This window comes from Aeromonas sp. 84A (genome assembly GCF_051919345.1).
Lineage (GTDB): Bacteria > Pseudomonadota > Gammaproteobacteria > Enterobacterales > Aeromonadaceae > Aeromonas > Aeromonas veronii.
On sequence record NZ_JBQBEW010000001.1, the window covers coordinates 3,039,395 to 3,097,065 of the forward strand.

The 57,671-nt window shown below is 59.1% G+C and carries 43 protein-coding genes and 2 pseudogenes (2 of these 45 running past the window's edge); 15 read left to right on the plus strand and 30 right to left on the minus strand.

Annotation, left to right across the window (positions count from 1 at the left end; genetic code table 11):
* The 6 genes from ppiD to tig form a co-directional block, all read right to left on the minus strand.
* Window positions 1-376, minus strand: partial view of a peptidylprolyl isomerase gene (ppiD, locus tag ACTG20_RS13835; RefSeq protein ID WP_194496307.1) — the 5' end (the start) only. 1,538 nt of this gene lie to the left of the window's left edge; 376 of the gene's 1,914 nt are visible here — the first part of the coding sequence; it begins with the start codon at window positions 374-376; its stop codon lies beyond the left edge, outside the window.
* A gap of 150 nt (window positions 377-526) precedes the next feature.
* The gene (hupB, locus tag ACTG20_RS13840) at window positions 527-799 is read right to left on the minus strand and encodes a nucleoid-associated protein HU-beta (protein ID WP_005315375.1); all 273 of its coding nucleotides are present in this window, start codon (window positions 797-799) and stop codon (window positions 527-529) included.
* A 240-nt stretch (window positions 800-1,039) separates the two neighbouring features.
* A complete protein-coding gene (lon, locus tag ACTG20_RS13845) occupies window positions 1,040-3,394 on the minus strand; it encodes an endopeptidase La (RefSeq protein WP_005336976.1) in 2,355 nt (784 codons plus the stop codon).
* Window positions 3,395-3,535: 141 nt separating this feature from the next.
* Window positions 3,536-4,810 (minus strand): ATP-dependent protease ATP-binding subunit ClpX, encoded by a 1,275-nt coding sequence (gene clpX / locus ACTG20_RS13850; protein ID WP_005336977.1) that lies wholly within the window; start codon window positions 4,808-4,810, stop codon window positions 3,536-3,538.
* A 70-nt stretch (window positions 4,811-4,880) separates the two neighbouring features.
* The gene (gene clpP, locus ACTG20_RS13855) at window positions 4,881-5,504 is read right to left on the minus strand and encodes an ATP-dependent Clp endopeptidase proteolytic subunit ClpP (RefSeq protein ID WP_005336979.1); all 624 of its coding nucleotides are present in this window, start codon (window positions 5,502-5,504) and stop codon (window positions 4,881-4,883) included.
* 86 nt (window positions 5,505-5,590) lie between these two features.
* Entirely contained in the window at window positions 5,591-6,901 is a 1,311-nt protein-coding gene (gene tig / locus ACTG20_RS13860; protein WP_005345092.1) for a trigger factor, read from the minus strand.
* A 441-nt stretch (window positions 6,902-7,342) separates the two neighbouring features.
* Between tig and ACTG20_RS13865 the strand changes: the two genes are divergently transcribed.
* Both ACTG20_RS13865 and yfbR read left to right on the plus strand, forming a co-directional pair.
* A complete protein-coding gene (locus tag ACTG20_RS13865; protein ID WP_005336982.1) occupies window positions 7,343-7,777 on the plus strand; it encodes a YccF domain-containing protein in 435 nt (144 codons plus the stop codon).
* A gap of 92 nt (window positions 7,778-7,869) precedes the next feature.
* Window positions 7,870-8,460, plus strand: coding sequence for a 5'-deoxynucleotidase (yfbR, locus tag ACTG20_RS13870; RefSeq protein ID WP_194496306.1), 591 nt, complete (start codon window positions 7,870-7,872; stop codon window positions 8,458-8,460).
* 87 nt (window positions 8,461-8,547) lie between these two features.
* Here the strand turns inward: yfbR and lolE are convergent, their stop codons facing one another.
* The 3 genes from lolE to ACTG20_RS13885 form a co-directional block, all read right to left on the minus strand.
* Window positions 8,548-9,789: a lipoprotein-releasing ABC transporter permease subunit LolE gene (gene lolE / locus ACTG20_RS13875; protein ID WP_194496305.1), complete on the minus strand. Its 1,242-nt coding sequence runs from the start codon at window positions 9,787-9,789 to the stop codon at window positions 8,548-8,550.
* The gene (gene lolD / locus ACTG20_RS13880; protein WP_005336988.1) at window positions 9,789-10,487 is read right to left on the minus strand and encodes a lipoprotein-releasing ABC transporter ATP-binding protein LolD; all 699 of its coding nucleotides are present in this window, start codon (window positions 10,485-10,487) and stop codon (window positions 9,789-9,791) included. The genes lolE and lolD overlap by 1 nt, the downstream gene beginning before the upstream one ends.
* Before the next feature lie 88 nt (window positions 10,488-10,575).
* A complete protein-coding gene (locus tag ACTG20_RS13885; RefSeq protein ID WP_040068101.1) occupies window positions 10,576-11,811 on the minus strand; it encodes a lipoprotein-releasing ABC transporter permease subunit in 1,236 nt (411 codons plus the stop codon).
* A 76-nt stretch (window positions 11,812-11,887) separates the two neighbouring features.
* On the opposite strand from ACTG20_RS13885, the gene ACTG20_RS13890 reads away from it, so the two are divergent.
* Both ACTG20_RS13890 and mfd read left to right on the plus strand, forming a co-directional pair.
* On the plus strand, window positions 11,888-12,463 hold the full coding sequence (locus tag ACTG20_RS13890) for a hypothetical protein (protein ID WP_005351323.1): 576 nt from the start codon (window positions 11,888-11,890) through the stop codon (window positions 12,461-12,463).
* A 55-nt stretch (window positions 12,464-12,518) separates the two neighbouring features.
* Window positions 12,519-15,986, plus strand: a complete 3,468-nt coding sequence (gene mfd / locus ACTG20_RS13895; RefSeq protein ID WP_439987893.1) for a transcription-repair coupling factor — start codon at window positions 12,519-12,521, stop codon at window positions 15,984-15,986.
* 246 nt (window positions 15,987-16,232) lie between these two features.
* Here mfd and fbp read toward each other — a convergent pair whose 3' ends face one another.
* Window positions 16,233-17,267: a class 1 fructose-bisphosphatase gene (gene fbp / locus ACTG20_RS13900; RefSeq protein ID WP_005336993.1), complete on the minus strand. Its 1,035-nt coding sequence runs from the start codon at window positions 17,265-17,267 to the stop codon at window positions 16,233-16,235.
* A 382-nt stretch (window positions 17,268-17,649) separates the two neighbouring features.
* On the opposite strand from fbp, the gene ACTG20_RS13905 reads away from it, so the two are divergent.
* Entirely contained in the window at window positions 17,650-19,266 is a 1,617-nt protein-coding gene (locus tag ACTG20_RS13905) for a peptide ABC transporter substrate-binding protein (RefSeq protein ID WP_040069381.1), read from the plus strand.
* Window positions 19,267-19,369: 103 nt separating this feature from the next.
* Here the strand turns inward: ACTG20_RS13905 and ACTG20_RS13910 are convergent, their stop codons facing one another.
* From ACTG20_RS13910 to sixA, 3 genes are all read right to left on the minus strand, one after another.
* Window positions 19,370-20,287, minus strand: coding sequence for a DMT family transporter (locus ACTG20_RS13910; RefSeq protein WP_194496304.1), 918 nt, complete (start codon window positions 20,285-20,287; stop codon window positions 19,370-19,372).
* A 163-nt stretch (window positions 20,288-20,450) separates the two neighbouring features.
* Entirely contained in the window at window positions 20,451-20,657 is a 207-nt protein-coding gene (locus ACTG20_RS13915; RefSeq protein WP_005336998.1) for a DUF1107 domain-containing protein, read from the minus strand.
* Window positions 20,658-20,790: 133 nt separating this feature from the next.
* Window positions 20,791-21,258, minus strand: a complete 468-nt coding sequence (sixA, locus tag ACTG20_RS13920; protein ID WP_194496303.1) for a phosphohistidine phosphatase SixA — start codon at window positions 21,256-21,258, stop codon at window positions 20,791-20,793.
* Window positions 21,259-21,420: 162 nt separating this feature from the next.
* Between sixA and ACTG20_RS13925 the strand changes: the two genes are divergently transcribed.
* Window positions 21,421-24,207, plus strand: a complete 2,787-nt coding sequence (locus tag ACTG20_RS13925) for an insulinase family protein (protein ID WP_194496302.1) — start codon at window positions 21,421-21,423, stop codon at window positions 24,205-24,207.
* Between the two features lie 320 nt (window positions 24,208-24,527).
* On the opposite strand, the gene ACTG20_RS13930 is transcribed toward ACTG20_RS13925, so the two are convergent.
* Window positions 24,528-25,175 (minus strand): thiopurine S-methyltransferase, encoded by a 648-nt coding sequence (locus ACTG20_RS13930; RefSeq protein WP_194496301.1) that lies wholly within the window; start codon window positions 25,173-25,175, stop codon window positions 24,528-24,530.
* Between the two features lie 283 nt (window positions 25,176-25,458).
* Window positions 25,459-26,828, minus strand: a pseudogene (locus tag ACTG20_RS13935) (leucine-rich repeat-containing protein kinase family protein).
* A 321-nt stretch (window positions 26,829-27,149) separates the two neighbouring features.
* On the opposite strand from ACTG20_RS13935, the gene ACTG20_RS13940 reads away from it, so the two are divergent.
* Together ACTG20_RS13940 and ACTG20_RS13945 are read left to right on the plus strand one after the other, a co-directional pair.
* Window positions 27,150-27,914: an SDR family oxidoreductase gene (locus tag ACTG20_RS13940; protein WP_194496299.1), complete on the plus strand. Its 765-nt coding sequence runs from the start codon at window positions 27,150-27,152 to the stop codon at window positions 27,912-27,914.
* 51 nt (window positions 27,915-27,965) lie between these two features.
* Entirely contained in the window at window positions 27,966-28,793 is an 828-nt protein-coding gene (locus ACTG20_RS13945) for a bifunctional transcriptional activator/DNA repair enzyme AdaA (RefSeq protein WP_194496298.1), read from the plus strand.
* Between the two features lie 398 nt (window positions 28,794-29,191).
* Here ACTG20_RS13945 and ACTG20_RS13950 read toward each other — a convergent pair whose 3' ends face one another.
* From ACTG20_RS13950 to ACTG20_RS13975, 6 genes are all read right to left on the minus strand, one after another.
* Window positions 29,192-29,605: a hypothetical protein gene (locus ACTG20_RS13950; protein WP_194496297.1), complete on the minus strand. Its 414-nt coding sequence runs from the start codon at window positions 29,603-29,605 to the stop codon at window positions 29,192-29,194.
* A 119-nt stretch (window positions 29,606-29,724) separates the two neighbouring features.
* Window positions 29,725-30,171: a hypothetical protein gene (locus ACTG20_RS13955; protein ID WP_194496296.1), complete on the minus strand. Its 447-nt coding sequence runs from the start codon at window positions 30,169-30,171 to the stop codon at window positions 29,725-29,727.
* A 359-nt stretch (window positions 30,172-30,530) separates the two neighbouring features.
* Window positions 30,531-30,803 (minus strand): hypothetical protein, encoded by a 273-nt coding sequence (locus tag ACTG20_RS13960; protein WP_101531265.1) that lies wholly within the window; start codon window positions 30,801-30,803, stop codon window positions 30,531-30,533.
* Between the two features lie 380 nt (window positions 30,804-31,183).
* Window positions 31,184-32,773 carry a glutamine-hydrolyzing GMP synthase gene (gene guaA / locus ACTG20_RS13965; RefSeq protein WP_033115210.1) on the minus strand — a complete coding sequence of 530 codons (1,590 nt, stop codon included), beginning with the start codon at window positions 32,771-32,773 and terminating at the stop codon, window positions 31,184-31,186.
* Window positions 32,774-32,857: 84 nt separating this feature from the next.
* Window positions 32,858-34,321 (minus strand): IMP dehydrogenase, encoded by a 1,464-nt coding sequence (gene guaB, locus ACTG20_RS13970; RefSeq protein ID WP_005360033.1) that lies wholly within the window; start codon window positions 34,319-34,321, stop codon window positions 32,858-32,860.
* A gap of 439 nt (window positions 34,322-34,760) precedes the next feature.
* Complete coding sequence (locus ACTG20_RS13975) at window positions 34,761-35,315, minus strand: cytochrome b (RefSeq protein ID WP_194496295.1); 555 nt, start codon at window positions 35,313-35,315, stop codon at window positions 34,761-34,763.
* A gap of 289 nt (window positions 35,316-35,604) precedes the next feature.
* On the opposite strand from ACTG20_RS13975, the gene xseA reads away from it, so the two are divergent.
* The gene (xseA, locus tag ACTG20_RS13980) at window positions 35,605-36,984 is read left to right on the plus strand and encodes an exodeoxyribonuclease VII large subunit (RefSeq protein ID WP_194496294.1); all 1,380 of its coding nucleotides are present in this window, start codon (window positions 35,605-35,607) and stop codon (window positions 36,982-36,984) included.
* A 116-nt stretch (window positions 36,985-37,100) separates the two neighbouring features.
* On the opposite strand, the gene ACTG20_RS13985 is transcribed toward xseA, so the two are convergent.
* Window positions 37,101-37,820: a GntR family transcriptional regulator gene (locus ACTG20_RS13985; RefSeq protein ID WP_139742430.1), complete on the minus strand. Its 720-nt coding sequence runs from the start codon at window positions 37,818-37,820 to the stop codon at window positions 37,101-37,103.
* Between the two features lie 246 nt (window positions 37,821-38,066).
* On the opposite strand from ACTG20_RS13985, the gene mngA reads away from it, so the two are divergent.
* Window positions 38,067-40,013, plus strand: coding sequence for a PTS 2-O-a-mannosyl-D-glycerate transporter subunit IIABC (gene mngA / locus ACTG20_RS13990; RefSeq protein ID WP_194496293.1), 1,947 nt, complete (start codon window positions 38,067-38,069; stop codon window positions 40,011-40,013).
* 86 nt (window positions 40,014-40,099) lie between these two features.
* Window positions 40,100-42,754 carry a mannosylglycerate hydrolase gene (mngB, locus tag ACTG20_RS13995; RefSeq protein ID WP_194496292.1) on the plus strand — a complete coding sequence of 885 codons (2,655 nt, stop codon included), beginning with the start codon at window positions 40,100-40,102 and terminating at the stop codon, window positions 42,752-42,754.
* Window positions 42,755-42,922: 168 nt separating this feature from the next.
* Here mngB and ACTG20_RS14000 read toward each other — a convergent pair whose 3' ends face one another.
* The gene (locus ACTG20_RS14000; RefSeq protein ID WP_058057457.1) at window positions 42,923-43,912 is read right to left on the minus strand and encodes a D-alanine--D-alanine ligase; all 990 of its coding nucleotides are present in this window, start codon (window positions 43,910-43,912) and stop codon (window positions 42,923-42,925) included.
* A gap of 204 nt (window positions 43,913-44,116) precedes the next feature.
* Window positions 44,117-44,725: a 2OG-Fe(II) oxygenase gene (locus ACTG20_RS14005; protein ID WP_019445550.1), complete on the minus strand. Its 609-nt coding sequence runs from the start codon at window positions 44,723-44,725 to the stop codon at window positions 44,117-44,119.
* Window positions 44,726-45,074: 349 nt separating this feature from the next.
* Between ACTG20_RS14005 and ACTG20_RS14010 the strand changes: the two genes are divergently transcribed.
* Both ACTG20_RS14010 and ACTG20_RS14015 read left to right on the plus strand, forming a co-directional pair.
* Window positions 45,075-45,551, plus strand: a complete 477-nt coding sequence (locus ACTG20_RS14010) for a glutathione peroxidase (RefSeq protein ID WP_194496291.1) — start codon at window positions 45,075-45,077, stop codon at window positions 45,549-45,551.
* A 182-nt stretch (window positions 45,552-45,733) separates the two neighbouring features.
* Complete coding sequence (locus tag ACTG20_RS14015) at window positions 45,734-47,137, plus strand: DEAD/DEAH box helicase (RefSeq protein ID WP_021230569.1); 1,404 nt, start codon at window positions 45,734-45,736, stop codon at window positions 47,135-47,137.
* A gap of 111 nt (window positions 47,138-47,248) precedes the next feature.
* On the opposite strand, the gene hutW is transcribed toward ACTG20_RS14015, so the two are convergent.
* On the minus strand, window positions 47,249-48,610 hold the full coding sequence (gene hutW / locus ACTG20_RS14020) for a heme anaerobic degradation radical SAM methyltransferase ChuW/HutW (RefSeq protein WP_194496290.1): 1,362 nt from the start codon (window positions 48,608-48,610) through the stop codon (window positions 47,249-47,251).
* Between the two features lie 256 nt (window positions 48,611-48,866).
* Here hutW and ACTG20_RS14025 point away from each other — a divergent pair.
* A pseudogene (locus ACTG20_RS14025) lies at window positions 48,867-50,461 on the plus strand (methyl-accepting chemotaxis protein).
* Between the two features lie 126 nt (window positions 50,462-50,587).
* Here the strand turns inward: ACTG20_RS14025 and aroG are convergent.
* The 5 genes from aroG to ACTG20_RS14050 form a co-directional block, all read right to left on the minus strand.
* A complete protein-coding gene (gene aroG, locus ACTG20_RS14030) occupies window positions 50,588-51,643 on the minus strand; it encodes a 3-deoxy-7-phosphoheptulonate synthase AroG (protein WP_005337046.1) in 1,056 nt (351 codons plus the stop codon).
* A gap of 220 nt (window positions 51,644-51,863) precedes the next feature.
* Window positions 51,864-53,147 (minus strand): 3-phosphoshikimate 1-carboxyvinyltransferase, encoded by a 1,284-nt coding sequence (gene aroA / locus ACTG20_RS14035; protein ID WP_005351267.1) that lies wholly within the window; start codon window positions 53,145-53,147, stop codon window positions 51,864-51,866.
* Window positions 53,148-53,373: 226 nt separating this feature from the next.
* Window positions 53,374-54,462 carry a 3-phosphoserine/phosphohydroxythreonine transaminase gene (serC, locus tag ACTG20_RS14040; RefSeq protein ID WP_194496288.1) on the minus strand — a complete coding sequence of 363 codons (1,089 nt, stop codon included), beginning with the start codon at window positions 54,460-54,462 and terminating at the stop codon, window positions 53,374-53,376.
* 225 nt (window positions 54,463-54,687) lie between these two features.
* Window positions 54,688-55,614, minus strand: a complete 927-nt coding sequence (locus tag ACTG20_RS14045) for an electron transfer flavoprotein subunit alpha/FixB family protein (RefSeq protein WP_194496287.1) — start codon at window positions 55,612-55,614, stop codon at window positions 54,688-54,690.
* Window positions 55,611-56,363, minus strand: a complete 753-nt coding sequence (locus ACTG20_RS14050; protein ID WP_194496286.1) for an electron transfer flavoprotein subunit beta/FixA family protein — start codon at window positions 56,361-56,363, stop codon at window positions 55,611-55,613. The genes ACTG20_RS14045 and ACTG20_RS14050 overlap by 4 nt, the downstream gene beginning before the upstream one ends.
* A 169-nt stretch (window positions 56,364-56,532) precedes the next feature.
* On the opposite strand from ACTG20_RS14050, the gene ACTG20_RS14055 reads away from it, so the two are divergent.
* Window positions 56,533-57,671, plus strand: partial view of an electron transfer flavoprotein-ubiquinone oxidoreductase gene (locus ACTG20_RS14055; RefSeq protein ID WP_194496285.1) — the 5' portion only. 505 nt of this gene lie beyond the right edge of the window; the window shows 1,139 of its 1,644 coding nt (coding positions 1-1,139); the start codon lies at window positions 56,533-56,535; its stop codon lies off the right edge, out of view.

Sequence of the window (57,671 nt, forward strand, 5' to 3'; positions counted from 1 at the left end):
GCATGGCAACGATGGCCTGTTTGATCTGCTCATCGCTGACGCGCAGACCCAGCTCGCGAGCCTTGCTGTCCAGCAGCGCCTGATCGATCAGGCGATCCAGCACACCGCGGCGGAACTGTTTCATGTAATCGGGGTTCGCGGCCAGCTGGCTGAATGCCTCTCCCATCTGGGATTCCATGCGGGCGCGCTCGTTACGGTAGGCATTTTCCAGTGCCGCAGCACTGATCTCGGTGCCATTGACGGTGGCGGGGGCGGTACGGGCCGGGCCGTTCAGGTAACTACCTACACCAGCCAAGGCAAAGGAGAGGATGATCAGGCCCAAGATAACCTTGGCTACCTTGCCCTGCGCCCCTTCGCGTAGTTTATCCAACATCATGTTTGTACTTATGCTCCCGAACTCGATGGGCGTAAACAATAAAAAGGCGCACCGATTGCGATGCGCCTTGGTCAATCAGTATGAGAGAAGACTCTCTAACTTGTCTGGTCTGCGACCAAGGACGGTAGCCGACGGATATCAGCGACCGACTTAGTTAACAGCGTCTTTCAGGGCCTTACCGGCTTTGAAGGCAGGAACTTTACCAGCAGCGATTTCGATGGTCGCGCCAGTCTGCGGGTTACGGCCTGAACGGGCAGCACGCTCGCGTACAGCGAAAGTACCGAAACCAACCAGAGCAACCTGGTCACCCTCTTTCAGCGCTTCACCAACAGCATCAATGAAGGCATCCAACGCACGGCCAGCGGCAGCTTTGGAGATATCGGCACCGTCTGCAATCTTGTCAATCAGTTGAGATTTATTCACTCTTATATTCCCCTTTTATCAAACACCGCTGCGGCGCTGATTTCCCTGGCCACAACAAGTGGAGGTTTTATAGCAAGCCTCCTGATCAGTTGCAAGTGACAATCTGGCGCAAACCCGCGCCACACAACGCATTGCGACTCATCACGAGTACCCGATCGGTGGTCAAGGCTACTTCCGTTATCGGGCGCATGCAAGCCTTAACCACCCGTCGAATGCGCCAAATTTGCGGCGCATCAACATTTACACGACAGAAACGCGCTCAAACCCCTGTGGATTGTCCTGCAACGCCAATTCCAGCACCTCGTCAATCCAGCGAACCGGATAAATTTCAAGGTCTTGTTTGACGTTTGCCGGGATCTCCTCAAGGTCACGCTCGTTCTCTTTCGGAATAAGCACTCGCTTGATGCCGCCACGGTGGGCTGCCAGCAACTTCTCCTTGAGACCACCGATGGGCAGCACTTCGCCGCGCAAGGTGATCTCCCCTGTCATCGCCACATCAGCACGAACCGGATTACCGGTCAAGCTGGAGACCAGGGCGGTACACATGGCGATACCGGCGCTCGGACCATCTTTCGGGGTTGCCCCTTCCGGTACGTGCACGTGGATATCGCGCTTCTCGTAGAAGTCGGCGTTGATGCGCAGTTTCTCGGCACGGGCCCGTACGACCGTCATGGCCGCCTGGATGGACTCCTGCATCACATCACCGAGAGAACCGGTATAAGTGAGCTTGCCCTTGCCCGGCATGTTGGTGGTCTCGATGGTGAGCAGATCGCCCCCCACTTCGGTCCACGCCAGACCACACACCTGACCCACCTGGTTCTGGTCGGTGGCCTTGCCGTAATCGAAACGCTGCACCCCGAGGAACTCCTTGAGGTTCTCCTGATTGACCTGAACATGCTTGATGCTCTTGTCCAGCAGGATGCGCTTGACCGCCTTGCGACAAATCTTGGAGATCTCGCGCTCCAGACTCCGCACCCCCGCCTCGCGGGTGTAGTAACGGATCACTCCGACCAGCGCAGAATCTTCAATGGTGATCTCAGACTCTTTCAGGCCGTTGCGCTGGATCTGCTTGGCAACCAGATGCTGCTTGGCAATGTTGAGCTTCTCATCTTCGGTGTAACCGGAGAGACGGATCACTTCCATCCGGTCCAGCAAGGGGCCCGGGATGTTCATGGAGTTGGAGGTAGCCACGAACATCACGTCCGACAGGTCATAATCCACTTCCAGATAGTGATCGTTGAAGCTGTTGTTCTGTTCCGGATCCAGCACTTCTAGCAAGGCGGATGCGGGATCGCCACGCATGTCCGAGCTCATCTTGTCGATCTCGTCGAGCAGGAACAGCGGGTTCTTCACGCCGACTTTCGCCATCTTCTGGATAAGCTTGCCGGGCATGGAACCAATATAGGTACGGCGGTGACCGCGGATCTCCGCTTCGTCACGCACCCCACCCAAGGCCATCCGCACATATTTGCGGCCTGTCGCCTTGGCGATGGATTGGCCCAGCGAGGTCTTGCCCACACCGGGAGGCCCAACCAGACAGAGGATGGGGCCCTTGAGCTTGTTCACCCGTGCCTGTACCGCCAGATATTCGAGGATGCGATCCTTGACCTTCTCAAGGCCATAGTGATCGGCATCCAGCACCTCTTGCGCCTTGCCAAGGTCTTTTTTGACCTTGGAGCGCGCCTTCCAGGGCACCTGTACCATCCAGTCCACATAGCTGCGAACCACGGTAGCCTCGGCGGACATGGGAGACATCATCTTCAGCTTGGCAAGCTCGGCCTGGGCCTTTTCACGGGCATCTTCCGGCATGCCAGCCTCTTCAATCTTGCGATTGAGGGCTTCAAACTCATCCGGGCTATCTTCCAGCTCACCCAGCTCTTTCTGGATGGCCTTCATCTGCTCGTTGAGGTAATACTCGCGCTGGCTCTTTTCCATCTGCTTCTTGACGCGAGTACGGATGCGCTTCTCGACCTGCAGCAGGTCAATTTCCGACTCCATCATCGCCATCAGGAATTCGATGCGCTCGGAGACAGAGACGATCTCCAGCACCTTCTGCTTGTCTTCCAGCTTGAGCGGCATGTGGGCCGCCATGGTGTCAGCCAGACGCGCAGCATCGTCGATCGCCGAGATCGAGGTCAGTACCTCGGGCGGGATCTTCTTGTTGAGCTTGATATAGCCTTCAAACTGGCCGATAGCGGAGCGAACCAGTACTTCCTGATCCTTCTCCTCAATGGCTTGGGAGGGGATGTACTGAGCCTCGCAGACAAAGAAATCCTTGTCGTCGATCATCCGCTCCAGGCGGGCACGCTGCCCACCCTCTACCAGCACCTTGACGGTGCCGTCCGGCAGCTTGAGCATCTGCAGAATATTGGCCACTGTCCCGACGGTGAAGATCTCCTCCACAGTCGGCTCATCGGTTGACGCATCCTTCTGGGCCACCAGCAGAACTTTCTTGTCCTGCTCCATGGCCGCTTCCAGACAGCGAATGGATTTTTCCCGCCCCACAAAGAGTGGAATGACCATGTGGGGATAAACCACCACGTCACGAAGAGGCAGGACGGGAATCTCGATGCGTTCTGAACGCTCTAGGTTCATATATGTCCTCTCGGCTTGTTATACCGTTGGCAAAGCGCTTGGCTGAGTATATGGGGGCGCTGAGATGAGATTCAATCGCCGAAACCGTAAAAAGCATGAAAGGGGCAAAAAGCCCCTTCCATTCGATTAAAAATCAGACATTTACTCTGATGCAGCAGCCTGGGTTTCGGGATTTTCGTAAATCATCAAGGGCGCGGAGTCCCCTTTGATCACGGTTTCGTCGATCACCACCTTGCTGACCCCTTCCAGAGAAGGCAGGTCATACATGGTATCCAGCAACACGGCTTCCACGATGGAACGCAGACCACGAGCACCGGTTTTACGCTCCATCGCCTTGCGGGCAATGGCGTTGAGCGCATCGTCACGGAACTCCAGTTCAACCCCTTCCAGATCGAACAACGCAGCGTACTGTTTGGTCAGCGCGTTTTTCGGCTCTTTCAGGATCTGGATAAGGGCAGACTCGTCCAGCTCGGTCAGGGTCGCGACCACCGGCAGACGGCCGATGAACTCGGGGATCAGACCATACTTGATCAGATCTTCCGGCTCTACCTTGGCGAAGGTCTCGCTCAGGGTGGCCTTGGCATCCTTGGATTTCACCTCGGCGCCAAAACCGATACCGGTTCCCTTCACGGAACGCTGCTCGATCACCTTGTCCAGACCGGCAAAGGCACCGCCGCAGATGAAGAGGATCTTGGAGGTATCAACCTGCAAGAACTCCTGCTGCGGATGCTTGCGACCACCTTGCGGCGGCACGGAAGCGATGGTCCCTTCGATTAGCTTGAGCAGTGCCTGCTGCACCCCTTCCCCGGAGACATCACGGGTAATGGAAGGGTTGTCCGACTTGCGGGAGATCTTGTCGATCTCGTCGATATAGACGATGCCACGCTGGGCCTTCTCTACGTCGTAGTCGCACTTTTGCAGCAGCTTCTGGATGATGTTTTCCACGTCCTCGCCCACATAACCGGCTTCGGTCAGGGTGGTCGCATCGGCCATGGTGAACGGCACATCCAGCAGACGAGCCAGAGTCTCGGCTAGCAGGGTTTTACCGCTACCGGTCGGGCCAATCAGCAGGATGTTGGATTTGCCGAGCTCCACACCACTGTTTTCGCCGCTGTTGCGCAGACGCTTGTAGTGGTTGTAGACGGCAACGGCCAACACCTTCTTGGCGTACTCCTGCCCGATCACATAGTCATCGAGATGAGCGCGGATCTGATGAGGGGTCGGCAGCTCGTTACCATCGCGCTTGGGCGAGATCTCGCGGATCTCTTCGCGGATGATGTCGTTGCACAGCTCGACACACTCATCACATATGTAGACGGAAGGGCCAGCGATCAGCTTGCGCACTTCATGCTGGCTTTTGCCGCAAAAAGAGCAGTAGAGCAGCTTATCACCCTCACCCTTGCGTTTTTCTGTCATTCAGCAACCTCGTTTTATCAATAGAGGATGGATCGGCCTGTTGAGTTTACAACAGACCGGGACACCCTGCTCAGCTACGCTGGCTCAGGACACCGTCTACCAGACCATAGGCCACGGCCTGCTCGGCGGACATGAAGTTGTCACGATCGGTGTCACGCTCGATGGTAGCCATGTCCTGACCGGTGTGGAACGCCAGGCGCTCGTTCAGGGTATTTTTGATCTTCAGGATCTCCTGGGCGTGGATCTGGATATCAGATGCCTGACCCTGGAAGCCACCCAGCGGCTGGTGGATCATCACGCGGGCGTTAGGCAGGCAGAAACGCTTGCCCTTGGCGCCGCCAGCCAGCAGGAAGGCACCCATGGAGCAGGCCTGCCCCATGCAGACGGTGCTGACATCCGGCTTGATGAACTGCATGGTGTCATAGATGGACATGCCCGCAGTCACCGAACCACCCGGCGAGTTGATGTAGATATAGATGTCCTTGTCCGGATTCTCGGACTCGAGGAACAGCAACTGGGCAACCACCAGATTGGCCATGTGATCTTCAACCTGACCAGTCAGGAAGATCACCCGCTCTTTCAGCAGACGGGAGTAAATATCGTAGGAACGTTCACCCTTGGCAGTCTGTTCGACCACGATGGGGACCAGCGCATTGCTGGGAGAATCGGTCATATCGTTATAGTTCTTGTACATAAGGCATTGTCCCTAAAATAAAATGGCCCGAGTGGAGATCACACGAGCCATTATACTTAACAGTCTTGACCTTAAGTCAAATGTTCTTAGGCAGCGGCGCCAGACTTGTTGATCACTTCGTCAAAGGCAACTTCTTTTTCGGTCACTTGCGCTTTGGACAGGATCAGGTCGATGGCTTGATCTTCTACTGCCAGGTTACGAACGCCGTTCAGCATCTGTTCGTTCTTCTGGTAGTACTCGATCACTTCCTTCGGATCTTCGTAGGCAGTCGCCATGGACTCGATGATGCTGTTTACACGGGCATCGTCAGCCTTGATCTCGTTGGTGCGGATCACGTCCCCCAGCAGCAGGCCTACGCGTACACGACGCTCGGCTTGAGCCTGGAACAGTTCAGCAGGCAGCTCGGGAGCGTTGCCGCCCTGGAAGCCACCGAAACGCTGCAGCGCCTGCTGACGCAGTGCGTCGATCTCTTGAGCAACGGCAGCTTTCGGCAGGTCGATTTGGTTGGCTTCAACCAGACCGTTCAGAACCTGCTCTTTCACGCTGTTTTTCAGGGCTTGAGCCAGTTCGCGCTCCATGTTCTTGCGCACTTCGGCTTTCAGCTCTTCAACAGAACCGCTTTCGATACCGAAACGCTTCACGAACTCTTCGGTCAGCTCAGGCAGGATCTGCTCTTCAACCTTGATCAGCTTGGAAGCGAACTTGGCTTCTTTGCCTTTCAGGTTTTCAGCGTGGTAATCAGCCGGGAAGGTCACTTCGATGGTGAACTCGTCGCCCGCTTTCTTGCCCAGGATGGCGTCTTCGAAGCCCGGGATCATACGGCCAGCACCCAGCACCAGGTTGAAGCCTTCAGCTTTGCCGCCGTCGAACTCTTCACCGTCGATGGAACCGACGAAGTCCATGGTCACACGCATGCCATTGGCAGCGGCAACATCGGCATCAGCCCAGGTAGCGTGCTGCTTGCGCAGGGTGTCGATCATGTTGGCCAGATCTTCATCCTTCACGGTAGCAACCGGCTTCTCGACCTTGATGGTCTCGAGACCTGCAACTTCGAACTCCGGATACACTTCGAAAGTGGCGGTGAATTCGAAATCTTGACCTTCTTTGATCTCTTTCGGATCCATGGTCGGGGCACCGGCCGGGCTCAGTTTGTTTTCGATGATGGCTTTGATGAAGTTGCTCTGCATCATTTCATCAGCAACGCGGGCGTGAGCCATGGCGCCGAACATCTTCTTGATGATGGCAACCGGAGCCTTGCCAGGACGGAAACCGTCGATGCGACGAGTTTTGGCCAGGCCATTCAATTCTTTACGCACAGCGGCGTCTACGGTAGCGGCCGGTACAGTGATGGTAAGACGGCGTTCCAGACCCTGGGTTGTCTCTACAGAAACTTGCATTCTTCTACCTCGTTCAACTCAGCACTGTGTGCTGACCCTTTATTGCCCCTGGGCAAAGCCCGGAGTCTTCCTGTTTATAAAGACAACGATATGTCTTTGTGATGAGAAAATATGACGCGGCATTATAGCGGCGCACTTTGGTCGAGTCGAGCCACACATCCCCCACATTGAGCGGCGTGCAAGCACAATTCGTGCAAAACTGCCCTTTATATGGGGAGAGAGGTGCCCGACTTCAACTATCCGATGGCAATAATTTTGCGTTTGCTCACCTTTTTTCATCCGAACGCCGCTTTATTGCCCACCTTTCACCGAAAAACAGCCCACCGTTGCGGGCGGCGACTCAATTTGACCAGCCAAATAGTGATTGGACCAATCAACCATTGCGTCCCTACCCCTCCCTCGTTATGGTGGCAACCAAATTGATGATCTGGAGTCACTCACATGGCCTTTTTCCGCTTCTTGTTCAATCTGCTCTGGTTTGTACTGGGAGGTGTCTTTATGGGCCTGGCCTGGTGGCTGGCCGGTCTTGTCTGCTTTATCTCGCTGGTCGGCATCCCCTGGGGACGTGCCTGCTTCGTGATCGGCACCTTTACCTTCTTCCCGTTTGGCAAGCAGGCCGTCAATCGCAAGACCATGACTGGCCAGAGCGATATCGGCACCGGCACTCTGGGGCTGATTGGCAACATCCTCTGGTTCGTGCTGATCGGCGTCTGGCTGGCCATCGGCCACATCGCTTCCGCGCTGGCCTGCTTCGTGACCATTATCGGTATCCCGTTCGGTATCCAGCACCTCAAGCTGGCGCTGATCAGCCTGGCGCCCATCGGCCAGATGATAGTGACCAACCAGGAGGCGGAATCGGGCCGCTATATCCGCTAAACACGGGAAATGCGCGGGCAGACGCTGCCCTGCAACGAAAAAAAGGGCAGACTAGGGTCTGCCCTTTTCTATTCTCTTTTGTTGAGGCCATCATGTTACCCAGCCACTTTTTCGCCAATCTCGCCCGCATGAAACTCATCTACCGCTGGCCCCTGATGCGCAACATCCAGCCGGAAAACATTGCCGAGCACAGCCTGCAGGTGGCCATGGTGGCCCATGCCCTCGGCATAATCAAAAATCGACTGTTTGGCGGCAGCGTGAATGCCGATCGCGCCGCCGTGATGGCCCTCTACCACGATAGCAGTGAGGTGCTGACCGGCGATCTGCCTACCCCGGTCAAATACTTCAACCCCGAAATTGCCCGCGAGTACAAGAAGATAGAACTGGCCGCCGAACAGCGTCTGCTTGGCATGCTGCCGCCGGAACTGGTGGAGGACTTTCGCCCCCTGCTCGATTCGGCAGCCCAGGATGACGAGCTGGCCAGAATGGTCAAGGATGCCGACACCCTCTGCGCCTATACCAAGTGTCTGGAGGAGATCAACGCGGGCAACCGGGAGTTCGAGCCGGCTCGCAAGCGCCTTGAAGCCATGCTGGCAGCCCGGATGAGCGATGAGATGCGCTACTTTATCGACACCTTCGTGGCCAGCTTCTCCCTGCCACTCGATGAGCTCAACGCGCACTAAGCCAGTCCACGCGACCTGAAAACAGCAGGGCCCGCCGGTTTGCACCGGCGGGCCCTTCGTTCTTTATTGCGGATCAGATGCTACGCATCAGTGACCCAGCTCGCGGGAGGGTACCAGACCGCTCGCCCGCCAGGCGGGATAGAGGGTCGCCACCAGACTCATCAGGATGGCGGCGCCCGTCACGATAAGCAGATCCTGCATATGCAACTCAGTCGGCAGGAAGTCGATGAAGTAGATATCCGGATTGAGGAAGCGGTGGCCAATAAGCTTTTCGACAACGCTCAGGATCTGGGTCAGCTTGCTCGAAAGCAGCCCACCCAGCAGGGCACCGAGCAGGGCACCGGCCACGCCGTTGACCATCCCCTGAATGACGAAGGTAAGCCGGATCTGACCGGGGCTCGCCCCCATGGTTTTCAGGATGGCGATCTCGCTGCGCTTCTCGTTCACCGCCATAACCAGAGTGGAGACGATGTTGAAGCAGGCGACGGCCACCACCATCAGCATTACCACATACATGACGGTACGCACCATCTGGATGTCCTGATAGAGGTAGCCCTGGCTGTTCATCCAGCTGCGGATATAGACGTGATGAGGGAACTGCTGCGCCGCGGCGATCGTAATATTTTGTGCATTAAGCACATCACTCACCCGCAGGCTGAAGCCCTCCACATCGCTGCCCATGCTGGTGATCCCTTGCGCATCGGCCAGATGCATAAAGCCGAGCAGGCCGTCGAGCTGACCGCCAATTTCCAGCAGCCCCACCACAGTCAGGGCTTCGCGCCGGGGATTCTTGATCCCCGCCTGATCGCCCCCTTGCGGCAGCAGCAGGGCGACCGAGTCCCCCACCTTGACGCCCAGCTTGTCGGCGATGGTCTTGCCCAAGATCACCCCACGTTCACCCGGTTGCAGTTCACGCAGGCCGCGGCCCGTCATGTATTTGCCGGCATCCGACAGATTGGCTTCCAGATCGGGCAGCACGGCGCGCAGTTGCACCCCCTTGAGGGCAGAGCCATGCTCCAGCAGGCCATTGAGGCGAATGACCGGCGCTGCCGCCTCAACGCCCGGCTGGGCCAGCAGGTAGTCGCGCAGACGTGGCCAATCCGGCAGCGGCCGCTCGACGGCGTCCAGCTCACCTTGCGGCACCACCGAGAGCACCCGATCTTTAAGCTCCCGCTCGAAACCGTTCATGGCGGAGAGGCCCAGGATCAGCGCCATCACCCCGAGGGCGATACCGATCAGGGAAGAGGCAGAAATAAAGGCGATAAACCCGTTGCGACGGCGGGAGCGGCTGTAACGCAGGCCCAGAAAGAGGGGCAGCGGTTTGAACATCAGGCAACCTCCGCCATCACGCCGCTCACCAGGGTCACCCGGCGATGGAGCTTGGCCGCGAGGCTCAAGTCGTGAGTCACTACCACAAACGCAGTGCCCAGTTCACGATTCAGTTCACACAGCAGTTCGTACACCGCGGTGGCACTGGCGTGATCCAGATTGCCGGTAGGCTCATCCGCCAGCACCAAGCTCGGTTCGTTGACCAGCGCCCGGGCGATCGCCACCCGCTGACGTTCGCCACCAGAAAGCTCGGAGGGACGGTGGTTCAAGCGATGGGAGAGCCCTACCCTACCCAACATTTTGGTCGCCTTTTCGGTGGCAACCGCCACCGACTCACCGGCGATCAGCAGCGGCATGGCCGCATTTTCCAGCGCACTGAACTCGGAGAGCAGGTGGTGGAACTGGTAGACAAAGCCCAGCTCGCGGTTGCGAAAACGGGCTTGGGTACGGCTGTCCCAATGGTGGATATCCTCCCCCTTGAACAGCACGGCGCCGCTGGAGGGGTTGTCCAGCGCCCCCATCAGATGCAGCAGAGTGGTCTTGCCGGAGCCCGAGCTCCCCACCACCGCCAGCATTTCACCGGGCGCGACGCAGAGATCGATCCCCTTGAGCACCTGAGTCTCCAGCTCCCCCTCTTTATAGACATGATTGAGCGCCTGGCAGCGCAGCAGAGGTTCACGGGATACGGCTTCATTCATAACAGGGGCTCCACTTGCCTCGGTAACAACGCTGGCACCCGCAACTACGGGGGCACCAGTCACAACAGAAGATGCATTATTCACGGCATTACTCATAACGCAGCGCCTCGGCCGGTTTCACCCGTGCGGCGCGTGCCGCCGGGTAAAGGGTGGCACTGAAGCTCAGCAGCACGGCGCCCAGCAAAATGGTGATGACCTGAGCCGGCTCGACAATCACCGGCAGGCCACTGCCGCCCGCCGCCATATAGAGGTTGAGCCCCACCGCATTGAGCAGAGGGTTGAGACCCAGGGAGAGCGCCAGGCCCGCCAGTCCGCCAAACAGGGCGCCAATCACCCCGCTGGAGGCGCCAAGCACCATGAAGATTTTGACGATCCCCGATTCACTCATGCCCATGGTGCGCAGGATGGCCACTTCGCCCTCCTTGTCCGTCACCACCATCACCAGCGCGGAGAGGATGTTGAAAGTAGCGACGGCGATGATCAGCACCAGCATCAGCCCCATCATCCGTTTTTCCATGGCGACCGCCTGGAACAGCTCGCCCCGCTCGCGGCGCCAATCCTGCCATAGCAAGCCATCCGGCAGCGGCGTCTTGATCACTTCGTCAGCCGCAAAGGGATCATCGAGCCAGAGGCGAATGCCACCGACGGTTTCTGTCGGCAGACGCAGCAAGCGCTGGGCATCCCCCAGCGCGATCAGCGCAATCTGGTTATCCACATCGGCGCCGACCCCGAAGATACCGGAGACGGTAAAGAGGCGCTGGGCCGGTACCCGACCAAAGGGAGTGAAGCGGGTCCCCTCGGTCAGGATCAGGCGAACCTGATCGCCGATGGAGACATTGAGGCGACGTGCCACCCCCTGCCCCAGCACGATGCGGTAGTGGCCGGCCTGCAGGGTATCGAGGCGCCCCCCCAGCATCTGGCTGTGGAGGATGTCATCCTTGGGCCACTTTGCAGGGTCGATCCCCTGCACACTCACCCCGGTCAGCTGGCCGGGGCTTTGCAGCATCCCTTCGCTGTCGAGCATGGGGGCCGAGGCGACCACATGGGGTAATTTGGCCAGATCCGGCAAGCCTTGCGGGTCTGCATCAATACGGCCAGCCTGATTGGTCACCACCACATGGGGGATCACCCCGAGGATGCGCCCTTTGAGCTGCCCTTCGAAACCGTTCATCACCGAAATGACCACCATCAGGGCGGCGACCCCGATGGCGATGCCAAAGGTAGAGAACAGGGAGATAAATGAGACGAAGCGATTGCTGCGCTTCGAGCCTGCATAACGCAGGCCGATGGCCAGCGAAAGGGGCTGAAAAAGTCCGGTCTTCAAGGATATGTACGTTGCCAACAAAATAAGATACCGGATAATAAAGGGAAACCGTCCATGACAACAAGGGATAGCCTCCATGCAGGAACAGTTCTTCAGCGTCACTCATGCCACGCCGGTCAATGTGATCCCCATGCCGGCCGACTTCCACCTCCCCTCGCTGGAGGAGCTTGACGCTGAGCTGCCGGAGCCCTTTCGGATCTCTTCGGCCATTACCTCCATCGATCTGGTGACCACTCGCCTGCTGCGCAACCAGAACGAGTCGATGCACGATCTGATCGAGATCGTCAATCAGCAGTCCCGCAAGATCGACATGATCATGGGCTATGTGCTCTCCCTGCAGGACCATCCGGAGCAGCGCTTTCACACCCTGCGCTTCGGGGCTGGCCAGCTCACCTACCTGCACCCCTATCATGATCACGGGGATGCGCCGCACCTGCACCAGATCGTCCGCCTCAAGATCTTCCTGCGGGAAGAGGCGGCCGCCATCTACTGCTATGGCCAGGTCAAACAGCTCGACGGCGGTGAACATGGCACCCATGTGCAGCTCGACTATGTGCGGATCCGCGAAGATGACCGTGAACTGCTGGTTCGTGCCAGCCTCCACGTGCAATCGAAGCAGCTCAAGCTGCGCGCCCAAGAACGTCAGCGCTAACCATAGCGAACGTCGCGATAGATAACGTCAACGTTAAAAGAATCGAATCATGCCAATGACACTCCCCGCCTTGCCCGCCAAAGCGGGCCAAAAGATCACGCTCGGCCAGCTGGTCGGCAGCAGCCTCTCACTGATTGCAGCCCGTCTCACCAGTGAAGCCAAGGGGCCGGTACTGCTTATCACCGCCGATACCCCGAGCGCCCTGCGCCTGGAGCAGGAGCTGCAGTATTTGCTGACAGACAAGCAGCTAGCCGATCAGTCCGCCCCCGTATTGCTGTTCCCCGATTGGGAGACCCTGCCCTACGACACCTTCTCTCCCCATCAGGACATCATCTCCCAAAGGCTCGAGACCCTCTACAAGCTGCCGCAGATGAGCAAGGGGGTATTGATTGTCCCCATCTCCACCCTGATGTTGCGCTGCGCCCCCCGGGTCTATCTCGACAAATACAGCCTGATGGTGAAGGCTGGTCAGCGTCTCAATCTGCAACAGCTGCGCGGCCGCCTGGCCGAGGCGGGTTACGTGGCGGTGGATCAGGTGCTGGAACATGGCGAATTTGCCGCCCGCGGCTCCCTGCTCGATCTCTTCCCCATGGGCAGTAGCAGCCCCTATCGCATCGACTTCTTCGACGATGAAGTGGACTCCATCCGCCCATTCGATCCCGAAACCCAGCGCTCCAGCGAACCGGTCAAGACGGTCAGCCTGCTGCCCGCCCGGGAATACCCTACCGACGAGGCAGCCATCGAACTGTTTCGCGGCCAGTTCCGCGAGCAGTTCGAGCTGTCGCGGGCCGAGGGCTCCGTCTATCAGGAGGTGAGCAAGGGGCGTTGGCCCGCCGGCATCGAGTATTATCTGCCACTCTTCTTCAACCAGACTGCCAGCCTGTTTGACTACCTGCCGGAAGAGACCCTGCTGCTCACCGTGGGGGATATCTACCCCGCCGCCCAGCGTTTCTGGAACGATATCTGCCAGCGCTATGAAGACAGACGCTGGGACAATACTCGCCCCCTGCTACCCCCGGCCCAGCTCTATCTGCCGGTGGAGCAGCTCTTTGCCTCTCTGGGCCAATATGGCGCGGTGCGGCTGCAAGAGGCCGCCACCGCGGGCGATGCCGGTCAGCACGATCTGCCCATCGAGGCGCTGCCGGATCTGCAACTCGATCACAGCAAGGAGCAACCCCTGCTGGCGCTCAACCAGTTCCTGCAAGGCTTTGCCGGGCGCACCCTGTTTGCGGTGGAATCCGAAGGGCGACGGGAGGTGCTCGGCGATCTGCTGGCGCGTATCTCGCTGCAACCTAAAGAGTTCCCCTCCCTCGACGCCTTTATGGCGAGCCAGGATCGTCACGGCCTGCTGGTGGCACCGCTTGAACGTGGCTTCCTGTGGCAGGAGGCCGGTCAGGATCCATTGGCGCTGATCACCGAGACCGAACTGCTGGGCGGCAAGGTGCGCAGCAAGCGGGCGCGAGAGAAGAGCAAGAACTTAAGCTCCGATGCGGTGATCAGAAACCTGGGCGAGCTGACCCAGGGTCAGCCGGTGGTCCATCTGGATCACGGGGTCGGCCGCTATCTGGGGCTCGAAACCATCGACGCTGGTGGTCTGCCCACCGAGTTTTTGACCCTCGAATATGCCGGCGGCGACAAGCTGTTCGTGCCGGTCACCAGTTTGCACCTTATCAGCCGCTACACCGGCTCTGATAACCCACCCAGCCACAAACTCGGCGGCGAGGCCTGGAGCAAGGCGCGGCGCAAGGCGGCGGAGAAGGTGCGCGATGTGGCAGCCGAGTTGCTGGATGTCTACGCTCATCGCGCCGCTCGCGCCGGTTTTGCCTTCAAGCACGACAAAGAGGCCTATCGCCAGTTTGCCGCCAGCTTCCCGTTCGAGGAAACCGACGATCAGCTCAACGCCATCAATGCGGTGCTGGGGGACATGTGTCAGGCCAAGAGCATGGACAGACTGGTGTGCGGCGACGTGGGTTTCGGCAAGACCGAAGTGGCGATGCGAGCGGCGTTTGTGGCCGTACACGGCGGCAAGCAGGTTGCCGTGCTGGTGCCCACCACCCTGCTGGCGCAACAGCACTACGACAACTTCCGCGATCGCTTTGCCAACTGGCCGGTGCGGGTCGAGGTGCTGAGCCGCTTCCGTTCCGCCAAGGAGCAGAGCGCTGTGATGAAGGAATTGGCGGAGGGCAAGGTGGACATCATCATCGGCACCCACAAGCTGCTCGGCTCCGAACTCACCTTCAAGGATCTGGGACTGCTCATCGTCGATGAGGAGCACAGATTCGGGGTGCGCCAGAAGGAGAAGATCAAGGCACTGCGGGCCGATGTGGATATCCTCACTCTCACCGCCACCCCTATTCCGCGCACCCTTAATATGGCGATGTCCGGCATGCGGGATCTCTCCATCATCGCCACTCCCCCCGCCAAGCGACTCGCCATCAAGACCTTCGTGCGCCAGCACGAACCGGCGGTGGTGCGCGAGGCGGTGTTGCGGGAATTGAAGCGTGGTGGTCAGGTCTACTACCTGCACAACGATGTCGAGAGCATCGAGAAGTGCGCCGCCGATCTGGCGGAGCTGGTGCCGGAGGCGCGCATCGGCATCGCCCACGGCCAGATGCGCGAGCGCGACCTTGAGCGGATCATGTCCGACTTCTACCACCAGCGCTTCAACCTGCTGGTCTGCACCACCATTATCGAGACCGGTATCGACGTGCCGAGCGCCAACACCATCATCATGGATCGGGCGGATCATCTCGGTCTGGCCCAGCTGCACCAGCTGCGGGGCCGGGTTGGCCGCTCCCACCATCAGGCCTACGCCTATCTGCTCACCCCCCATCCCAAGCTGATGACCAAGGATGCAGCCAAGCGGCTGGAGGCGATCGCCTCGCTCGAAGATCTCGGCGCCGGTTTTGCGCTGGCGACCCACGATCTGGAGATCCGTGGCGCAGGCGAACTGCTCGGCGACGATCAGAGCGGCCAGATTGAATCGGTCGGCTTCACCCTCTATATGGAGATGCTGGAGCAGGCGGTCGAGGCGCTGAAAAATGGCAAGGAGCCGTCGCTGGAGCAGCTGATGAGCCAGCACACCGAGGTGGAACTGCGCCTGCCTGCACTGCTGCCGGATGACTATATTCCGGACGTCAACATGCGCCTCTCCATGTACAAGCGGATCGCCAGTGCGGCGGACGAGCAGGAGCTGCGCGAGCTGAAAGTGGAGCTGATCGACCGCTTTGGCCTCTTGCCGGAGGCAACCAAAACCCTGCTGGAGCTGGCCGCCTTCCGCCAGCGTGCCACCGCCCTTGGCATTCGCCGGGTGGAGATGAGCGAGCGTGGCGGCTATCTCGACTTCACTCAGGAGACCAAGGTCAATCCGGCCTATCTGGTCAAGCTGCTCTCCAGCCAGCCAAGGGTCTACAAGATGGACGGGCCGACCCGGTTGCGTTTCCAGGTACCGACCCAGGATCGCGCCATGCGCCTGAAACTGGTAGATGGTTTGCTGGCTGATCTGGCCAGCAACAGCCTGTGAGTTTCTGCAGCGCTGGCGGTGGGCCAGCACGATAAAGCCAACTAAAACGGGAGCCTGTGCGGCTCCCGTTTTGTTTATGTTGGCTGGTGACTAGCGTCGCCCTTCTCCCCTTGTGGGAGAAGAGCCGGGGATGAGGGGGCAGTGAAAACCATTCCCCTCACCCAGCCCTATCCCAGGGGGGAGAGGGAATCGCGCCGGTAAATGTTGGGCTTCGCTGCGCTCAGCACCAACCTACACCTCTGACGATCAGCCCTGGTTGGCTGGATCCTCATGGGCGGAAAACTCGCGCATAAAGGCCTCGGCCCGCTCCACCATCTTGGTCGAACCAACGAAGTAAGGGGTACGCTGGTGCAGCGCAGTGGGCTGGATATCCATGATGCGGCCAAAGCCGTCGGAGGCCTTGCCACCAGCCTGCTCCACCAGAAACGCCATCGGGTTGCACTCATAGAGCAGACGCAACTTGCCATTCGGCGAGTTGGTGCCGGACGGATAGATGTAGATGCCGCCCTTGAGCAGGTTGCGATGGAAATCAGAGACCAGGGATCCGATATAGCGGGAGGTGTAGGGTCTGTGGGTCGCCTCATCACGCTCCTGGCAATATTTGAGGTACTTCTTCACCCCGTCCGGGAACTTGATGTAGTTGCCCTCGTTGATGGAGTAGATCTTGCCCTCTTCCGGAATGCGGATGTTCTCGTGGGAGAGGCAGAAGCAGCCGATGGAAGGATCGTAGGTAAAGCCGTTAACGCCAAAGCCGGTGGTGTAGACCAGCATGGTGGAGGAGCCGTAGACCACATAACCGGCGGCGACCTGACGGTTGCCCGGCTGCAGGAAGTCCTCCAGGGTCACCGGCGAACCCTGCGGGCTCAAACGGCGGTAGATGGAGAAGATGGTCCCGACCGAGACGTTGACGTCGATATTGGAGGAGCCATCGAGCGGGTCGATCAGCACCACATACTTGGAGTTTTTGGAGAGCGGTGAGTCAAAGGCCACGAAGTCCTCTTCCTCTTCCGAAGCCATGCCGCACACCTCGCCGCGCGCTTCCAGCGCCGCCTTGAAGCGTTCGTTGGCGTAGACATCCAGCTTCTGCTGCACCTCGCCCTGTACGTTTTCAGCGCCCATGGAACCGATGATATCCGCCAGTCCCGCCTTGTTGATCTCCCGGTTCACCACCTTGGCAGCAAGACGGATCGAGCTGAGCAACGAAGTCAGCTCGCCGGTCGCGGTAGGATAATCCGCCTGCTTTTTGACGATGAACTCACCCATGGTGATCATGTTTCGCATTTTTGTTCCTTTAGATCGCATCCGTTGGCATTGAAAACGTTTGCAGGCGTCAGCAAAAAAAATGCCGATCACCGGCGGCCTTGATTTGTAACCTAATGTAACGTCTGTTTTTTGTTTTTGCAGCGAATTAAGCGGCCTATTAAATAGGCTATTTCGCCTAACGTTATGGTAAAAGACGCGTTATATTCGATTTCATTCGATAACTTTCGGACTCTTAATTCGTGGCAATAACCTGCTGCAAGCCATGAGTTGACTGGCCTTGAGCCATTAAAAATGGAGTCTGATGGGCCTGCTCATCCTTCAGCCATTGCCTCTTGAGATCCGATCGCCAATCCAGCACACTGATTTCGCTTTGGAAGCAAATAAAACTCAAGGATTATCAATGAACAAGACTCTCATTGCCGGCATGGTAGCCGGACTGTTTGCCCTTCCCGCCTTGGCTGCCCAGGTGCCTGCCGGTACCAAGCTGCTGCCGGATGCCCAACAAATCTACGTGACCAATATCGGCACCGAGCCCACCACCATCGACCCCCAGCTGGTGGAAGAGACCGCTGGTAGTGCCATCGTCAACGATCTGTTTGAAGGGCTCTATGAGCTGGATAATACCGGCAAGATCAAACCAGCAGGCGCCGTCAGCTACGAGGTCGACAAGACAGGTACCGTCTACACCTTCAAGCTGAGACCCGAGGCCAAGTGGTCAAACGGTGAACCTGTCACCGCCGCCGATTATGTGTACGGTTGGCAACGGGCGGCCGATCCCAAGACGGCCTCCAACTACGCCTGGTTTATCGAGTTGACCGGAGTGGTCAATGCAAGCGAGGTGACACAGGGCAAGAAGAGCCCGTCAGAGCTCGGGATCAAGGCGCTCGATGACCACACCCTGCAGGTCACCCTGAAAAATCCGGTCCCCTTCTTCCTGAAGACGCTGGCCCACTACACCACGTTCCCCGCCCCCAAGGCCACCATTGAAAAATTCGGCAAGGATTGGGTCAAACCTGGCAATATCGTCTCCAACGGTGCCTTTGTACTCAAGGAGTGGACCCCCAACGAGCGGCTGAGCGCCGAGCGCAATACCCACTACTGGAACAACCAGCACACCGTCCTGAACAAGGTGATCTATCTGGAGATCGTCTCGGAAACCGCCGCCTACAACCGCTATCGCACCGGTGAACTGCACTACACCACTTATCCGCTGGAGCAGTACAAACAGCTCAAGAGCAAGAGTCCGGAAGAACTGGTCAGCGTCCCCACGCTGGCCAGCTATTACTATGTCTTCAATACCCAGCGCAAACCGTTCGATGACCCGAAAGTACGCAAGGCGCTCTCGCTCGCCATCGACCGAGAGACCATCACCGACAAGATTCTGGGACAGGGACAAATTGCCGCATATAGCTTCACGCCCCCCATTGTGGACGGTTTTGAATTGAAAAAACCGGCCAGCCAGTTGCAGAGCAAAGAGGAGCGGATCAAGCAAGCCAAAGCCCTGTTGGCCGAAGCGGGATATGGCCCGGACAAGCCACTCACAGTGGACATTCTCTACAACACCAACGAGAGCCACAAAAAGATTGCGCTGGCCGTCTCCTCCATGTGGAAACACAACCTGGGGGTCACTGCCACCCTCAACAACATGGAGTGGAAGACCATGGTCTCGGCACTCAACGAGGGGGATTTTGGCGTTAGCCGCTATGGCTGGAACGGGGATTATAACGATGCCTCCACCTTCCTCGACATCATGACCTCCAGCAGCAGTGCCAACAGCGGCAAGTGGTTCAACAAGGAGTACGACGCCCTGCTGGCCAAGGCCCACGACTCGCTGGATCCCGCTGAACGCAATGCCCTGTATCAACAGGCAGAGGCACTCATTGATGCGGATGCCCCCATCGCCCCTATCTATTTCTCGGTCAAATCAAGGTTGCTCAAGCCTTTCGTGAAAGGCTATCCCCACCTTAACCCGCAGGATGTGGTCTACAGCAAGGAGCTCTATCTGGTTGCCCAGTAACCGGCTTGGAAGATGTAACCATAAAAAAGCGCCTGCATTGCTGCAGGCGCTTTTCATTGGCGGCCAAGCAGGCCATTGGGCCCATCTACGCTTTCGCGCAAGATTACTCTTCGGGACAGGGAGCCAGCACTACCCGGCGGCGACCCATCGCCACCGGACGCACCAGCAACTGTGCCAGCAAGACACCCAGCAGGGTCAGACCGCCCCCGATCAGGTGATAGCTGGTCAACCGCTCACCCAGCAGGGTGATGGCAAGGCCAGCCGTCATCACCGGCAGCAGGTTCATAAAGATGGCGGTACGGTTGGCGCCGAGCAGGGCGATACCCTGCATCCAGAGCCAGGGCGAGAGCGCCGAGGTGGGGATACCGGCATAGAGGATCAGCCACAGGGCCCGACCATCCGGCCACTGGCCATCCATCAGCAAAAAGAAGGGGGTCAGGATCACCACACTACAGATCACCTGACCGTAGAGCAGCGACCAGTTGTCGAGCCCCAGCTCCCACTTCTTGAGCAGCACGCTGTAAAGGGCATAAGTACCGGCCGAAATCAGCATATAGACAGAGCCGATATGAATGCCTTGGGTAAACAGCCGGGTCGGATCCCCCTGCCCCAGCAAGATAGACAAGCCAAGGATGGAGAGCAGCGCCCCCAGCACGGCGCCCCAGGTGGGCCGCTCACGCAACAGCCAGATGCTGAACAACACGGTCAGCAGCGGCGTCAGTCCCATCATCAACCCCATCTCGGTGGCTCCCAGGGTTTGCGCCGCGTAGTAACCAAAAGTCTGGTTGAGCACCATGCCCAGCGAGGCCAGCATAGCGATCTGCCAAAGGCCAGCGCGCAGACGGGCACGCGCACGCCATACCCGACGGGCCAGAAACGGGCTTAATACCAGCGCAGCCACCACCCAGCGCGACCAGGCCAAGGCCGCCGGGGACAACACACCAACCGCCAGTTTACTGACGATGCCATTGCCAGCCCAGATGGCAATGCAGGAGAAGGGAAACAGAAAGGCAAGGGGCATGAGAAGATCCAGACCGAAGAGACAACAGCGGGCCAGTATAGGGGGCGATGGGAGATAAACAAGGTGTGGGCCTGAACAGCCACATGGTGAACGCCAGTCGCCAGAAACAAATATGCCCGCAAAAGTGCGGGCATATCAGTGCAGAAACAGGTTCAGAAGCGCATCACGCGGCATCCATGTGCAGTCTGGAGATCAGCTCGTTGACCTCGGTGACTGTCTGGCGATGGGGAATATCCGCCGGATTCGGCATCAGCAACAAACCGGATTGGAAATCAAACCGCCCCCGACCATGGATGTAAATCCGACCTTTAAAGAAGGTTTTGACATGCTTTGCCACCATCAGTGGCAGGTACTTCTTGAACACTCTCATCGTTTGCAACCTCTTGCAGTTGTATCCGTATGACAGCAGCTTCTGCGAATTAATTCCGTAAAGTATTTATAAAAATCCGGAAAACTCGCCCATCTCTTCCCAAAAAATTCAATCTATAACTTTTTATTAACTTTTAGCCTATTGTATGCGGCCCTTCGAGCCAGAGCAAGGCTCCTTTGCCATCAAGCCACTCGATACAGGCGATCCCCGAGGTGGCGAACATGGGTGCTCCTGCGGCCGGGCAGAGGCTTTGCACCAGATAACCCACCAGCGGCAGATGGCTGACCATCAGGATCTGGTCATGTTGCTGCGCCAAGGTGGTGAGGTAGCTGGCCACGAAAGCGGGATCACCGTAAGGGGTAATGTCGCCACTCTCTTCAACGGCTGCTGCGTCAGGTAATTCCCTGCATATGGCTTGCCAGGTCTGGCGTGCCCGCAGATAGTTGCTGTGGATCACCCGATCCAGCGGGCCAATCAGCTGAGGCGCCAGCCAGCGGGCCATCTGGATAGACTCTTCAATACCCTGCTCGGTCAATGGACGCTGTTCATCTGTTTTCGCATTCATGCCAGCCTGGCCATGACGCATGATATAGATCTTCATTACAACCTCGCCCAACGGGCCTGTTTTGATAGCCGGGAGATCTTACCCCGCCACGGGTGTGGAAACAATTGCGCTACCTCTCAGAAAAGGGTTTGCCTGACGGGATAGCGGGGTCGATAATCATGTTTAAATTCAAATAAATCCAACGTGAGTCACACGCCAATGAGCCCATATGCCAGTCCCAATGACCATCGGCAATACCATTATCTGGAGCTGGCCAACCGGCTCAGGGTCTTGTTGATTTGTGATCCCGACACAGACAAATCCGCCGCCTCGCTGGCGGTCAATACCGGCCATTTTGACGATCCCGCTGACCGGCAGGGAATGGCCCATTTTCTGGAGCACATGCTGTTTCTCGGCACCTGCACCTACCCCAAGCCTGGTGAGTACCAGCAATTTATGAGCCGTCATGGCGGCAGCAACAACGCCTGGACCGGCACCGAGTTCACCAACTTCTTCTTCGAGATCGACAACGGCTTCTTCGAAGCAGGGCTGGATCGCTTCTCCCAGTTCTTTATCTGCCCCACGTTTGATCCGGAGTGGGTGGACAAGGAGCGCAACGCGGTCGACTCCGAGTATCGCCTCAAGCTGCAGGATGACATGCGCCGCAGCTATCAGGTGCATAAAGAGACAGTCAACCCGGCGCACCCCTTCTCCAAGTTCTCGGTGGGCAACCTCGATACCCTGGCCGATCTGCCGGGACGGGATCTGCGCTCCGATCTTATCCGTTTTTACGAAAGCCACTACAGCGCGGATCGCATGGCGCTGGTGATGATCTCGCCGGAATCCATCGATACCCAGTTGCAGTGGTGCTGTCGCTACTTTGCTCCCATTTTGAATCGCAATTTGGGAACCCCGACCCTCACCATGCCACTCTACCGGCTCGATGATCTCGGCGTGCGCATCCACATCAATCCGGTCAAGGAGACCCGCAAGCTTTCGCTGAGCTTCCCCTTGCCCAATGTGGACGAGTTTTACGACAAAAAGCCCCTCACCTTCCTGAGCCATCTGATTGGTTATGAGGGAGATGGCAGCCTGCTCTCCCTGCTCAAGGCGAAAGGCTGGGTCAACCAGCTCTCGGCGGGCGGTGGCATCAGTGGCGCCAACTTCAAGGATTTTGGCGTCAACTTTGGCCTCACCCCTCTGGGCCTTGAGCATGTGGACGACATCCTCGCCGCCCTGTTTGGCTATCTGAAACTGATTGGCCGCGAAGGGCTGCAGAGCTGGCGCTATGACGAAAAACGGACCGTGCTCGAATCGGCGTTTCGCTTTCAGGAGCGCGGCCGCCCCCTCGATACGGTGTCGGGGCTGGTGCTCAACCTCTTTAGCTACAAACCTGAGGATCTGCTCTACGGCGACTACATGATGCGCGAATATGACGAGCCGCTGATCCGCCGCTTCCTCGCCAAGCTCACCCCGCACAATTTGCGTATCACCATCACTGCGCCGGAAGTGGCGACCGATCGGCTGGCCCGCTGGTATCAGACCCCCTACAGCGTGGCGACCATTACCGAGGCCGAGAAAATTCGCTGGCAGCAGAGCGAACCGGATCCGGCGCTGGCGCTACCCAAGCCCAACCCCTTTATCAGCAGTAGGCTCGATCCGCGCACGCCAGAGCTTGCCGCCGACATGCCCGCCTGCCTTATCGATCGCCCCGGTTTTCGCCTCTGGCACCTCCATGAGCACCTGTTCAGCGTGCCCAAGGGCAATCTCTATATCTCCATCGACAGCGAACATGCGGTCAAAAATCCGCGCAATATCGCCATGGCGCGCCTCGCCGTGGAACTCTTGGCCGACCACCTCAACGCCCTCACCTATCCGGCAGAGCTGGCGGGGCTGGGCTACCAGATCTATGCCCATCAGGGGGGCTTTACCATCAACCTGAGCGGCTTTGCCGACAAGCAGCCACTCTTGCTCGACATGATCCTCGGCAATCGCACCCTGGGGTATCCGGATCCGGGCCGCTTCGCCGAGATCAAGGAGCAGCTCATCCGCAACTGGGATAACCAGTCCAAGGCGCGCCCCATCTCCCAGCTCTTTAACCAGCTCACCAGTTTGCTGCAACCCAACAACCCGCCATTCGAGCAGTTGCTGCGCCACCTGCGCACGGTAGAGCTGGAAGAGATGCCCGGCTTCGTGGCCCAGCTGTTTGGCGAGGTGCATGTCGAGGCGCTGGTGCATGGCGACTGGACTGCCGCCGAGGCGCTGGAGCTGGCCGCCCTGATGGAGCGTCACCTGAGCGATATCAATGGCACCAGCAGCAAGCCGAGCGGCGAGACCCGCCGCCCGCTCATCTCCATTCAGGACAGGGGCACCCTTATTCGCGAGCAGGGTTGCGATCACGAAGACTCGGCACTGCTGGTCTACTACCAGTCCCGCACCACCCGGGCGCGGGATCTCGCCTGCTTCACCCTGGCAAACCACATCATGTCCTCCACCTTCTTCCACGAGCTGCGTACCCGTCAGCAACTGGGGTATGTGGTGGGCGCCGGCAACCTGCCCCTCAATCGCCACCCGGGGCTGATCTTCTATATCCAGTCGCCGGTGGCGGGGCCGCAGATCCTGCTCGATGCGGTGGAGGAGTTTATCGACCTCTTCCCGCTCGCCATGCTCGAATTTACCGAGCAGCAGTGGCAGGAGAGCAAGGCGGGGCTGCAAGCCCAGCTGAGCGAGCGGGATGCCAATCTGCGCAGTCGCGGCCAACGGCTGTGGGTCAGCATCGGCAACAAGGATCTGGGGTTTGATCAGCGCGAAAGAGTCTGCGACGAGGTGGGCAAGTTGAGTCGCGCCGATCTGGTGCGCTTTATCACCCAGCTGCGTTCGCGCACCTCCGATCGACTGATCCTCTGCAGCTATGGTCAGGGGCACGAACATGACGAGCGGATCACCGGCCAGTTTATCGACGATCCACGGGCATTTCGGCTCAATGCCGCCACCTTCGAGGCCTGAGCAGGCCTCGACATCCCCCGTTTTTCCTGCCCACGGCAAATCGCAGGCAATAAAAAGCCGACCCATCAGGGTCGGCTGGAAAAACCATAACAATTGCGACCAAAGCCGCCAAAAGTGAACATGAGCGTGAAAATCAGACACTGAGTTGCTGATCAGCAAGCGGGAAAGACCCGATACTCGCTTTGCAATGCCAACAGTGATTGAGAAACAGCCTCATATTAGGCACTCCCCCCGCCAGTCACGTTGATCTACGTCAAAGGAGGTAGCGAAGAGCGCATAGCCCGATGATTTGTCGGCGCAGATCACCCTTTGCCCGCCCGTTAGCCACGGCGAACCAGCCGGTAGGCCACCTCATCGAAGTAGGAGAGCTGACCCGACAGCACCCGCGGGTGATCCACCTCGGCGGCGCGCCCCAATACCTCGATGCGAAAGTCCCGTTCAAACAGCGCTCGCACCTCCATCTCACCCACCGAGAAGGGGGGCTGACTCTGCTGCTCCGGCTGATATTCGAGGGTCACCAGCAGGATCTGGCCACCGGTCTCGACCAGCGAACTGATCAGGGCCGCATACTGGCGGCGCATCGCGGTCGGCAGGGCGATCAGCGCCGCGCGGTCATAGACCAGCCGGTAACGGCGACCCAGACTGGGGGCGGCGAAAAAATCCCCCTGAAAAATGCGCAGGCTGTCCACCTGATGGCACTGATAAGGGCCCACTTCGCTGACGGTCGCGGCGAGCTGGTTTTCACTGAAGAACTGGCTGACGGCAAGGCTCGATAGCTCGAAACCGTCGACCGGATGACCCTGAGCGCTCAGCCAGAGCATGTCGCGGGACTTGCCGCACAGGGGAACCAGCACCGGCTCGTCCGCTTGCTGTGATGACCACCAGGATTGCAGCCAGTGGTTGAAGTCCGCCTGATGAAAGCCAATCCGGTTCTCTTCCCAACGCTGATGCCAAAACGCAGCTTCCATCGTTATTACCCTTCTGTACTAAAGATGCCTCAATATCACAACTTAACCGGCACCGCGCAACCCTCTGCCCTTCCCTTTTTGCCGCGCAGCCTCTGCGTGTTATCGAGCGAATGACGGGACATCCCCTTGCCGTGCGCCTCGCTGTCGCAATGAGCGCTATTGGGTACGTTTATGACGGGCAGAGGCACACCAAACCCTGCAAACACGTCATGAGTTGGTGGCGATGAATGAATAAAAAGAATGACGTTGGCAGGCCAAACCGTGCCTGCCAACGCCAGAAAGATCACGACAGCGTGGCGCGAGCGGCCGCCAGCTGGCGCTCGATATAAGCAAAATCGGGACGATCGGCGGGGAGTTCCGAAAGGCAGGCCGCTTTGAGCTGATGCAACCCATCAAGCGGTGAGTCTTGCGTATCGCAATGGGCCAACAGCTCTTCCAGCAGGCAACCAAAGGCGCGCACTTCCAAACGCTCAAATCCTACGGCCCGCTCGCGGTCGCAGCGGTCATATAAGGAAGCGGCGCCAAAATCCCCCAGCAGGGCGCGAGCCGGGGCGTCAGGCCCGCGGGTAAACAGAATATTGTGGCCGTAGAGGTCCCCGTGCATGATGCCCGCGCGGTGCAGATGGCCCGCCACCGAGGCGATGCCATGGGCCATCGCCAGCGCATCCGGCACATTCAGATGCAGATCCTCGGGATAGACATCCCGGGTGCAGGAGTCCAGGCTCGGCGGCCCGGCCAGATTGGCAAAGGCCGGATCGATTAGCTCCATCACCAGCGCCGGAATGCCGGAGGGGTGATCCGCCACCTTGCCTATCACCTTGATAAGGTTGGGATGAGTGCCCGCCGCCAGCGATGCCGCCATCTCGCAGCGGGGCAGCCCGTCACTGGTCACCGCCCCCTTGAACAGCTTGACCGCCACCTGACTGGCCTCGGTTCTGCCGCTCGCCTGAGTCGCTGCATCAGCAGGATTAGCCACAAGGGTGGCGCGATGGATAACGCCGGATGCTCCCTGCCCCAACAACTCGCCCAGCGCCAGCGTCTCCCAGGCAAGGGGTTCGACATGAGCATCATCGATGGCCCGCGCCTCCTCCCCTTCACTAAAGGGGTTGCCGGAGTAAGCGAGCCATGAAAGGCGCGGCAGCGAGAGCAGCCACTCGGGGAAGCGTTCGATGCGGTTGGCGGCGATGCGCAGCAGCTCCAGATTGCGGCAGTTGGCAAGGCTCGTCGGCAGCTCGCGCAGGCGGTTGCCCGCCAGCATCAGCTTTTGCAGAGCGTCGCACTGGCCCAGCTCGTCCGGCAGACTTTCAATCTGGTTATCGGTCAGGATCAACCAGCGCAAACCGGCGGGCAGCGCCCTGGCCGAGACGGTGGCAATCCGGTTGGCCTTAAAACCCACCATGGTGAGCGCCGGACAACGCCCCAGCACCTCGGGCAGCTCGGTAAAGCGGTTCTCGGAGCAGAAGATGATGCGCAGTTTGCCAAACCCGGCCAGCTCGTCAGGGAGCGCGCTTAGCTGGTTGCCGGTTAGATCCAGCACCTCCAGCGTCTCTTTCAGGCTCAAAATCTCGGGGGGAAAACCGCGAGGTTTTCAGAGAGCTTCAGATGGCGGGCACCGCACAGTTCACCTGCGCGCAGCTGTTCCAGAGTATGCATAACCGTTTCTCAATCCTGATGATCTGCCTGATGACGTAGCCAGCCATCAGCGCGCGCCGAACCCGGGTCCGGCGGTTTTAAAGGGGGGCATTATAAAGAATTCGGGGCGCAGTTCGCCCCTTTTGTTGCCACGAAGGCCTGTATCGACATGTAGCAAAACGACTTGGGAACAAAGAGAGCAAGATTCGGGTCGTCCCGGCAAGGAGTGGTTGCCATAGTGGGGGCCAAACCCAAGTCGGTTGGAACCTATTGGGGTTCCAACCCACAGCCAACCCTGTGCCCCACTGATTTAGCGCACAACACACCAGCGAGGGAACTGCCATGTCATTACTGTCCAACAAGGTCGCCATCATCACCGGCGCCAGCTCCGGCATCGGTCGCGCCAGCGCCATCCTGTTTGCCCGCGAAGGGGCCAGCGTCGTCGTCGGCGCCCGCCGCCAGCCCGAGCTGGATTTGCTGGTGGAGGAGATCCGCCATGAGGGGGGCCAGGCGGCAAGTCTGGCGGGAGATGTGAAAAGCGAGAGTTACGCCCGCGATCTGGTTGATCTCGCGCTAACCCGTTTCGGCGGGCTCGATATCGCCTTCAACAACGCCGGTACCACGGGCACGCCGGGTTGCGTAGAGGAGCTTGAGCTGACGCAGTGGCAGGAAACGCTGGATACCAACCTCACCAGCGCCTTTGTGGGAGCCAAGTACCAGATCCCCGCCATGCTGGCGCGTGGCAGCGGCTCGCTTATTTTTACCTCTACCTTTGTCGGCCATACCCTGGGGCTGCCCGGCATGGCGGCCTATGCGGCAAGCAAGGCAGGCCTGATTGGCCTGACCCGGGTGCTGGCTGCCGAGTATGGGGCACAAGGGATTCGGGTCAACGCCCTGCTGCCGGGGGGCACCGACACCCCCATGGGACGGGCCTTTGCCAATACGCCAGAGAGCCTCGCCTTTGTGCAGAATATGCATGCCCTCAAACGGCTAGCCCAACCGGAGGAGATCGCCCGCTCGGCCCTTTATCTCGCGTCCGATGCATCCAGCTTTACCACCGGCATTGCCCTGCTGGTCGATGGTGGGGTATCAATTTGTCGCACATGACCTTGTCGCCCCCAAGATCCTGCGACCGAAACCTTATCGTGAGAGCGCCTTATGTCTGATTACGCCCGCATCGCCGATGCCATCCGTTTTATCGCAAGTCAGGTGGAGCGTCAGCCCACTCTGGACGAGATAGCGGCGCACGTTCACTTAAGTCCCTTTCACTTCCAGCGGCTGTTCAGCCGCTGGGCCGGAGTGACGCCCAAACGCTATCTGCAGGTGCTGACCCTGGAGCGGGCCAAGGTGCTGCTGCAGGAGTCGCGCCCACTGCTCGAGGTGGCCGATACCCTGGGCCTTAGCAGCGGCTCGCGGCTCTACGATCACTTCGTGCAGCTCGAAGCGGTGACGCCGGGCGAGTACAAGCAGCGCGGGGCCGGGCTGGTTATCGATCACGGGGTGCACGACACCCCCTTTGGTCAGGCATTCGTCGCCCTGACCCCGCGGGGGGTGTGCAACTTCTCGTTTCTCGATGACAAGGCCCCAGAGGCTCCGCTGGCCACCCTCGCCCACAGCTGGCCTGCGGCAACGCTGCAAGAAGCGCCATCACGCACCCAAGGGGTCATCAACACCATGTTCGATGGCAGCAAGGCGCCGGATCGCCCCATCTCCTTGCACGTGAGCGGCACCAACTTTCAGATCAGCGTCTGGCGGGCGCTGCTGCAGATCCCGCCCGCCAAGGTGGTGAGCTACGCCCAGGTGGCAAGCGCCGTCGGCAATCCCAAAGCCGCCCGCGCCGTGGGACTGGCAGTGGGCGCCAACCCCGTCGCCTTGATGATCCCCTGCCACCGGGTCATCCAGCAAAATGGCAAACTCGGCGACTATCACTGGGGCGAGACCCGCAAACAGGCGATACACGCCTGGGAAGCGGCGAGGTATGAGTGAAGGTGGGCTTTTCCTGCCCGGCCTGATGGGGGGAAGAAACAGGAGTGCTGGTTGTGAGTCAGCAGACAATAAGGCTGTGCCGGACAAACGTGCAGCGATATAAAACAGGGAGATCAGAAGAATCAGGGCGCAAATCGCCCCTTTTGTTGCCTTGGCAAGACATGGTGCCTAGCCACCCCACCCCAGCGGATTTACGAAAAGACGTAGGGTGCAATAAGCGCAGCGCATTGCACCGTTTGCTGAGTATTTCTCATTCAAGGGAGCAGAGATTAAATTAGCGGTGCAATTTCATTGCACCCAACAGCATTAGGCTATGGTAATGCTTGGCAAAATTTGAGTAAAGAAGCAGAACTTAGTCAAAATTTAGCAGTCTCACTTGAACGGCTTGTTATGTGTCCTTAATACTTGGTAGCTTTTATCAGTGGTGCACCATTTCCTTTTGTAATATCGAGAATTTCACAAGTTATACGATAAAACTTGGGTAAAATACCAGGAACATTTTTATATGCACCATGATCATTCAGCGACCTTATATCAGGAAACTCACCCCAACGGTTTTTGTTGGTTATATATTTATTGGCCTCTTTTTGACTTTTAAAGCCTTGAATATTATAAATATTCATATAACTTTTTATTTGTTCTATTTCATTGTTAGACAAACTATATTTATTTGCGATGTCAGTGTAATCAAATAGCGCCAGCCGAGATTTAACAGAACTATCATGGCCGTACACTGCCAGCCAATCATCCATAAAATCTGGATCACTAGCGCATCCTCCAAATGCTTCACAAAAATCCTGATAATCACTCATCTAGCTATTCCTACAGCATATTAAAAATATGTACATAACGATTAAGCTAACGGACTATTAAAAGCGAGGCTCTTGGCGATTAGCTATTTGCGAGCAGCAATTGAGCGCATTGTTAGTGCCTACTCGGGCTTCCCTTCTATTGGTTGTGATCGCCAATCTGCGTACTCATGAGCACATGCGGGACATACATGGATGTGGCGGTTCGTCGCCTTTTTAATTAGAGGACGCTTTTTATGCTCAATTTCCCAGCATTTTAGACAGTGCGCAATCCCATGTGGATTTCCTGCTTCGTCCACTTCATAAAATGCATCGATATGTCGAATTAAAGAATCTTTACTTTGAAAAGCACTCTCCAATTCTTCAATCTTTTTGTCCTTCTGCGCGATCGTTTCATGGATTTCTGCTAATTCCATTTTTACATCAGCTAAAGCACCAACTAAATCTGCTAGTTTTAACTTGAGTTCCGCTTTTTCCAGTGAGAAGTCACTGTCTTTGAGAAAGCGTGCAATGTCGGTAGCAGTTTTAATTCCGTTTAAAGCTGTGGTGATCAATGTCATATCTGGCATGGCTGCCTCCAAAAAGAATAACGTAGATCTAAGGGTACTCCGCCTGCATCGCAGGGCATCCGCCCCTCCAATTTACTGCTTTTGAGCCACGCGAAGTCTCTGTTCTGATTCATTGGTGACTTCAAAGAGGTCATATCCAGACGGATATCCTAGCGAGCAAGACAGATAAGCAAAAGCAGATGATGATAGTTTCCTGAGTAAGATCAACAAATTAATCAATAAGTACAAATACTGGCCACATATCAGCAGTGCCGGAGCATAGATAAAGAAAAGACGCCCTAAGGCGTCTTTCTTTTATCTGGAGTCTGGAGCTAACCGGTTGAGAGCTTTCCCCCTCCCCGCCTTGCCCCCGCACCCAATCAGATCGGGGTGATGGAGGTGATATGGGCATCCCCGTCCAGTGATTTGAAGATCTGCACCACGGCTTCGCCATGGATCGGCTGGGCGAGCGGCACAGTGCTCTTGCACTTGAAGCGGTAGTTGGTGCCAGCCACCACCTGGGTGGAGACTTCAAAGGGTACGTACTGCACCCCGACAAATCCTTTCAGCGCCTGATCAAATACCGCCTGATCCTCGGCGGTCAGCTTGTGATATGCGGTCCATCCACCCACCAACACTGCTTGTTCTGACATATCAAACTCTCCGTGCTCTATGACCCCGACTCGTTTGGCCGTTCGGGCTGCGCCCCGTTGATTCAAGTGGTTTCCGGTCTCCACCGGGGTATCGTCACTGCCGGTTGGCGCGATAACGATAGGCAAGTTTACGCAGCTATCTGCAACTGGATCAGCCCTCCCCCCAGCCACGAGCCGCTGTTGACAGCGGGCTCAATTGGCATGAGAGAGCCTAGTGCGAGATGGCAAAAATGCCCCTGTCATATATGACAGGGGCAAGGTGGCAAAAAAGCTGCTCGAAAAAAGAAGATGTGTGGCGCAAACGATTGAGAAAAGAAAAGACGCCTCAAGGGCGTCTTTTTTGCATTTTTATGCTCGAAGGGCAGAAGGGCTAGCGCCGCTTATTCCCATTCGATAGTTGCGGGCGGCTTGCCGGAAACGTCGTACACCACGCGGGAGATACCGTTGATCTCGTTGATGATGCGGTTTGATACGTGACCGAGGAAGTCGTACGGCAGGTGAGCCCAGTGGGCAGTCATAAAGTCGATGGTCTCGACGGCGCGAAGCGCAATGACCCAGTCATATTTGCGACCATCGCCCATCACGCCAACGGAGCGCACCGGCAGGAACACGGCGAACGCCTGGCTGACCTGGTTGTAGAGGTCGGCTTTGCGCAGCTCTTCGATAAAGACCGCATCGGCGCGGCGCAAGATATCGCAGTACTCTTTCTTCACTTCGCCAAGGACGCGCACGCCCAGACCCGGGCCCGGGAACGGGTGACGGTAGAGCATGTCGTAGGGCAGACCCAGCTCGAGGCCAACGCGGCGCACTTCGTCTTTGAACAGTTCGCGCAGCGGCTCGACCAGACCCATCTTCATCTCTTCCGGCAAGCCGCCGACGTTGTGGTGAGACTTGATGACGTGGGCTTTGCCGGTCTTGCTGGCAGCGGATTCGATAACGTCCGGATAGATGGTGCCTTGTGCCAGCCACTTGGCGTTTTTCAGCTTTTTCGCTTCGTCGTCGAACACTTCAACGAAGACGCGGCCGATGATCTTGCGCTTGGCTTCCGGCTCGTCAACACCGGCCAGGGCAGAGAGGAAGCGATCTTCGGCTTCAACCTTGATGATGTTCAGACCAAAGTGGTCACCAAACATCTCCATCACCTGCTCGCCTTCGTTCAGACGCAGCAGACCGTTGTCCACGAAGACGCAGGTCAGGCGATCGCCGATGGCGCGGTGCACCAGCATGGCGACCACGGAGGAGTCGACACCGCCGGAGAGGCCGAGGATCACTTCATCGTCGCCCACCTGCTCGCGGATGCGGGCAACGGCGTCGTCGATGATGGTGGCCGGGGTCCAGAGGCATTCGCAGCCGCAGATGTCTTTGACGAAGTGCTCCAGCATGCGGGCACCCTGACGGGTGTGGGTCACTTCCGGGTGGAACTGCACGCCGTAGAAGCGCTTGGCTTCATTGGCCATGGCCGCGTGGGGGCAGGTCGGGGTCTGGGCGATGGTGGTGAAGTCGGCCGGAATGGTAGTGACCTTGTCACCGTGGCTCATCCAGACATCCAGCAGGGCATTGCCGTTGTCGGCGATGGCATCTTCAATATTGCGCAAGAGGGCGCTGCTCTTGCCAGCTTCGCCCAGCACTTCCACCTTGGCGTAACCGAATTCACGCTCGGTAGAGGATTGCACCTTGCCACCCAGCTGCTCGGCCATGGTCTGCATGCCGTAGCAGATACCGAACACAGGGACACCGGCGTTGAATACATACTCGGGGGCGCGCGGGCTGCCAGCCTCGGTCACGGACTCGGGGCCGCCGGAGAGGATGATGCCGCTCGGATTGAATTCGCGGATCTGCTCTTCGGTTACGTCCCAGGCCCACAGTTCGCAGTAGACGCCGATTTCGCGCACACGGCGGGCGATCAGCTGGGTGTACTGGGAACCGAAGTCGAGGATAAGAATACGGTGCTGGTGAATGTCTTTAGTCATTTTATTCCTGCATCAGGCTGATGTTGTCACAAAGGGCACGGGATAAAAAAAGGGTGGAAAAACGGGGCGCAGGGCCCCGTTTTATCAGCCCATCCGATAGTTGGGGGCTTCTTTAGTAATGGTCACATCGTGGACGTGGGACTCTTTCATCCCGGCGCCGGAGATGCGCACGAACTCAGCTTTGGTGCGCATGTCGTCGATGGTGGCGCTGCCGGTCAGGCCCATGGAGGAGCGCAGGCCGCCCATCTGCTGGTGGATGATCTCTTTGAGGCGACCCTTGTACGGCACGCGACCTTCGATGCCTTCCGGCACCAGCTTGTCGGCGGCGTTGTCGGTCTGGAAGTAGCGGTCGCTGGAGCCTTTGGACATGGCGCCCAGAGAACCCATACCACGGTAGGATTTGAAGGAGCGACCCTGATAGAGCTCGATCTCGCCCGGCGCTTCTTCAGTACCTGCGAACATGGAACCTACCATGACGCAGCTGGCGCCCGCGGCGATGGCCTTGGCGATGTCGCCGGAGAAGCGGATACCACCATCGGCAATCACTGGAATACCGGTGCCTTCCAGCGCGTCCACGGCGTCGGAGATGGCAGTGATCTGGGGCACACCCACGCCGGTCACGATACGGGTAGTACAGATGGAGCCCGGGCCGATACCGACCTTGACCGCATTGACACCGGCAGCAGCCAGCGCCTTGGCGCCCGCGGCGGTCGCCACGTTGCCACCGATGATCTGCAGATCCGGATAGGCGTCACGAGTGGCCTTGATGCGATCCAGCACGCCTTGGGAGTGGCCGTGGGAGGAGTCGATCAGCAGCACGTCAACACCGGCTTCCACCAGCGCAGCAACGCGCTCTTCGTTACCGGCACCGGCACCGACCGCAGCACCGACCCGCAGACGACCCTTGTCATCTTTACAGGCGTGCGGCTTGCGCTCGGCTTTCTGGAAATCTTTAACGGTGATCATGCCCTTTAGTTTGAAGTCGGCGTTCACCACCAGCACTTTTTCGATACGGTGCTTTTGCATCAGGGCAACCACCTCTTCGCGAGGGGCCCCTTCACGCACGGTGACCAGACGATCTTTCTGGGTCATGATCTGTTCAACGGTCTGGGAGAGGTCAATCACGAAGCGCACGTCACGGCCGGTGATGATACCGACCAGCTGATTGCCGTCAGTCACCACGGGGTAACCGGCGAAGCCATTCTTGTGGCTCAGCTCCTTGATTTGGGCGATGGTCATGTCAGGGCGCACGGTGACGGGGTCAGTGACCACGCCGCTCTCGTACTTCTTGACCTTGCGCACTTCGGCAGCCTGCTGCTCGATGGACATGTTCTTGTGGATAAAGCCGATACCGCCTTCCTGGGCCAGTGCGATAGCCAAACGGGCTTCGGTCACTGTGTCCATGGCAGCGGAGATCATCGGGATGTTCAAGCTGATGGCGGAGGTCAGCTTGGTACGCAGATCGGCAGTATTGGGAAGAACTTCGGAGTGGGCGGGAACCAACAGTACATCGTCGAAGGTTAACGCTTCTTTGGCAATCCTGAGCATGGCAATATCTCACCGTTGAGGAAGTGGGGGTGTAAAATATTGCCGACGAAGTTTACTCACGCATTGGTCACTGGTAAAGAAGTTTTTTGAATTTTTTATGGCATAGCCCTCTTTTAGGCGGCCAAAACGCCAAAAAACCAAGATTATCAGTACGAAAAGCGCCATTTCGGGGCAAAAGAGTTGGCTAACCGGTAATTTATGCAAAACCGGTAGGTGCCGACGCAGCGCAACCCCCATGCAAAGGGATGATCGACAGGGGCTCAGGGGCAAGCGGCTTCTGCCCCCCTCCCCTTGTCTTGTGTCCTTGTATTGTCTCTTGCCCTCGCGGCGACCACTCGCACCGGTATCATTCTCTTCTCAATGTCCTTTGCTCGGTCTGAATAATAAATTTAGCCCGCTGCCAATATATATTTTCTGGCACAAAAAGGGTTGCCTCTCTTTATTGTTTTCGCCCCGCCATCCGCAGCAAGGTATTATCTTTATCCAGCAGATGATGTTTCAACGCCCCGACAATGTGCACCAGCAAAAATGCCAGCATGAGATATGGCAAATATATATGGACTGTGTGAGCAATATCCCGAACGGATTCACTGAATGGAATCACATTGGCAGGATCATGGATATCTGGATTCATCGGGATAATAGACCAGCCAAATATCGCAACACCTCGGCCAGCCGCAGCAGAATAACAGAGACCGGACACCGGAATAAGCAGCGTTGAAATCAGCAAACCCCAGTGGATCGCCCTGGCTGCCAATGCCTCGTAAACGGGATATTGACGCACAGGCTCAGGCCACCCTTTAACAAGGCGGAGAATGGCACGGGGCAGGATCAAGATCAGTGCAATCACCCCCAGAGATTTATGCAGGGCATAGAGATCCCATATTTCAAATTTAACCATCAGATAACCCACAAGGGTCAGGCCAATCATCAGCAAGGCAACCGACCAGTGCAGCAAACGGGTCGTCAAACTTAAGTGGATTGAGGGATTCATAAACTACTCCAAACTGGGGGCGAGTGAACGCTGGTCAAGATGGTGGCGCCGTGAACATCCGCAGCACCTAAGAGATCAACGGCATCGAGACAAGCCGTAACTTGGCCAGATCAGGCAAGCGCGAGGGCTTTTATCGGGAGCCATACTGCCTGCACGGATAAACGGCAGCGTTTCCAATCTTGCTTTTCTGCTGCTGGTGCCTCCTGCTTAACGTCCTCCCCCTGTTTCGGGTTAAGATAGCGGCCATTGTTTTATCCCGGCCCCGCCGGAGCAGACCACAGGTACGCCTTTGAACCGATTTACCCCATCCAGTGCGGCGAGCGGCCGCGAGCAGCAGGTCTTTACCGTCACCCGCCTCAACAGCGCCGTGCGCATGATCCTGGAGCAGGATCTGGGGCTGGTGTGGCTGACCGGCGAGCTCTCCAATCTGGCGATGCCAAGCTCCGGCCACTGGTACTTTTCCCTCAAGGACATGTCAGCTCAGGTGCGCTGCGCCATGTTCAAGGGCAACAACCGGCGGGTGGCGTTTCGCCCGCAGGATGGCATGCAGGTACTGGTGCAGGCGCGGGTCTCCCTCTATGAGCCGCGCGGCGACTACCAGCTGATCATCGAGTCGATGCAGCCCGCAGGCGACGGCGTGCTGGCGCTGCGTTTTGAGGAGCTCAAGCGCCGCCTCGGCACCGAGGGGCTGTTTGACGAGAGCCGCAAGCGGCCGCTGCCCCGTGAACCGCGGGCGGTGGGCCTTATCACCTCCGCCACCGGCGCGGCTTTGCACGATATGCTGACGGTGCTTAAACGGCGCGCGCCGGATCTGCCGGTCTTTATCTACCCGACCCAGGTACAAGGGAGCGCCGCCATCAGCCAGATCGTCGCAGCGATCGCCAAAGCGAACCAGCGCGCCGAGGTGGATGTGCTGATCGTCGGGCGTGGCGGCGGGTCGCTTGAAGATCTCTGGTGCTTTAACGAAGAGGCGGTGGCCCGTGCCATTGCCCACTCAGCCATCCCGGTGGTGAGCGCGGTGGGCCACGAGGTGGATGTCACCATCAGCGACTTTACCGCCGACTTGCGCGCCCCAACCCCGTCGGCCGCCGCCGAACTGGTGGCGCCAGACAATCAGGCCCGCATCCAGCGCCTCGCCCACCTCAAGCAGCGACTGCTGCAGGCGATGAGTCGCCAGCAGACCGCCGCCCGCCACGATTTCATCCTGCTGCAAAAGCGGCTCGACCATCAGGATCCAAAGCGGCGGCTGGAGCAGCAGTCCCAGCGACTCGACGAGCTCTCCACCCGTTTGCAGCAGCTATTGCGCCAGCGGCTGCATCAGGGTGAGCGGCGCCTCACCAACCTTGAGCTGCGCCTGCAGGGCAAGAGCCCGGAGCGCCTCTTGGCAGTTGGCAAGCGCCGCCACCAGCTGGCCGAGGAGCGGCTTCATGCCCTGATTGCCAAGCGGCAAGACCTTGCTAGTCACCGCCTCGCCATGCTCACCGCCCGCCTCGACGGGGTGAGCCCGCTCGCCACTCTGGGGCGCGGCTACTCCATCACCCGCACTGCGCGTGGCGAAGTCATCAGCCGTGCCGATCAGGTCAACAGTGGCGATCAGCTCATCACCACCCTGGCGCAAGGGAGCTTGCAGGTACGGGTCGAGGGGATCGTCAAGGATTCTGCGCAGTAGGTCGGCTGCATCAAACCACCAGCCAATCTGCTATTCAGCCCGGCAATCAGCCAAAAACAAAGGCCACCACCGCAAACACGGTGGTGGCCTTTTTTATCTCGGGCGCTGGCGCCCGCTCACCCCTTGGTACGGCGCGCCACCAGGGTGAACTTGTAATCATCGCTCTTGAAGAAGTTGCGACTGAACTCGAACACGGTGCCATCTTGCAAAAAGCCACGGGAGACCTTCTCGATAATGGGCTTGGCAGGATCGATACCGAGCGCCTCCACCACCTGCACCGAAGGAAGCACCGGAATGATCTCCTGCTCGCTGCGGTCGATCACCAGTTGCTTCACCTCTTCGATGTAGTGGTACTTGGAACCCTGCATCACCGCATAGCTGAGATCGGGGAAGAGGGCGAGCGGCATCCAGGTCTCCTCCAGCGTCACCGCAATCTGGCGAATAAAGCGCACCCGCTTGACGTAATAGACCAGCGCCCCTTCCAGCAGATTGAGCCGCTCTGCCAACTCACTGCTCGCCTTGATCACCTCGAAAGCGAGAATGTCGCTGTGGGTCTCGGCCGCCGGATCGGTCACCTTCTCATAGAGGCTGGTGAGCTGATAGATGTCGTAGTTCACCTTCTCCTGCCGCACATAGCTGCCGCTGCCCTGAATGCTCTCGATGACGTTGAGTTCGGTCAGCTGCTTGAGGGCCTGACGCACCGTCACCCGGCTCACCCCGAACTGCTCGCGCAGCTCGGCTTCGGTGGGCAGGGCATCGCCGGGGGCCAGCTCCCCTTGCGCAATCCACTGCTGGATGGTGTCGGCTATCTGGCGATACATGGGTTTTTTCGACACGAAAGGCCACCTCGTCGGCTCTGCGCCATGATAAATGGAAGAGGCGCCATTCTACCCCAGTTGCCCGGCAGACAAAACGGCTCGCTCCATTTGACCTAACAAATCACCTTGACCAAACAATACAAAAACAATACAAATAACGAATTGTATGATACCACTCACAAAAATCAGTCGGCCGGTTTGTTAGCATCGCTGTCACTTTCACCATGACGGCTTGCTGGCAAGCCAACCTGACAGAGGATCATCATGAATCTGACCAGTCTTACCGGCCCCCATCTCATCACGCTGCAAACCCGGTTTGCCGATCGGGATGCGGCCATTCATGCCCTGGCTGATCGGCTCGATCAGGCCGGCAAGCTGCACGACAAGGCCGCCTTTCTGGCCGCCGTCATGGCCCGCGAGGCGCAGGGCCCCACCGCCCTTGGCGAAGGGCTGGCGGTGCCCCACGGCAAGTGCGATGCGGTGCGTGAAGCGGCCTTTGCCGTCGCTACCTTGAGCGAGGAGCTGGGCTGGGAGGGGATCGACGGCCCCGAGCCGGTCAACCTGATCTTCATGCTGGCGATCCCGACCGATCAGGCGGGCTCCACCCATATGCAGTTGCTCACCACCCTCACCACCGCTCTGGTGGATGACGATACCCGCGAGGCCGTGCTGGCAGCTCAAAGTGCCGAGCAACTGATGGCACTGCTCGATGGTGAGGGGGATAGTGGCAAGCAACCAGCAAAAGAAGACAACTTAGATATAAATAAACCCACTGTGGTCTGTGTCACCGCCTGTCCGGCGGGGATCGCCCACACCTATATGGCTGCCGAGTATCTGGAAAAAGCGGGGCGCAAGCTGGGCATTCGGGTACTGGTCGAGAAGCAGGGTGCCAACGGCATCGAGGATCGCCTGCCGCAAGAGGCGCTCGATGCTGCGGTAGCCTGCATCTTCGCCGCCGAGGTGGCCATCAAGGAGCAGGAGCGTTTCGCCGGTATCCCCCGGATCGAGACACCGGTGGCCGAGCCCATCCGCCATGCCGAGCGGATCCTCAATGATGCGCTGGAAGCGGCCAAGGCCGGTCGCACCGCCCCGACCCCCAACCCCAACCAGAGCGACGCGCCAACCGGCAAGAAGGTGAGCTTCAAGACCGAGCTCAAGCAGGCGCTGCTGAGCGGTATCTCCTTTGCCGTGCCGCTCATCGTGGCGGGCGGTACCGTGCTCGCCGTCTCTGTGCTGCTGGCCCAGATCTTCGGCCTGCAACATCTGTTTGACACCGAGAACTCCTGGCTCTGGATGTACCGCAAACTCGGCGGCGGCATGCTGGGCACCCTGATGGTGCCGGTGCTGGCGGCCTATACCGCCTACTCGCTGGCAGACAAACCGGCGCTGGGCCCGGGCTTTGCGGCGGGACTGGCCGCCAACATGATTGGCTCCGGTTTTCTCGGCGGTGTGGTCGGTGGTCTTATCGCCGGTTACCTGATGCGCTGGGTCAAGCAGCATGTGCGTCTGAGCCCCAACTTCAACGGCTTTCTCACCTTTTACCTCTATCCGGTGATCGGCACCCTGGTGGCGGGCAGCCTGATGCTGTTTGTCATCGGCCAGCCGGTAGCCTGGCTCAACAACAGCCTCACCGAGTGGCTCAACGGCCTCTCCGGCACCAATGCGCTGGTACTGGGCGCCCTGCTCGGCTTTATGTGCTCGTTTGACTTGGGTGGCCCGGTCAACAAGGCGGCCTACGCCTTCTGCCTCGGCGCCATGGCCAACGGGGTCTACGGCCCCTACGCCATCTTCAGCGCGGTTAAGATGGTCTCGGCCTTTACCGTCACCTTCTCCACCATGCTGGCGCCGCGCCTGTTCCAGACCTTCGAGATCGAGACCGGCAAATCGACCTGGCTGCTGGGGCTGGCGGGGATCACCGAGGGCGCCATTCCGATGGCCATCGAAGATCCAATCCGGGTGATCGGCTCCTTCCTCGCAGGCTCGGTGGTCACCGGCGCCATGGTGGGAGCCATGGGGATTGGTCTCTCCACCCCGGGGGCTGGCATCTTCTCCCTCTTCCTGCTCCACGATGGCGGCCACGGCGCCCTGATGGCTGCCGCCGTCTGGCTCGGTGCGGCGCTGATGGGCACCCTTATCTCCACTGTGGTGCTGATCGGCTGGCGCCGTCACGCCATGCAGCGCGGCACCTATCAGGTGGCTGCCGCAGAGTAAGGCTCATCTTCACCACCGATTTTTCAACAGACTATTTTTCCGCACGGCAGGCAAGGGCCGCCGTGCGTCAGCAAAGGATCATTGTCATGACAGTTTCACGAGTTCACATCACGCCGCACATGCACTGGGATCGGGAGTGGTACTTCACCACCGAGGAGTCCCGTATCCTGCTGATCAACAACATGGCGGAGATCCTGGCGCGGCTTGAATCCGACCCTGACTACAAGTTCTATGTGCTCGACGGCCAGACCGCCGTGCTGGAGGATTACTTCGCCATCCAGCCCGAGAACAAGGCCCGGGTGAAGGCGCTGGTGGAAGCGGGCAAGCTCATCATCGGCCCCTGGTACACCCAGACCGACACCATGCAGGTGAGCGGCGAGTCCATCCTGCGCAACCTGCTCTACGGGATGCGCGACTGCCTGAGCCTTGGCGAGCCGATGAAGATCGGTTACCTGCCCGACTCGTTCGGTATGTCTTCCCAACTTCCCCACATCTTCAACGGCTTCGGGATTGACCGTGCCATGTTCTGGCGCGGCTGCTCCGAGCGTCACGGCACCGACAAGACCGAGTTCCTCTGGCAGAGCAACGACGGCAGCGAGGTGACCGCCCAGGTACTGCCGCTCGGCTACGCCATCGGCAAGTACCTGCCGGAAGATGAAGCGGGCCTGCGCAAGCGGCTCGAATCCTACTTCGAGGTGCTGGAGAAGGCCTCGGTGACCCAGGATATCCTGCTGCCCAACGGCCACGACCAGATGCCGCTGCAGCAGAACATCTTCGCCATTATCGACAAGCTTCGCGAGATCTACCCCCAACGTGAATTCCACATGAGCCGCTTCGAGCAGGTCTTCGAGCGCATCGAGGCGTGCCGCGACCAACTGGCCACCCTCAAGGGGGAGTTCAACGACGGCAAATACATGCGGGTGCACCGCACCATCTCCTCCACCCGGATGGACATCAAGCTGGCCCACGCCGCCATCGAGAACAAGATCGTCAACATCCTCGAACCGCTGGCGAGCATCGCCTGGGCGCTCTGCTTCGAGTACCACCACGGGCTGCTCGAGAAGATGTGGAAGGAGATCATGAAGAACCACGCCCATGACAGCATCGGTTGCTGCTGCAGCGACAAGGTGCATCAGGAGGTGATGACCCGCTTCATTCTGGCCGACGACATGGCCGAGAACCTGATCCGCTTCTACATGCGCAAGATTGTCGACAACATGCCGGTGGCGCTCTGTGAAGACGGGGTACAGGTAGCCGACAAGCTCTGCCTGTTCAACCTGATGCCCTTCCCCCGTCAGGAGGTGATCAACACCAGCATCCGCATTCGCGCCCAATCCTTTGCCCTGCGCGATGAGGCGGGCCAACCGGTCCCCTACTTCATCCGCGCCAAGCGGGAGATTGACCCGGGTCTGGTGGACAGACAGATCGTTCACTACGGCAACTACGACCCCTTTATGGAGTACGACATCCAGCTCTGCCATCCCCTGCCCGCCATGGGCTATTGCACTCTCCATATCGAGGGCAACCAGCCGGGAGTGGAGCAACCGGTGACGGCCAGCGGCGAGCTGCTGGAGAACGATTTTTACCGCATCGCCCTCAATGACAACGGCACCCTGCAGATCCTGGACAAGCTGCGCGGCACCACCTTCGATCAGGTGCTCACGCTGGAAGAGGGCTCCGATGATGGCGACGAGTATGACTACTCGCCATCGCGGGACGAGTGGCTGCGCTACTCCACCGAGTTTGCGGTGACCCGCGAGGTCACCCATCAGGCGTGGCAGAGCATCGCCACTCTCACATTGCGTATGGCATTGCCTGCCAACCTCGCCGAGCGTGCCAGCCGCCAGTGCAGTGGTCACCTCGATGTCACCTGCCGCATCACGCTCGCGCATCAGAGTCCGCGCATCGACATCGAGCTGGAACTCGACAATCAGGCCGATGATCACCGGGTGCGAGTGCTGATCCCCACCCCCTTCCCAAGCGACACCGTTGTCTCTGACAACCAGTTTGGCTGCATCACCCGCCCTACCCGCGACAGCGCCATGGCGAACTGGGAGGCAGAAGGGTGGAAAGAGGCACCCATTCCGGTCTGGCAGCTGATGAACTTCGTCGCCCTGCAAGATGGCAAGCAGGGGCTGGCGGTGCTGAGCGACGGTCTGCGCGAGTTTGAAGTGATCGGTGAGCAGTGCGACACCCTGGCACTCACCCTGCTGCGCGGGGTCGGCGTACTCGGTAAAGAGGAGCTGCTGCTGCGCCCGGGTCGCCCCTCCGGCATCAAGCTGCCCACCCCGGACTCCCAGGTGCGTGGCAAGCTCAGCTGCCGTTTCAGCCTGCTGGCGTTTGCCGGCGATCACATCAGCGCCAACGTGATGCAGGCGGCGCGCAGCTACCTCACCCCGGTGCGCTGCTACAACAAGATCCCGTTCGATGCCATGAAGCTCAACAAGGCGAGCTTCACTACCCCGCTGCACTTCAGTCTGCTCACCATGGATCCCTCCGGTCCGGTGCTGAGCGCCCTGAAAAAGGCTGAAGATGAAGAGGCGCTGGTGATCCGGGTCTACAACCCGAGCGAGCAGGCGGTGCTGGAGGGTAGCAAGGTGAGTAGCGAACACACCCTGAGCGACTGGCAAGCGGTGCGGATGGACGAGCAGCCCCTGCCCCTTGAACTGACTGCTGGCGAGTTTGGCGAGCTGGCGCCGTGCCACTCCCGCAGCGTGCGCTTTCGGGTGGCTCGCGGCTAACGGTCGGTAACACCCACAGCTAGCAACAGGCGGGGAAGAGTCATCCCCTCCCCGCCGGTTTATCCCTCAGGCAGGCCTATCCAGCTTGATAAAGACATAAAAAAATCCCCGCCAATTGGCGGGGATTTTTATTGGGTTCTGCTTCATCCCGCGAGCGGGAGAGCGCGCTTAGCTGGCCTTGCGCAGGATCTGCTCAAGGTAGTCGGCGAAGCGGTGACCGTGATGCTCCAGCAGTTTCGGGAACATTGAGATGGAGGTCATGCCCGGGAAGGTGTTGATTTCATTCAGCAGGATCTCCCCCTCCTCGGTCAGGAAGAAGTCGATGCGCGAGAGATGGGTCAGTTTCAGCTGACGGAACGCCTTGAGGGCATACTCGTGGATCGCATCGGCCTGCGCCTGGGTCAGCCCCTCGGCACGCAGTGCCGTCTCGGTATGGCTGGCGCTGCTGTACTTCTCTTCATAGGTGTAGAACTTGTCCTGCGGCACGCAGATCTCGCCCGGATAGGTGGCTACCAGCTCGTCACCGTACTGGTAAACCGCCACTTCCAGCTCGCGCGGCTTGACCGCTTTCTCGATCAGAACCTGTTCGGAGTAACCAAAGGCATCGGCAATGCCTTTTACCAGATCCGCTTCGTTGCTGGCGGAGTAGCAGCCAACGGAAGAGCCCTGGGAGGCCGCCTTGATAAAGACCTTGCCCCACTTGGCCAGCGCAGCTTTGGCCTCGGCCAGCGCTGCCTCATTTTGCTCGGTCAGGAACAGGTACGGGGTGTTGGGAATGCCGATGGCGGAGAGCCACAGCTTGGTGCTGATCTTGTTGAAGCAGATCTTGCTCGCCTCGGCATCACAACCGAGATAAGGCAATCCGGCCAGTTCGAGGAAGGATTGCAGATCGCCGGTCTCACCCGGGTAGCCGTGGATGCAGGGCACCACGTAATCCACCGGACGGGCCACGCTGTCGAACGAAAGCAGCTTGTCGAGCCCCAGCTTGCACTCGCGGCCATCGGCACTGAGCCAGCGATCGGCGAACATCTCGACACGGGTCACTTCGACACCGGGCAGAAGGCCCAGTTGTTGCTCGAGGAAATTGGCGCTGCGCAGAGAAACTTCGTGCTCGGAGCCACCACCGCCGCACAGCAGCAAGACATGCATGTTCTTCATTAGATGTGATCCCTTGGGAAAAGCGGCCTCGTCATGACCATTTGATAAGCCAACCACCATAAAAACCGGACGAAGCCAGATACGAACATAAGTGCGCGCCAGTGTAGCAAGGGAGATCAACCCTTGTCAGCTGATGGGAGACCCATGACCCCACTTCTTGCAGTGAAAAGTCTCCCCTGTGTCAAAATCGGGACACATTGCCCCTCAGCGCGGGGGATCGACCCTTCCCATGCCGTTGCCATTGACCCGAAACCAGCCGGCAATGCTGTAGCGCTCCTGATTGGCAGGCAGCACCTCGTGGGGAAACTCCTCGGAGAGAAACATGACCAGCCGCCCCCCCTTGGGGCTCACATCCATCAGAAACTGCTCCTTGTCGTCATACATGCGCAGCACTCCACCCGCTTCGGGCAGCCAGTCGTTGTTGAGGTAAAACACGGTGGTAAGACGGCGGTTGGAGCGACCGGCAAAGGCATCCCGATGGGTGGCGTAAAAATCCCCGCTGCGATAGCGGGCGAAGTGGGCCTCGTAGTCGAACAATCCCAGCATCAGCATCCGGTTGGCGGCAAGACGCAGGGACTCCATCCGGGCGAGGTAGTCAGCCACCGGCGCACCGAGGGAGGGCTCCAGCCAGTGGATCTGGTCACGGCGAATATCGGGATTGCCCTGGTGCAGGGCGTCACGGCCGATCCCGGCCGGTTGCCATTCGCCTGGCAAACAGGCTTTGAGGGCATCCACCTCGGCGGCGGTCAAAAAATCATCCACTATCACCCATCCCCGGGTGTAAATGGCATCCATGGCAGCTTGATAGTCCAAGATTGGCTCACAATGAGTGGAAAGAGGGCGCTTTGTAGCGACTTACCGGCAAAGTCACAAACCGGTTTGCTTCTCTTGAGAAGTCCCACCATCAATACGCGATTTGTTGCCCGCCCCCCTGCTTTTTGTCGCCAGTTGTGATCCCGCCCTGCCAAAGAGCGTATTGGCTGTCGAAACTGTGATGGCCCTTGCAATCGGGACGAGGAGGCGCCGCGGCCTCCTTGCGGTACCAAGAGCCAACCGATACCGTAGCCGCATCGCCATGTTGCTGTTCATCCGGCGCTTGTCTCTGTCACCGACCGAACCACTCACGGCATAACCCGCGCATCACCCACGAAAGGATCTTCTTATGCCTCTGCCCGATCTCACTTTGCAACGACTGGATGGTACCCCCTACCCGCTGACTCAACTGGCGGGCAAGGTGGTGCTGGTGGTCAATGTGGCCAGTCGCTGCGGCTTTACTCCCCAATATGAAGGGCTGGAAACGCTCTATCGGGAGCTCAGTCCCAAGGGGCTGGTGATTTTAGGCTTCCCCTGCAACCAGTTTGGTCAGCAGGAGCCGGGGAATGCGGACGAGATCGCCCGCTTCTGCTCCCTCGACTATCCGGTCACCTTCCCCATCATGGCCAAGTGCGATGTCAACGGTGAGCATGCCCACCCCTTCTATCAGTGGCTCAAGCAACAGAAACCGGGCTTTCTTGGGCTGGAAAACGTCAAATGGAACTTCACCAAGTTCCTGATCGACCGCGATGGCAATGTGGTAGAGCGTTTCGCCCCCCAGGCCAAACCGGAGAGTCTGGCCGAGCAGATCCGCGAGATGCTCTGATGCTCCCGCACCGTTTTACGCCACTGCGTTGAACGATTGTGTGGCGGCCGGTGCGACAGCTACTGCGCAGCGGCCGCTCTTTTGCTATATTACGGCCCCACTATCTTTTCCATATCGTGGCTGGCCCCACCATGCTGGCTGCCCGTTGAGCCAAAGGCTCATCTCAGGAGTTTCTCTCGAACATGTCATTCAACGAACTGGGTCTGTCTCCGCATATTCTGCGGGCCGTCAAGGAGCTGGGTTACGAACAGCCAACCCCCATCCAGCAGCAAGCGATTCCGGCCATTCTGGCCGGTCAGGATGTGCTCGGCGGCGCTCAGACAGGCACAGGCAAAACGGCCGGTTTCACCCTGCCGATGTTGCAGCGTCTGCTGGCCAACCACGGCCGTGGCCGTCGTCAGGTGCGTGCACTGGTACTGACCCCGACCCGCGAACTGGCGGCCCAGGTGGGCGAGAGCATCATCAAGTATGCCCACCACCTGCCGTTCAAGACGCTGATCGCCTATGGCGGTGTCAGCATCAAGCCCAATCTGGACGCCATCAAGCTGGGGGTGGACATTCTGGTCGCCACCCCGGGCCGTCTGCTGGATCTGCTGACCCAGGGCGCCCTGACCCTGAGCCAGCTGGAAGTGCTGGTGCTGGATGAAGCGGATCGCATGCTCGACATGGGCTTTATCGTCGACATCCGCCGCATCATGAAGGCTCTGCCTGCAGAGCGGCAAACCCTGCTCTTCTCTGCCACCTTCTCAAACGACATCAAGGCGCTGGCGGATGATCTGCTGAACGACCCTACACTCATCGAGGTGGACCCCAGCAATACTGCCGCCGAGCAGGTGACCCAACGCATCATTCAGGTGGATCGGGAACGCCGCCGCGAGCTGCTCTCCCACATGATTGGCCGTGGCAACTGGCAACGGGTGCTGGTGTTTGTTCGCACCAAGCAGATCGCCGACCGCCTCGCCCAGCAGATGCAAAAAGATGGCCTCAATACCGTGGCGATCCACGGTGACAAGAGCCAGGGTGCCCGCAACCGGGCGCTGGCCGATTTTCGCAGTGGCGAGGTGCGGGTGCTGGTAGCGACCGATATCGCCGCCCGCGGTCTGGACATCGATCAACTGCCCTACGTGATCAACTTTGAACTGCCCCAGATGGCGGAAGATTACATCCACCGTATCGGCCGTACCGGCCGCGCCGGTCGTGGCGGTGAGGCCATCTCGCTGGTCAGCCAGGACGAGCTGGGTCAGCTCAAGGCGATCGAAGCCCTGATCGGCCAATCCCTGACCGTGGAGATCCTGGAAGGGTATGAGCCAAGCGGCAAGCCGAGTCGCCAGACTCTGCCGGGCAGCAAGCCGGTGCAGAACCCGCCTCGGGCTCGCGGTCATGCCAACGCCAAGAGCAGCAATGCCAAGGGCAAGCCAGCCGCGGGCAAGGGCAAAGCCAAGGGTGACGCCAGCAAAAATCCCGCCCAGTCTCCTCAAAACAAGTCCCGCAAGCGCGAAGTGGTAGGCGAGGATATCGGCTTTGCGCCAATGCGCCGCTTGCCCAAAGCAATGCGCGACAGCTATCAGGAGAGCAGCGACGAGTAAGCTCGCGCGACGCTAACTGCCAAGCCAAAAGAGGGAGCCTGCAAGGCTCCCTCTTTCGTTATGGATCGCTCGGAGCCATGCAAGTGCTCCGTGCAAATGCTCCGCTCGGGCTCAAACCAGCGAATGGCGTACCGCGGCAGTACCATGGCTGGGCGGCGCTGAACCATCGAGCGGATTGAGCTGCAAGAACTCGAACAAGCCAGCCTGCATATTGACGTTCCAGAAGCGTCCGGCGAGGGTGAGTTGCAACCGTGCGTTCTTGGTCTCGGCCAGCCCGTGCTGCTGCCAGGCGGCAAAAAGCGGCATCAGATGGGTCAGCAAAGGCGCTGGCAGACGATCCAGCGCCAGCACGCCACTGTCGAGGGCGCCACGCAGCAGACCGTCCATCCTTGCATTGGGATTGCGTCCCATCACCATCCCGGGCGCCCGCTTGCCACTGGCCAGCGCGTCGTGCCAGGGGGCCAGATCCCGCCCATACATCAAGCCATGGCCAAGAATGCTGCCCCCAGCACCGGCGCCAAAGGGGAGGATCTCCGCACCGCGCTTGGCCATCTGGTTATAACGACTCTGCTCGGCCGGACTGCGCCGCCAGTGACTGCAAGAGAGACGCTCCCAGCCGTGGGCTTCCAGTTGCGCTCCGCCATAGGCATACATGGCCGCCCGCTGCTGGCCATCGGCGAGCCAATCCAGGGTGCCCTTCTCCTGCGCGCGATCCAGATTGGTGCCCTGCATGGCGATGAGCTGGTAGAGATCGACCCCGTGTACACCGCTCGCCATCACATCGCGGATATCCTGCTGCCACACGGCATCATCCTGACCGGGCAGACCAAAGATGAGATCCGCCACGATCACAGCCGCATCATCGCGGGTCAGCTCACCCAGACGGGTCAGCAAGGTCTCCCTATCATCGAAACGGGCCGCTTGCTGACGCACCCGGGTATCAAAGCTCTGCACCCCGAAGGAGAAGCGGTTGAAGCCCCCCGCCAGCGCCACCTGCCATTTCTCATCATCAAAGCCGTTGAGGCGCCCCTCCAGCGTCACCTCGGCATCCACCGCCAGCGGAAAACGGCGGATCACGGCAGCCAGCATGGCCAACTCGTCGGCGCTCATGTCGGTCGGTGTACCGCCCCCCACATAGACGGCTGAAAACGGCATGCTCTGCGCCAGCGGGGTGTCAGCCGCCTGCGCAAGGGAGGCGCACAAGGCGTTGACATAGCGGTTGATCCGCGCCGGGTTGGCGCCATTTTCAAAGAAATTGCAGAAGCTGCAGCGCTTGCGGCAAAACGGAATGTGGATGTAGAGGGCGCGCTCCTCAGCTTCACTCTCTCGCTGCCACCAGCTCTGCCAGCCAGCCTCATCCAGCGGGAAAGGGCGCATCCCTCCCCGACTGGCGTGAGCCGAGGTCTTGGCGCTAAAAGCAAACTTGAGGGGATCCGGCGTGGCAATACCGGTCATGGAAGGGGTCAGATTCATGATGGTCACTATTATCAGCAAATAATGACAATGATAACGATTATCGTTACTGGCAATTTGTTCTGGATCAACCCGAGGAGCAGCCCCTCTCCCGAAAGGCATTTTGGCAACCTGCATTACCGATCTGCTTAACAGATTATTTACTCAAGAGTGGTTATCGTGTGCCGATAGAGAACCATCTCCCGCCATTTCTTCGTCTACGATCAAGATGATACGGGATCACATAACAACACCAAGCGCATGGAACTTGCCCAAAATGCATAACCTCTCCTTGAACTGGAAAATATTCCTCCCTCTTGCGCTGGTCATCAGCACCACCTTTGGCCTCTGCTTCGAACTCTCCGCCTGGCTGCAACGGGATCTCGCCATCCGGCTGGCAGAGGAGAAAGTTGAGAGCATGGCCAACACCTATATGGATCAGGTGAACGTGCTGATGATGACAGGTGGCATGGCCAACCGGCAGATAGTGCAGACCAAACTCAAGAGTGAAGCGGGCATCGTTGAGGCCCGTCTGGTGCGCGCACCAGCAGTAAGCAACCTGTTTGGCCCGGGTCACCCAGATCAGAAAGTGCAGGATCCCCTCGATGAGCGAGCCATCAATCAGGGCGAAGCCATTCTGGAGCAGCAGGGCAACCGGCTCACCCTGATCAAACCGTTCAAAGCCTACAAGGAGTATCGCGGCACCCAGTGCCTCACCTGTCATCAGGTCAATGAGGGGACCGTGATGGGGGCTGTGCGGATCAGTTATGACCTCAGCCACACCTTCGGCGAGATCCGCCACAACAACCTGATCCTGAGCGGCAGCCTGGCCACCGTCTTTAGCCTCGGCTTCGGCTTGCTCTGGTGGGTATTGCAACGCTACGTGAAACACCCCCTGCGCCAGTTGCAACTCACCATGATCCGGATGGCCAAAGAGCGCGATCTCGCCCTCCCCCTGGTCAATCACAGCCGGGATGAACTGGGCCAGATGACCCGCGCCGTCAATGATATGGTGCAGGGCTTCCGCCACAGCCTGCAGGAGGTGGAAGGGGCAACCCACCAGCTCTATCAGGAGTCAAACCAGATCCGTCAGGTGGCGACCCAGACCGAAAACTCGGCCCGCCAGCAAGAGGGGATGACCACCCAGGTCGCCGCCGCCGTCAGCGAGCTGGCCGCCAGCTCTCATGAAGTGCGCGAACATGCCCGCCACAGCGCCGAGCTCTCCGCCCTCACCAATCAGGATGCCGCCGACACCAGCCGCCTCGCCCAGCACTCCATCACTGACATGGGCGAGATGTCGGCAGAGATCGATCGGGTGGATCAGGTGATCCAGCAACTCGACAGCCGCTGCCTTGCGGTTGACGGTGTGCTAGAGGTGATCAAGGGTATTGCCGATCAGACCAACCTGCTGGCCCTTAACGCTGCGATTGAAGCGGCCCGGGCAGGTGAGCAAGGCCGTGGCTTTGCGGTGGTAGCCGATGAAGTGCGGGCCCTCTCCAACCGTAGCCGCGCCGCCAGCGAGGAGATCTCCCAGATGATCGCCGCCCTGCAAAATGAGGCCCAGAGCGCAGTTACGGTGATCGGGGATGCAAAAGCAAAGCCGATGAGAGCATCAGCAAGACCGAAGCGACCCTGGCAGCCATGCAGAACATCATCGAGCGCATCGCCCGCATCAACGACCTCAACGCCCAGATGGCGCAGTCGGCCGAAGAGCAGGACAGGGTCTGCCATGAGGTTGACAGCTCGGTAAGCGATATTCGCAACACCTCCAACGACACCCTGGGTCAGGCGCACGCCGCCAACCTCGCCAGCATTCAGCTGGTGGAGCAGTGCCAGAAACTGGAGGCGCTGCTGAAAACCTACCGTTGGTAATCCACTTCACCAACAAAAAAGCGCGACCCAAGGGTCGCGCTTTTGCTTTATGGATTCGATTTGGCCGAACGGCATCGTTGCTGTTCCAGCGGCGCGTTGACGATTAACAGCGCCGCCGGGATGGCTTTAGCGGGCGTTGCGGGTTGCGACGGCATCAGCCAGGTTGCGCAGCAACACTTCGGTATCAGCCCAACCGATGCAGGCATCTGTGATGCTCTGGCCGACGGTGAGTTCACACCCTTCCACCAGATCCTGACGGCCTTCCACCAGATGGCTCTCCACCATCACACCAAACACCGCCTTGCTACCGGCACGCAGTTGGCCAGCCACATCCTCGGCCACCACCATCTGGTTCTTGAACTGCTTGCTGCTGTTGGCATGACTAAAGTCGATCATCACCTTCTGGGGCAGACCGGCCTTCTCCAGCCCCTTCACCACCTCGTCCACGTGGGCGGCGCTGTAGTTCGGCTCACGACCACCACGCAGAATGATGTGACAGTCCGGGTTGCCGCGGGTCGCCACGATGGCGGAGTGACCGTATTTGGTGACCGACAGGAAGTGGTGCGGCGCACTGGCAGCGCCAATGGCATCGATGGCAACCTTGATGGTGCCGTCAGTGCCGTTCTTGAAGCCCACCGGGCAGGAGAGACCGGAGGCCAGCTCGCGGTGTACCTGGGATTCGGTGGTACGGGCACCGATCGCGCCCCAGCTCATCAGATCCGCCACATATTGCGGGGTGATCATGTCGAGGAACTCGGAGGCAGTTGGCAGTCCCATGTCGTTGAGATCCAGCAACAGCTTGCGACCAATGCGCAGACCGTCGTTGATCTTGCAGCTGTTGTCGAGGTACGGATCGTTGATCAGCCCCTTCCAGCCCACTGTAGTGCGCGGTTTTTCGAAGTAGACCCGCATCACGATCTCCAGCTGACCTTTCAGCTCGTCGCGCAGCGCCTTGAGGCGCTTGCCGTACTCCAGCGCGGCAACCGGATCATGGATGGAGCAAGGACCAATCACCACCAGCAGACGATCATCTTCGCCGGCCAGGATATTATGAATGGCCTGACGGGATTCAAAAACGGTGGACGAGGCCACCTCGGTAGCCGGAAACTTCTCAAGCACCGCAACCGGGGGTAATAACTCTTTGATTTCACTGATACGAACGTCGTCGGTTTGATGCTGCATGACAAGGCTTCCTGCTAGATGACTGCGATTAGGAAATCTCAACATAGCCCGCGACAGCGCATGTGTAAATAGGAAATTACAGCAATCACAAAACTATTTTATATGACAATCTTGCAAGTTATTGAAATGATGCTAGGCGAAATGGAAGTGCGGATAAGGAAGGCAAAAAGGCCCGCTCAGCGCGGGCCCGAAGCATCTGTGGTGACGGTTTTGTCAGTGATCAGCCACGCTGGCTGATACTGGCCAGCTTGTCGAAGTAATCCGGGAAGGTCTTCGAGGTGCACTTGGGATCATTGATGGTGACCGGGGTATCCGAGAGCGCCACCAGCGAGAAGCACATGGCGATACGATGATCGTTGTAGGTATCGATCTCGGCATGCTTGAGCTGGGTCGGCGGGGTCACGGTGATAAAGTCATGCCCCTCCTCCACTTCGACGCCCAGCTTGCGCAGCTCGGTCGCCATGGCGTGCAGACGATCGGTCTCCTTCACCCGCCAGTTGTAGATATTGCGAATGGAGGTCGGCCCCTCGGCAAACAGCGCAGCAACGGCGATGGTCATAGCCGCATCGGGAATATGGTTCATGTCCATATCCACTCCATGCAGCGGCGCCTGCTCCGCCTCGATGAAATCATCGCCCCAGGTGATGCGCGCGCCCATCTTCTCCAGCACGTCGGCGAAGTGGATATCACCCTGAATGCTGTGCTTGCCAATGCCAGTGACCCGCACCTTGCCCTTGATGGCACCCGCTGCGAGGAAGTAAGAGGCGCTGGAGGCATCTCCTTCCACCAGAAAATCACCCGGGCTGATGTAGGTCTGGTTGCCCTTGATGTAGAACAGCTTGTAGTTGTCGTGCTCGATGACCACCCCGAACTGCTTCATGATGTGCAGGGTGATGTCGATGTAGGGCTTGGAGACCAGCTCTCCCTTAATGTGGATCCGGGTATCACCGGCCGCCATCGGCGCCGCCATCAAAAACGCGGTCAGGAACTGGCTGGAGACGGAGCCGTCGACATGCACATCGCCGCCCCACAGCCCCTTGGCATCCACCACCAGCGGCGGATAACCATCGTGTTTCAGGTACTGGATATGGGCACCCGCTTCACGCAGGGCATCCACCAGATGGCCGATGGGACGCTCTTCCATGCGCGGCTCGCCGCCCAGAGTATATTCACCTGAGCCGAGGCATAGCGCGGCGCAGAGCGGTCGCATGGCAGTACCGGCGTTGCCGAGGAACAGATTGACCGGCTCTTTCACCGCGAAGCTGCGACCCAGACCCTGCACGGTACACTCGGTCTTGTCGGCAGAGAGCTTGTACTTGACCCCGAGCTGGGTCAGCGCAGCCAGCATATGACGAATGTCATCGCTGTCGAGCAGGTTGGTCAAACGGGTGGTGCCACGAGCCAGCGCCGCCAACAGCAGCGCACGGTTAGAGACACTCTTGGAGCCGGGCAGATTGACCTCACCGGCCACACGAGAAATGGGTTCCAAACGCAACGAATTCATAGACTTCCTGTGCTATCTCAAAAATAAACGCCTGTCCGGACGTTAACAGCCTGCGTCCCGCTCGGCAAGGGCACTTTCAGGGGAAATCGCACGGCAAACGCCAGCGCGCTGGTTCTGTTGAAAAAAAGACGCCGGGGTATCCCCGGCGTCTTGAATCACTGCAATAGCTGGAGCGGCTCACGAGTTGTCACGAGAGGCCGCCAGCAAGCATGTGAGTACTCTCTTCTCAGCCGTTGCGCTTGGCAAAGTCATCCATAAAGCTCACCAGGGCCTTCACCCCCTCCAGCGGCATGGCGTTGTAGATGCTGGCGCGCATGCCACCGACAATGCGGTGTCCTTTGAGGGCCAGCAGGCCAGCGGCTTCCGATTCGGCCAGGAACTTCTTGTCCAGCTCGGCATTTTTCAGCTGGAACGGGATGTTCATCCGCGAACGGCAGCTGACATCCACCTGATTGCCGTAGAAGCTCGACTGATCGAGATAGTCATAGAGGAAGTCGGCCTTCTCCTTGTTGCGCGCTTCCATCGCCTCGAGGCCACCCTGTTCTTTCAGCCACTCGAAGACCAGACCGGCCAGATACCAGGCGTAGGTGGGCGGCGTGTTGAACATGGAGTCGTTCTTGGCAGTGAGCTTGTAGTCGAAAATCGAGGGGACATCGGCTCTGGCCTGATCCAGCAGATCATCGCGCACGATGGCGATGGCAAGCCCGGACGGCCCGATATTTTTCTGAGCGCCAGCATAGATGATGCCAAAGCGGCTCACGTCGAGAGGACGGGAGAGAATGGTGGAGGAGAGATCCGCCACCAGCGGCACCTCGCCGGTGGCCGGGATGTCGAACATCTCGATGCCGTCGATGGTTTCGTTCGGACAGTAGTGAACATAGGCCGCATCGGCGCGAAACGCCGGGGTCGGCAGCAGGTGAGAGATCCCCTGCTCGTTCTTGGCAACCCCCTGGAAGGTCTGGATATCGCCATACTTTTTGGCTTCATCCACAGCACTCTGGGACCAGACACCGGTCAGCAGGAAGTCCGCCTTCTTGTTGGCCCCGCCCAGCAGGTTCATGGGCACAGCGGAGAACTGACCGCGGCCGCCACCGTGCATGAAGAGCACCTTGTAGTTGTCCGGCACCGCCAGCAGCTCACGCAGGTCCGCTTCGGCCTTCTCGGCAACCGCCATGTAGGGCTTGCCGCGATGGGAAAGCTCCATGACAGAGGCTCCCAGCCCCTGAAAATTACAAAATTCGCGCTGGGCGCGCTCCATGACTTCAACCGGCAGCATGGCGGGGCCGGCGCAGAAGTTGTAAATCTGTTTGCTCATGACGCTTTCCGTGAGTGGATGAGAGTAATCGATGACTTGTCAGGTTTTACACAAGAGCAGCCAGCGGATCAAAGGCTTTTTGGGAGCTGGCTCAACCTTTTACCGTCACTCTGCATCCCCCTTGCAGGAGAAAAAGCCCTGAACGGGTCAGGGCTTGCAGGGAACATGCACAGAAATGGCGGGCAGAGCGCATAAACGACCACAGCCCAGCCATTTCTGACAAATTTACAGTTTGGCGGTGAGCTCCGGCAGCAGGGTGAAGAGATCCCCCACCAGCCCGTAGTCCGCCACCTGAAAGATGGGGGCGTCGCTGTCCTTGTTGATGGCCACGATCACCTTCGACTCCTTCATCCCCGCCAGATGCTGGATGGCGCCCGAAATGCCGACCGCGATGTAGAGCTCGGGCGCCACCACCTTGCCGGTCTGCCCCACCTGCAGATCGTTGGCGACATATCCAGCATCAACAGCGGCTCGCGATGCCCCCACGGCACCGCCCAGCTTGTCGGCCAGCGCCTCAATCAGGGCAAATTGCGCCTTGGAACCAAGGGCGCGACCACCAGAGACAACCACCCGGGCGGCGGTCAGTTCGGGCCTGCTGGAGCGCACCGCGCGGCGCTCGACCAACCGGGTACGACCAGCGAATTCGGGCACGGCCAAGCGTTCGATGGGAGCCTGCCCACCCGTCGCCGCCTTGGCAAACGCGGTGGCCCGCACCGTCATCACTTTGACGGGCGCCGAGCTTGCCACTCTGGCAATGGCATTGCCCGCATAGATGGGGCGCAGGAAGGTGTCGCTGCTCTCGATAGCCGTCACCTCGGAGAGCATCTCCACCCCGAGCCGGGCCGCCACCTGTGGCAGCAGCGCCTTGCCCATGGCACTCGCCGCCATCAGGCAGTGGCTGTAACCCTGACACCAAGTGGCCAGCAGCTTGTCCACCCCATCCAGCAGCCCGTCGGCCAAGCGGGGATGTTCGGCAAGCAACACCTTGTCGACGCCGCCAATGGCAGCCGCCTGTTCACCCGCCTCGGTCAGCCCCTGCCCCAGCAACAGCAGGTCAACCTGACCGCCGATGGATCCGGCGGCGGTGACCAGTTGTGCCACGTTGTCGGCCAGATGGCCCTGATGATGTTCGGCAATGATCAGCACGCTCATGGCAGCACCTTCGCTTCGTGTTTGAGTTTGTCCACCAGCTCGTCCACCGAGCCCACCTTGATCCCTGCGCTGCGGACTGGCGGCGCCATCACCCCGAGCAAACGGGTCTGATTGGCCACCTCAACGGCGAGTGTCGAGAACGGGGCGCTATCAAGCGGCTTGCGCTTGGCCTTCATGATGTTGGGCAGCGAGGCAAAGCGCGGTTCATTCAAACGCAGATCGGCGCTCACCACCGCAGGCAACGGCATGCCGAGGGTCTCGAGGCCACCGTCGATTTCGCGGGTCACCAGCAGCTCTCCCGCTTCCACCTTAAGGGCGGACGCGCAGGTCGCCAGCGGCCAATCATTGAGGGCAGCCAGCATCTGGGCCGCCTGATTGTTGTCTGAATCGATGGATTGCTTGCCGAGCAGCACCAGATCCGGCTGCTCCTGCTCACACACCTTGTGCAAGGCGCGGGCGACAGTCAGCGGGGTGAGCGTCTCATCGGTGACATAATGCAGCGCCCGATCCGCCCCCAACGCCAGCCCATGGCGCAGTTGCTCGGCCGCCGCGTCCGGGCCAAAGGTCACCACCACCAGCTCGCTGGCGACCCCGGCTTCCCGCAGCCTGACCCCCTCCTCCACCGCAATTTCACAAAAGGGGTTGATCCCCATCTTCACATTGGCGAGCTCCACGTCGGAGCCGTCTCCCTTCACCCGGATCTTGACGTTGTAGTCGACTACCCGTTTGATTGCGACCAGCAGCTTCATGGGGTCATGCCTCGTCTCTTTGGATTGAATTCATTAGTGTGCCTCTGCGTTTGTTGCAGTACGCTCTTCCCTGATTTTTTGCTTTTTCTTGCTCAGTTTTGCTTACAACTGCTTTACGTTTACGTAAACTACCAGCATTACCCTAGGCCAACCAGAGCGCAGAGGCAAGATGGAACGGGAAGCAATGGAATTTGATGTCGTCATCGTCGGCGGCGGTCCGGCGGGGCTCAGTGCAGCCATCGCCCTGAAACAGCAGGATGCCACTCTCTCTGTCTGTCTGCTGGAGAAGGGAGCGGAAATTGGCGCCCATCTGCTCTCCGGCGCCCTGTTTGATCCCGTCGCCTTGCAAGAGCTGCTGCCGGATTGCTGGCAGCAAGCGCCGCTCGGCGTACCGGTCAGCGACGATCTGGTGCATCTGCTGCAAAGCGAGCAACGCTCCCTGCAACTCCCCGCCTGGGCGGTGCCACCCCGGATGCACAATGAGGGCTGTCACATCGTCAGCCTCGGCAACCTCTGCCGCTGGCTTGGCCAACAGGCGGAAAAACTGGGAGTCGAAATATACCCGGGGTTTACCGCCAGCGAACTTATCATGGAAGCGGGCCGGGTCAAGGGGGTGATCACCGGCGATCTGGGGCTGGATCGCGCTGGTAACCCAAAAGCAGATCATGTGCCCGGCATGGCGCTGCTCGGCCGCTACACCCTCTTTGCCGAGGGGGCCCGCGGCCATCTCGGCAAGCAGCTGATCGCCGCATTCAATCTGGCAAGCCCTGCCCAGCCCCAGCACTATGCCATCGGCTTCAAGGAGCTGTGGCAACTGCCTGCTGGCCAAGGCAAAGCGGGACAGGTGCTGCACGGCAGTGGCTGGCCCCTTGGCAAGCAGGGGGGCGGCAATAGTCACGGCGGTTTCTATCTCTATCACATGGAGGGGGATCAGGTCGCGGTCGGGCTGATTGTCGATCTCAACTACCAGAATCCCTGGCTCAGCCCGTTCGACGAATTCCAGCGCCTCAAACATCACCCGCTTATCGCTGGCGTGTTGCAAGATGGGGAGCGCATCAGCTATGGCGCACGCGCCATCACCAAGGGGGGCTGGCACGCCCTGCCCCGCATGCACTTCCCGGGCGGCCTGCTGATCGGTTGTAATGCGGGCACTCTCGACTTTTCCCGCATCAAGGGGATCCACACCGCCATGAAGTCCGGCATGCTGGCGGCAAAAACCGTCGCGATGGCGCTGCGAGGTGGCGATGAAGGGGGCCGGGATCTGGCCCAGTATGGTGACGAGCTGCACCAGAGCTGGCTGGCCCGCGA

What these genes read in the sequence shown, in the direction of transcription:
- hutW (WP_194496290.1), bottom strand. Translation starts at nt 48,610, where the DNA reads ATGAATCTGACCCCTTCCATGACCGGTATTGCCACGCCGGATCCCCTC.
- mngA (WP_194496293.1), top strand. Translation starts at nt 38,067, where the DNA reads ATGAATCTGACCAGTCTTACCGGCCCCCATCTCATCACGCTGCAAACC.
- mfd (WP_439987893.1), top strand. Translation starts at nt 12,519, where the DNA reads ATGACACTCCCCGCCTTGCCCGCCAAAGCGGGCCAAAAGATCACGCTC.
- yfbR (WP_194496306.1), top strand. Translation starts at nt 7,870, where the DNA reads ATGTTACCCAGCCACTTTTTCGCCAATCTCGCCCGCATGAAACTCATC.
- aroA (WP_005351267.1), bottom strand. Translation starts at nt 53,147, where the DNA reads ATGAATTCGTTGCGTTTGGAACCCATTTCTCGTGTGGCCGGTGAGGTC.
- mngB (WP_194496292.1), top strand. Translation starts at nt 40,100, where the DNA reads ATGACAGTTTCACGAGTTCACATCACGCCGCACATGCACTGGGATCGG.
- tig (WP_005345092.1), bottom strand. Translation starts at nt 6,901, where the DNA reads ATGCAAGTTTCTGTAGAGACAACCCAGGGTCTGGAACGCCGTCTTACC.
- aroG (WP_005337046.1), bottom strand. Translation starts at nt 51,643, where the DNA reads ATGCAGCATCAAACCGACGACGTTCGTATCAGTGAAATCAAAGAGTTA.
- ACTG20_RS13930 (WP_194496301.1), bottom strand. Translation starts at nt 25,175, where the DNA reads ATGGAAGCTGCGTTTTGGCATCAGCGTTGGGAAGAGAACCGGATTGGC.
- lon (WP_005336976.1), bottom strand. Translation starts at nt 3,394, where the DNA reads ATGAACCTAGAGCGTTCAGAACGCATCGAGATTCCCGTCCTGCCTCTT.
- ACTG20_RS13960 (WP_101531265.1), bottom strand. Translation starts at nt 30,803, where the DNA reads ATGTCAGAACAAGCAGTGTTGGTGGGTGGATGGACCGCATATCACAAG.
- ACTG20_RS14000 (WP_058057457.1), bottom strand. Translation starts at nt 43,912, where the DNA reads ATGAAGAACATGCATGTCTTGCTGCTGTGCGGCGGTGGTGGCTCCGAG.
- ACTG20_RS13975 (WP_194496295.1), bottom strand. Translation starts at nt 35,315, where the DNA reads ATGAATCCCTCAATCCACTTAAGTTTGACGACCCGTTTGCTGCACTGG.
- lolE (WP_194496305.1), bottom strand. Translation starts at nt 9,789, where the DNA reads ATGTTCAAACCGCTGCCCCTCTTTCTGGGCCTGCGTTACAGCCGCTCC.
- serC (WP_194496288.1), bottom strand. Translation starts at nt 54,462, where the DNA reads ATGAGCAAACAGATTTACAACTTCTGCGCCGGCCCCGCCATGCTGCCG.
- fbp (WP_005336993.1), bottom strand. Translation starts at nt 17,267, where the DNA reads ATGCGAAACATGATCACCATGGGTGAGTTCATCGTCAAAAAGCAGGCG.
- ACTG20_RS13890 (WP_005351323.1), top strand. Translation starts at nt 11,888, where the DNA reads ATGCAGGAACAGTTCTTCAGCGTCACTCATGCCACGCCGGTCAATGTG.
- ACTG20_RS13955 (WP_194496296.1), bottom strand. Translation starts at nt 30,171, where the DNA reads ATGCCAGATATGACATTGATCACCACAGCTTTAAACGGAATTAAAACT.
- ACTG20_RS13925 (WP_194496302.1), top strand. Translation starts at nt 21,421, where the DNA reads ATGAGCCCATATGCCAGTCCCAATGACCATCGGCAATACCATTATCTG.
- ACTG20_RS13940 (WP_194496299.1), top strand. Translation starts at nt 27,150, where the DNA reads ATGTCATTACTGTCCAACAAGGTCGCCATCATCACCGGCGCCAGCTCC.
- ACTG20_RS13915 (WP_005336998.1), bottom strand. Translation starts at nt 20,657, where the DNA reads ATGAGAGTGTTCAAGAAGTACCTGCCACTGATGGTGGCAAAGCATGTC.
- ACTG20_RS13910 (WP_194496304.1), bottom strand. Translation starts at nt 20,287, where the DNA reads ATGCCCCTTGCCTTTCTGTTTCCCTTCTCCTGCATTGCCATCTGGGCT.
- ACTG20_RS14050 (WP_194496286.1), bottom strand. Translation starts at nt 56,363, where the DNA reads ATGAAGCTGCTGGTCGCAATCAAACGGGTAGTCGACTACAACGTCAAG.
- guaA (WP_033115210.1), bottom strand. Translation starts at nt 32,773, where the DNA reads ATGACTAAAGACATTCACCAGCACCGTATTCTTATCCTCGACTTCGGT.
- sixA (WP_194496303.1), bottom strand. Translation starts at nt 21,258, where the DNA reads ATGAAGATCTATATCATGCGTCATGGCCAGGCTGGCATGAATGCGAAA.
- clpX (WP_005336977.1), bottom strand. Translation starts at nt 4,810, where the DNA reads ATGACAGAAAAACGCAAGGGTGAGGGTGATAAGCTGCTCTACTGCTCT.
- ACTG20_RS13905 (WP_040069381.1), top strand. Translation starts at nt 17,650, where the DNA reads ATGAACAAGACTCTCATTGCCGGCATGGTAGCCGGACTGTTTGCCCTT.
- guaB (WP_005360033.1), bottom strand. Translation starts at nt 34,321, where the DNA reads ATGCTCAGGATTGCCAAAGAAGCGTTAACCTTCGACGATGTACTGTTG.
- ACTG20_RS14045 (WP_194496287.1), bottom strand. Translation starts at nt 55,614, where the DNA reads ATGAGCGTGCTGATCATTGCCGAACATCATCAGGGCCATCTGGCCGAC.
- lolD (WP_005336988.1), bottom strand. Translation starts at nt 10,487, where the DNA reads ATGAATGAAGCCGTATCCCGTGAACCTCTGCTGCGCTGCCAGGCGCTC.
- clpP (WP_005336979.1), bottom strand. Translation starts at nt 5,504, where the DNA reads ATGTACAAGAACTATAACGATATGACCGATTCTCCCAGCAATGCGCTG.
- ACTG20_RS13865 (WP_005336982.1), top strand. Translation starts at nt 7,343, where the DNA reads ATGGCCTTTTTCCGCTTCTTGTTCAATCTGCTCTGGTTTGTACTGGGA.
- ACTG20_RS14010 (WP_194496291.1), top strand. Translation starts at nt 45,075, where the DNA reads ATGCCTCTGCCCGATCTCACTTTGCAACGACTGGATGGTACCCCCTAC.
- ACTG20_RS14015 (WP_021230569.1), top strand. Translation starts at nt 45,734, where the DNA reads ATGTCATTCAACGAACTGGGTCTGTCTCCGCATATTCTGCGGGCCGTC.
- ACTG20_RS13945 (WP_194496298.1), top strand. Translation starts at nt 27,966, where the DNA reads ATGTCTGATTACGCCCGCATCGCCGATGCCATCCGTTTTATCGCAAGT.
- ACTG20_RS13950 (WP_194496297.1), bottom strand. Translation starts at nt 29,605, where the DNA reads ATGAGTGATTATCAGGATTTTTGTGAAGCATTTGGAGGATGCGCTAGT.